This is a genomic window from Dehalococcoidales bacterium (genome assembly GCA_028716225.1).
In the GTDB taxonomy this organism is placed as follows: Bacteria; Chloroflexota; Dehalococcoidia; order Dehalococcoidales; family UBA5760; genus UBA5760.
The window spans coordinates 1-55,921 of record JAQUQE010000010.1 but is presented as its reverse complement, the minus strand read 5'-3'; the positions used below and the strand labels follow the sequence as shown (position 1 = coordinate 55,921).

Annotated in this window: 67 protein-coding genes and 1 pseudogene; 55 read left to right on the top strand and 13 right to left on the bottom strand. The window is 48.6% G+C overall.

The window, feature by feature from the left end; translation table 11 throughout:
• Positions 1-156: 156 nt before the first annotated feature.
• The 3 genes from PHI12_07330 (at position 157) to PHI12_07320 (ending at position 3,375) form a co-directional block, all read left to right on the top strand.
• Positions 157-1,329 carry an NAD/NADP octopine/nopaline dehydrogenase family protein gene (locus PHI12_07330; protein ID MDD5510602.1) on the top strand — a complete coding sequence of 391 codons (1,173 nt, stop codon included), beginning with the start codon at positions 157-159 and terminating at the stop codon, positions 1,327-1,329.
• 158 nt (positions 1,330-1,487) lie between these two features.
• Positions 1,488-2,051 (top strand): HPP family protein, encoded by a 564-nt coding sequence (locus tag PHI12_07325; GenBank protein ID MDD5510601.1) that lies wholly within the window; start codon positions 1,488-1,490, stop codon positions 2,049-2,051.
• A gap of 352 nt (positions 2,052-2,403) precedes the next feature.
• The gene (locus tag PHI12_07320) at positions 2,404-3,375 is read left to right on the top strand and encodes a 2-dehydropantoate 2-reductase (GenBank protein MDD5510600.1); all 972 of its coding nucleotides are present in this window, start codon (positions 2,404-2,406) and stop codon (positions 3,373-3,375) included.
• A 25-nt stretch (positions 3,376-3,400) separates the two neighbouring features.
• Here the strand turns inward: PHI12_07320 and PHI12_07315 are convergent, their stop codons facing one another.
• On the bottom strand, positions 3,401-3,970 hold the full coding sequence (locus PHI12_07315; GenBank protein ID MDD5510599.1) for a M48 family metallopeptidase: 570 nt from the start codon (positions 3,968-3,970) through the stop codon (positions 3,401-3,403).
• A gap of 207 nt (positions 3,971-4,177) precedes the next feature.
• On the opposite strand from PHI12_07315, the gene PHI12_07310 reads away from it, so the two are divergent.
• From PHI12_07310 to PHI12_07295, 4 genes are all read left to right on the top strand, one after another.
• Complete coding sequence (locus PHI12_07310; GenBank protein ID MDD5510598.1) at positions 4,178-4,486, top strand: ferritin family protein; 309 nt, start codon at positions 4,178-4,180, stop codon at positions 4,484-4,486.
• A gap of 46 nt (positions 4,487-4,532) precedes the next feature.
• Complete coding sequence (locus PHI12_07305; GenBank protein ID MDD5510597.1) at positions 4,533-4,883, top strand: cupin domain-containing protein; 351 nt, start codon at positions 4,533-4,535, stop codon at positions 4,881-4,883.
• A 24-nt stretch (positions 4,884-4,907) separates the two neighbouring features.
• Positions 4,908-5,096, top strand: a complete 189-nt coding sequence (locus PHI12_07300) for a hypothetical protein (GenBank protein ID MDD5510596.1) — start codon at positions 4,908-4,910, stop codon at positions 5,094-5,096.
• Between the two features lie 109 nt (positions 5,097-5,205).
• Positions 5,206-5,415 carry a tautomerase family protein gene (locus PHI12_07295; protein MDD5510595.1) on the top strand — a complete coding sequence of 70 codons (210 nt, stop codon included), beginning with the start codon at positions 5,206-5,208 and terminating at the stop codon, positions 5,413-5,415.
• Positions 5,416-5,817: 402 nt separating this feature from the next.
• On the opposite strand, the gene PHI12_07290 is transcribed toward PHI12_07295, so the two are convergent.
• Positions 5,818-6,675, bottom strand: a complete 858-nt coding sequence (locus PHI12_07290) for a formyltransferase family protein (GenBank protein ID MDD5510594.1) — start codon at positions 6,673-6,675, stop codon at positions 5,818-5,820.
• A gap of 257 nt (positions 6,676-6,932) precedes the next feature.
• Between PHI12_07290 and PHI12_07285 the strand changes: the two genes are divergently transcribed.
• Positions 6,933-8,510: a radical SAM protein gene (locus PHI12_07285; protein ID MDD5510593.1), complete on the top strand. Its 1,578-nt coding sequence runs from the start codon at positions 6,933-6,935 to the stop codon at positions 8,508-8,510.
• A gap of 168 nt (positions 8,511-8,678) precedes the next feature.
• On the opposite strand, the gene mscL is transcribed toward PHI12_07285, so the two are convergent.
• Together mscL and PHI12_07275 are read right to left on the bottom strand one after the other, a co-directional pair.
• Positions 8,679-9,140, bottom strand: coding sequence for a large conductance mechanosensitive channel protein MscL (gene mscL / locus PHI12_07280; GenBank protein MDD5510592.1), 462 nt, complete (start codon positions 9,138-9,140; stop codon positions 8,679-8,681).
• A gap of 50 nt (positions 9,141-9,190) precedes the next feature.
• A complete protein-coding gene (locus tag PHI12_07275; protein ID MDD5510591.1) occupies positions 9,191-10,105 on the bottom strand; it encodes a cysteine synthase family protein in 915 nt (304 codons plus the stop codon).
• A 230-nt stretch (positions 10,106-10,335) separates the two neighbouring features.
• On the opposite strand from PHI12_07275, the gene PHI12_07270 reads away from it, so the two are divergent.
• The 40 genes and pseudogenes from PHI12_07270 (at position 10,336) to rpsI (ending at position 33,155) form a co-directional block, all read left to right on the top strand.
• A complete protein-coding gene (locus tag PHI12_07270) occupies positions 10,336-11,298 on the top strand; it encodes an NYN domain-containing protein (protein ID MDD5510590.1) in 963 nt (320 codons plus the stop codon).
• 78 nt (positions 11,299-11,376) lie between these two features.
• Entirely contained in the window at positions 11,377-11,865 is a 489-nt protein-coding gene (locus PHI12_07265) for a flavodoxin (protein ID MDD5510589.1), read from the top strand.
• Between the two features lie 123 nt (positions 11,866-11,988).
• Complete coding sequence (locus PHI12_07260) at positions 11,989-12,504, top strand: deoxyuridine 5'-triphosphate nucleotidohydrolase (GenBank protein ID MDD5510588.1); 516 nt, start codon at positions 11,989-11,991, stop codon at positions 12,502-12,504.
• 259 nt (positions 12,505-12,763) lie between these two features.
• Entirely contained in the window at positions 12,764-13,195 is a 432-nt protein-coding gene (gene rpsL, locus PHI12_07255) for a 30S ribosomal protein S12 (GenBank protein ID MDD5510587.1), read from the top strand.
• A gap of 14 nt (positions 13,196-13,209) precedes the next feature.
• Entirely contained in the window at positions 13,210-13,680 is a 471-nt protein-coding gene (gene rpsG, locus PHI12_07250; protein ID MDD5510586.1) for a 30S ribosomal protein S7, read from the top strand.
• 73 nt (positions 13,681-13,753) lie between these two features.
• On the top strand, positions 13,754-15,835 hold the full coding sequence (gene fusA / locus PHI12_07245) for an elongation factor G (protein MDD5510585.1): 2,082 nt from the start codon (positions 13,754-13,756) through the stop codon (positions 15,833-15,835).
• 114 nt (positions 15,836-15,949) lie between these two features.
• The gene (rpsJ, locus tag PHI12_07240; protein MDD5510584.1) at positions 15,950-16,258 is read left to right on the top strand and encodes a 30S ribosomal protein S10; all 309 of its coding nucleotides are present in this window, start codon (positions 15,950-15,952) and stop codon (positions 16,256-16,258) included.
• Between the two features lie 34 nt (positions 16,259-16,292).
• On the top strand, positions 16,293-16,916 hold the full coding sequence (gene rplC, locus PHI12_07235; protein MDD5510583.1) for a 50S ribosomal protein L3: 624 nt from the start codon (positions 16,293-16,295) through the stop codon (positions 16,914-16,916).
• 4 nt (positions 16,917-16,920) lie between these two features.
• Positions 16,921-17,604: a 50S ribosomal protein L4 gene (gene rplD / locus PHI12_07230; protein ID MDD5510582.1), complete on the top strand. Its 684-nt coding sequence runs from the start codon at positions 16,921-16,923 to the stop codon at positions 17,602-17,604.
• Entirely contained in the window at positions 17,564-17,848 is a 285-nt protein-coding gene (gene rplW, locus PHI12_07225) for a 50S ribosomal protein L23 (protein MDD5510581.1), read from the top strand. The genes rplD and rplW overlap by 41 nt, the downstream gene beginning before the upstream one ends.
• A gap of 18 nt (positions 17,849-17,866) precedes the next feature.
• On the top strand, positions 17,867-18,694 hold the full coding sequence (gene rplB / locus PHI12_07220; GenBank protein ID MDD5510580.1) for a 50S ribosomal protein L2: 828 nt from the start codon (positions 17,867-17,869) through the stop codon (positions 18,692-18,694).
• A 20-nt stretch (positions 18,695-18,714) separates the two neighbouring features.
• On the top strand, positions 18,715-19,008 hold the full coding sequence (gene rpsS / locus PHI12_07215; GenBank protein MDD5510579.1) for a 30S ribosomal protein S19: 294 nt from the start codon (positions 18,715-18,717) through the stop codon (positions 19,006-19,008).
• Positions 19,009-19,035: 27 nt separating this feature from the next.
• Entirely contained in the window at positions 19,036-19,383 is a 348-nt protein-coding gene (rplV, locus tag PHI12_07210) for a 50S ribosomal protein L22 (protein MDD5510578.1), read from the top strand.
• Positions 19,373-20,002, top strand: a pseudogene (gene rpsC, locus PHI12_07205) (30S ribosomal protein S3). Before rplV ends, rpsC begins: the two are co-directional and overlap by 11 nt.
• Positions 20,003-20,513: 511 nt before the next feature.
• Positions 20,514-20,954: a 50S ribosomal protein L16 gene (rplP, locus tag PHI12_07200; protein ID MDD5510577.1), complete on the top strand. Its 441-nt coding sequence runs from the start codon at positions 20,514-20,516 to the stop codon at positions 20,952-20,954.
• 15 nt (positions 20,955-20,969) lie between these two features.
• On the top strand, positions 20,970-21,167 hold the full coding sequence (rpmC, locus tag PHI12_07195) for a 50S ribosomal protein L29 (protein ID MDD5510576.1): 198 nt from the start codon (positions 20,970-20,972) through the stop codon (positions 21,165-21,167).
• Between the two features lie 10 nt (positions 21,168-21,177).
• Positions 21,178-21,459, top strand: a complete 282-nt coding sequence (gene rpsQ, locus PHI12_07190) for a 30S ribosomal protein S17 (GenBank protein MDD5510575.1) — start codon at positions 21,178-21,180, stop codon at positions 21,457-21,459.
• Between the two features lie 20 nt (positions 21,460-21,479).
• Complete coding sequence (gene rplN, locus PHI12_07185; GenBank protein MDD5510574.1) at positions 21,480-21,845, top strand: 50S ribosomal protein L14; 366 nt, start codon at positions 21,480-21,482, stop codon at positions 21,843-21,845.
• 11 nt (positions 21,846-21,856) lie between these two features.
• A complete protein-coding gene (gene rplX, locus PHI12_07180) occupies positions 21,857-22,168 on the top strand; it encodes a 50S ribosomal protein L24 (GenBank protein ID MDD5510573.1) in 312 nt (103 codons plus the stop codon).
• Positions 22,169-22,711 carry a 50S ribosomal protein L5 gene (gene rplE, locus PHI12_07175; protein ID MDD5510572.1) on the top strand — a complete coding sequence of 181 codons (543 nt, stop codon included), beginning with the start codon at positions 22,169-22,171 and terminating at the stop codon, positions 22,709-22,711.
• Between the two features lie 12 nt (positions 22,712-22,723).
• The gene (locus PHI12_07170) at positions 22,724-22,909 is read left to right on the top strand and encodes a type Z 30S ribosomal protein S14 (GenBank protein ID MDD5510571.1); all 186 of its coding nucleotides are present in this window, start codon (positions 22,724-22,726) and stop codon (positions 22,907-22,909) included.
• 40 nt (positions 22,910-22,949) lie between these two features.
• Complete coding sequence (gene rpsH, locus PHI12_07165; GenBank protein ID MDD5510570.1) at positions 22,950-23,348, top strand: 30S ribosomal protein S8; 399 nt, start codon at positions 22,950-22,952, stop codon at positions 23,346-23,348.
• A gap of 22 nt (positions 23,349-23,370) precedes the next feature.
• Complete coding sequence (gene rplF / locus PHI12_07160; protein MDD5510569.1) at positions 23,371-23,916, top strand: 50S ribosomal protein L6; 546 nt, start codon at positions 23,371-23,373, stop codon at positions 23,914-23,916.
• 19 nt (positions 23,917-23,935) lie between these two features.
• Positions 23,936-24,301, top strand: coding sequence for a 50S ribosomal protein L18 (gene rplR / locus PHI12_07155; GenBank protein MDD5510568.1), 366 nt, complete (start codon positions 23,936-23,938; stop codon positions 24,299-24,301).
• Positions 24,302-24,320: 19 nt separating this feature from the next.
• Complete coding sequence (gene rpsE / locus PHI12_07150) at positions 24,321-24,848, top strand: 30S ribosomal protein S5 (GenBank protein MDD5510567.1); 528 nt, start codon at positions 24,321-24,323, stop codon at positions 24,846-24,848.
• The gene (gene rpmD, locus PHI12_07145) at positions 24,841-25,026 is read left to right on the top strand and encodes a 50S ribosomal protein L30 (GenBank protein MDD5510566.1); all 186 of its coding nucleotides are present in this window, start codon (positions 24,841-24,843) and stop codon (positions 25,024-25,026) included. The genes rpsE and rpmD overlap by 8 nt, the downstream gene beginning before the upstream one ends.
• A complete protein-coding gene (rplO, locus tag PHI12_07140) occupies positions 25,023-25,487 on the top strand; it encodes a 50S ribosomal protein L15 (GenBank protein MDD5510565.1) in 465 nt (154 codons plus the stop codon). The genes rpmD and rplO overlap by 4 nt, the downstream gene beginning before the upstream one ends.
• Positions 25,468-26,793 (top strand): preprotein translocase subunit SecY, encoded by a 1,326-nt coding sequence (gene secY, locus PHI12_07135; protein MDD5510564.1) that lies wholly within the window; start codon positions 25,468-25,470, stop codon positions 26,791-26,793. Before rplO ends, secY begins: the two co-directional genes overlap by 20 nt.
• Before the next feature lie 45 nt (positions 26,794-26,838).
• On the top strand, positions 26,839-27,489 hold the full coding sequence (locus PHI12_07130; GenBank protein ID MDD5510563.1) for an adenylate kinase: 651 nt from the start codon (positions 26,839-26,841) through the stop codon (positions 27,487-27,489).
• A 3-nt stretch (positions 27,490-27,492) separates the two neighbouring features.
• Entirely contained in the window at positions 27,493-28,242 is a 750-nt protein-coding gene (gene map / locus PHI12_07125; GenBank protein ID MDD5510562.1) for a type I methionyl aminopeptidase, read from the top strand.
• Positions 28,243-28,253: 11 nt separating this feature from the next.
• Positions 28,254-28,475: a translation initiation factor IF-1 gene (gene infA / locus PHI12_07120; protein ID MDD5510561.1), complete on the top strand. Its 222-nt coding sequence runs from the start codon at positions 28,254-28,256 to the stop codon at positions 28,473-28,475.
• Between the two features lie 14 nt (positions 28,476-28,489).
• Complete coding sequence (rpmJ, locus tag PHI12_07115) at positions 28,490-28,603, top strand: 50S ribosomal protein L36 (GenBank protein ID MDD5510560.1); 114 nt, start codon at positions 28,490-28,492, stop codon at positions 28,601-28,603.
• Positions 28,604-28,632: 29 nt separating this feature from the next.
• Entirely contained in the window at positions 28,633-29,022 is a 390-nt protein-coding gene (rpsM, locus tag PHI12_07110) for a 30S ribosomal protein S13 (GenBank protein MDD5510559.1), read from the top strand.
• A gap of 33 nt (positions 29,023-29,055) precedes the next feature.
• Positions 29,056-29,448: a 30S ribosomal protein S11 gene (gene rpsK, locus PHI12_07105; GenBank protein MDD5510558.1), complete on the top strand. Its 393-nt coding sequence runs from the start codon at positions 29,056-29,058 to the stop codon at positions 29,446-29,448.
• 10 nt (positions 29,449-29,458) lie between these two features.
• Positions 29,459-30,088, top strand: coding sequence for a 30S ribosomal protein S4 (gene rpsD, locus PHI12_07100; GenBank protein MDD5510557.1), 630 nt, complete (start codon positions 29,459-29,461; stop codon positions 30,086-30,088).
• A gap of 24 nt (positions 30,089-30,112) precedes the next feature.
• Entirely contained in the window at positions 30,113-31,093 is a 981-nt protein-coding gene (locus PHI12_07095; protein MDD5510556.1) for a DNA-directed RNA polymerase subunit alpha, read from the top strand.
• Complete coding sequence (gene rplQ / locus PHI12_07090) at positions 31,083-31,436, top strand: 50S ribosomal protein L17 (GenBank protein MDD5510555.1); 354 nt, start codon at positions 31,083-31,085, stop codon at positions 31,434-31,436. Before PHI12_07095 ends, rplQ begins: the two co-directional genes overlap by 11 nt.
• 16 nt (positions 31,437-31,452) lie before the next feature.
• Positions 31,453-32,220 carry a tRNA pseudouridine(38-40) synthase TruA gene (gene truA, locus PHI12_07085; protein ID MDD5510554.1) on the top strand — a complete coding sequence of 256 codons (768 nt, stop codon included), beginning with the start codon at positions 31,453-31,455 and terminating at the stop codon, positions 32,218-32,220.
• Positions 32,220-32,669, top strand: coding sequence for a 50S ribosomal protein L13 (gene rplM, locus PHI12_07080; protein ID MDD5510553.1), 450 nt, complete (start codon positions 32,220-32,222; stop codon positions 32,667-32,669). The genes truA and rplM overlap by 1 nt, the downstream gene beginning before the upstream one ends.
• Positions 32,670-32,750: 81 nt before the next feature.
• Positions 32,751-33,155, top strand: a complete 405-nt coding sequence (rpsI, locus tag PHI12_07075; protein MDD5510552.1) for a 30S ribosomal protein S9 — start codon at positions 32,751-32,753, stop codon at positions 33,153-33,155.
• A 102-nt stretch (positions 33,156-33,257) separates the two neighbouring features.
• Here the strand turns inward: rpsI and PHI12_07070 are convergent, their stop codons facing one another.
• The 6 genes from PHI12_07070 to PHI12_07045 all read right to left on the bottom strand — a co-directional run bounded on the left by PHI12_07070 (position 33,258) and on the right by PHI12_07045 (position 39,794).
• On the bottom strand, positions 33,258-33,653 hold the full coding sequence (locus PHI12_07070) for a gamma-glutamylcyclotransferase (GenBank protein ID MDD5510551.1): 396 nt from the start codon (positions 33,651-33,653) through the stop codon (positions 33,258-33,260).
• Positions 33,654-33,692: 39 nt separating this feature from the next.
• Positions 33,693-34,763, bottom strand: a complete 1,071-nt coding sequence (locus tag PHI12_07065; GenBank protein MDD5510550.1) for a bifunctional phosphoglucose/phosphomannose isomerase — start codon at positions 34,761-34,763, stop codon at positions 33,693-33,695.
• 62 nt (positions 34,764-34,825) lie between these two features.
• Positions 34,826-36,208, bottom strand: a complete 1,383-nt coding sequence (locus PHI12_07060) for a phosphoglucomutase/phosphomannomutase family protein (protein ID MDD5510549.1) — start codon at positions 36,206-36,208, stop codon at positions 34,826-34,828.
• Positions 36,209-36,284: 76 nt separating this feature from the next.
• Positions 36,285-37,499, bottom strand: coding sequence for a methionine adenosyltransferase (gene metK / locus PHI12_07055; protein ID MDD5510548.1), 1,215 nt, complete (start codon positions 37,497-37,499; stop codon positions 36,285-36,287).
• A 12-nt stretch (positions 37,500-37,511) separates the two neighbouring features.
• The gene (locus PHI12_07050; protein MDD5510547.1) at positions 37,512-38,777 is read right to left on the bottom strand and encodes an adenosylhomocysteinase; all 1,266 of its coding nucleotides are present in this window, start codon (positions 38,775-38,777) and stop codon (positions 37,512-37,514) included.
• Positions 38,778-39,023: 246 nt separating this feature from the next.
• The gene (locus PHI12_07045; GenBank protein MDD5510546.1) at positions 39,024-39,794 is read right to left on the bottom strand and encodes a hypothetical protein; all 771 of its coding nucleotides are present in this window, start codon (positions 39,792-39,794) and stop codon (positions 39,024-39,026) included.
• A gap of 586 nt (positions 39,795-40,380) precedes the next feature.
• Here PHI12_07045 and PHI12_07040 point away from each other — a divergent pair.
• Positions 40,381-40,554 carry a hypothetical protein gene (locus PHI12_07040; protein MDD5510545.1) on the top strand — a complete coding sequence of 58 codons (174 nt, stop codon included), beginning with the start codon at positions 40,381-40,383 and terminating at the stop codon, positions 40,552-40,554.
• 375 nt (positions 40,555-40,929) lie between these two features.
• On the opposite strand, the gene PHI12_07035 is transcribed toward PHI12_07040, so the two are convergent.
• The 3 genes from PHI12_07035 to PHI12_07025 are packed head-to-tail and all read right to left on the bottom strand — an operon-like array spanning position 40,930 to position 42,574.
• Positions 40,930-41,559: a hypothetical protein gene (locus tag PHI12_07035; protein ID MDD5510544.1), complete on the bottom strand. Its 630-nt coding sequence runs from the start codon at positions 41,557-41,559 to the stop codon at positions 40,930-40,932.
• Between the two features lie 9 nt (positions 41,560-41,568).
• A complete protein-coding gene (locus PHI12_07030; GenBank protein ID MDD5510543.1) occupies positions 41,569-41,820 on the bottom strand; it encodes a hypothetical protein in 252 nt (83 codons plus the stop codon).
• A gap of 1 nt (position 41,821) precedes the next feature.
• The gene (locus PHI12_07025) at positions 41,822-42,574 is read right to left on the bottom strand and encodes a TIGR04255 family protein (GenBank protein MDD5510542.1); all 753 of its coding nucleotides are present in this window, start codon (positions 42,572-42,574) and stop codon (positions 41,822-41,824) included.
• Between the two features lie 454 nt (positions 42,575-43,028).
• On the opposite strand from PHI12_07025, the gene PHI12_07020 reads away from it, so the two are divergent.
• From PHI12_07020 to PHI12_06995, 6 genes are all read left to right on the top strand, one after another.
• Positions 43,029-46,376, top strand: coding sequence for a helicase-related protein (locus PHI12_07020; GenBank protein ID MDD5510541.1), 3,348 nt, complete (start codon positions 43,029-43,031; stop codon positions 46,374-46,376).
• On the top strand, positions 46,348-49,062 hold the full coding sequence (locus PHI12_07015; protein MDD5510540.1) for a DUF1156 domain-containing protein: 2,715 nt from the start codon (positions 46,348-46,350) through the stop codon (positions 49,060-49,062). Before PHI12_07020 ends, PHI12_07015 begins: the two co-directional genes overlap by 29 nt.
• On the top strand, positions 49,062-51,611 hold the full coding sequence (locus PHI12_07010) for a DUF499 domain-containing protein (GenBank protein ID MDD5510539.1): 2,550 nt from the start codon (positions 49,062-49,064) through the stop codon (positions 51,609-51,611). The genes PHI12_07015 and PHI12_07010 overlap by 1 nt, the downstream gene beginning before the upstream one ends.
• Before the next feature lie 395 nt (positions 51,612-52,006).
• Positions 52,007-54,346, top strand: a complete 2,340-nt coding sequence (locus tag PHI12_07005) for a hypothetical protein (GenBank protein ID MDD5510538.1) — start codon at positions 52,007-52,009, stop codon at positions 54,344-54,346.
• Positions 54,347-54,681: 335 nt separating this feature from the next.
• Complete coding sequence (locus PHI12_07000; GenBank protein MDD5510537.1) at positions 54,682-54,981, top strand: hypothetical protein; 300 nt, start codon at positions 54,682-54,684, stop codon at positions 54,979-54,981.
• Positions 54,982-55,154: 173 nt separating this feature from the next.
• Entirely contained in the window at positions 55,155-55,670 is a 516-nt protein-coding gene (locus PHI12_06995; protein MDD5510536.1) for a hypothetical protein, read from the top strand.
• Positions 55,671-55,921: the final 251 nt, after the last annotated feature.

The window sequence follows — 55,921 nt, the reverse complement described above, 5'->3', positions numbered from 1 at the left end:
TGATACGTTCTATAACCGGCAGCGACAGTAAGTAAAGTTGGGCTGCTCTCCGCCTGTAATTTATACACAGAGACACTATGCTGGGATTATGACAGCATAGAACGTTTCGTATCTATTATTGCCATCCAACCTAAATATTCGAAAGAGGTGAGAAAAGTGGACGCAAGTAGAGTATTGAGAAAACCGGTAGCTGTGCTTGGGGGTGGTGCTTGTGGCCAAGCTTTTGCTGCTGATTTCACGCTTGCTGGGCATAAAGTACGCTTGTATGAATTACCGGAGTTTGCCCCAACAACTCTAAAAGAGGTCTTAATTACTCATGAAATAGAATTCGGGGGGGCGCAGGATAATTGTAAGTGGTTCAGGAGAGCAGGGCTTGCCAAGGTCGACGTTGTTACCACGGAAATTTCCGAAGCTCTAAAGGGAGCCGGTTTGGTAATAGTCGCTATTCCAGCCAAGGGACACGAGCCTTTCTTTGAGAGAATGATTCCCTATCTTGAGGATGGTCAGATAGTAAGCATATTTCCGGATAATTTTGGTTCCTTGATGCTCAGAAATATGATGCGTGGTAATGGTTGCACTTCAGATATTATCGTCGGTGGATGGAGTTCTATGCCATATGTTGTCAGGGCAATGGGGGTGGGAAAGCTTGATTGTATGATTAGAGCGAGGGAGCTAATCGGTGATACACTCCCAAGTCGAGATGGGGATACATTCCTTAGAGTATTAAAGGAAATCCCTGCATTCGATGGTACCATGGCAATCAAAAGGGGGGACACAATCATAGGAGTTGACCTTTCCAACCCTAATCCTGCAGTTCATGTTCCTGGTTCTGTTCTAAACGTAGGTGCAATGGAAATTTCTGGGATGGGAGGGACATTAGACATACCTAAGGGAAAGTATTCAATGTACAAACATGGTATGAGCCCAGCAGTATCCCAAGTCCAGTTCTCCTTCTACCAGGAGGAAAGAAGGATTGCTCAGGTAATGGGGATAGAAATGTCTGAGTATTGTGAGGATCAATTCTTCTGGAAGGGGAGCATCATGGGTGTGGAATTCTGGGCTCCATTTGCAGACGTTAATTTACCGCCAGTTGTTGGCCCCGATTCTACCGAACACAGGTATTTTACTGAGGATATATCGGTGGGAACTGTAATACGTTATCACCTGGGTAAGAAACTAGGTATAGATTTACCAGTCATAGAATCGCTAATACGTTTAGGGTCTGTAATTTGTAGGCGGGATTTCCTAAAGGACGGTTTGTCTCTCAGAGAATTAGGTATTGAAGATATGACAGTAGACCAAATGATGGCCTATCTCAGGGGAATATGAGGAATCAATAAAGTGGGTGGTTGGAGTGTGGTATCTAAAATTGGGACAGGTTGTTAATATTAGATTCTACTCCCTAAAGTAATGTAAACGGGAGGAGTAGTGATTTGCCCAAAAACAGATCTAGTATCAGCGTTAGACTGGAACATAAGAAATGAGTTTTGTACGATTTTAAGGTATTCTACACCGGAGCGAATTGTAGGGAAGTGATACAGAAAAGGCACTTTGACCCTTTAACTGTTATCTTAGGTAGACCTACAACGGCTAAATTTAAATCGCTGTGGAAAAACTACCTTTGGCAGAGCTCTGTTGCTGTTCTGGTATTATTTGCGGCTCTTTTGTTCCTGACTGCGCGAGATATAGTAATTATAACATCAATTGGAGCTACCGCATTTATTGTTTTCACTATGCCATTTAGTATTGCTGCCCAGCCGCGAAGTGTTATCGGAGGTCACCTAATCGGTCTTTCTTGTGGTGCCATTTCTACTTTTCTTCCCCACTCTTTAGTATTTCCTCCTGTCATCAATTATTCGATCGCAGTCGGGGTTTCTATTTTCCTGATGGTGGCTACCGATACTGAGCATCCTCCTGCTAGTGGTACTGCTCTAGGAGTTGCCATGTCTGGCTTTTCTAGTAGCGTGTTAATCGCTGTGGTGGCAAGCGCAACATTAATGTCTCTAGCGCACCATTTGCTAAAGCGTCATATGAAGAAATTGACACGGTAGTGTTAAGCTACGCCTATTAGGGGCATAAGACCTTCCAACTTAGAGCTGGTATATAATAACGGAATAGATAAAGTGGCGTGCCGAATTCGGCGGTTAGCGCCACAGTGTCACAGCCACCGATCATAAGATGGCCCTTGCTATTTACCTCGGCCGTCGATGGAAACAGAATCAGTCGGGCAATTTGTTCGTTCACGGTTCACTCCTAAAAGGTTTCATATCATCTGAATGATCTGGCTTCTCTATCTAGCCTCGCGAAAATATCTCTATGCATTATCGGGATTGGCTTGAAAAGCATGATGAGCAGTAACATAGTCATTTTACTCCTGCGTAGGCTCGGAAGCAACAGGTGTCGATGATGGTACCTGAAGGCAAGAGTAGTCTATGCTGGAATAGTTGTGATATAGTGTACCGTGCTATGCGAATATTCATTGTAGGCAGTGGGGGAGTCGGAGGATATTTCGGCAGTCTCCTGGCCAGGGCGGGTGCTGACGTTACCTTTCTGGCAAGGGGGGAGCACCTGGCGGCAATAAGGAAGCATGGCCTGGCGATCAGAAGTGTTCATGGAGATTATCAGATTCAACCTGCCCAAACCGTGGCGACTATAGCAGAAATTACCGATCCGGAACTTGTAATTCTAGCTGTCAAGACATATGACTCTGCTGATGCGGCTCAACAATTATCCGGAGTAGTCAATAGCAATACGGTTATTATCTCGTTTCAGAACGGCATAGACAATGATATCGAGATAAAGAAGTATATCGAGAATGCGAAGGTATTTCCCGGCCTGGCTTTTTTAAGCGCTGTCAGGGCTGCCCCCGGCTTAATCGTGCAATCCGGTGAATTGAGAAAACTCGTTTTTGGCGATAGAAATGTACCGGAGAATGAACAACTGCAAAAAATAGAGGAGATTATGAGGAATGCGGGAATCGATGCCCGTATCTCTGATAATATCACGCGGGACCTGTGGCAGAAGTTCATCCTGATCAATGCTTTTTCCGGTATGACGGCTGTGTGCAGAGCCAGCATTGGCGCAGTCCTGTCTAACCCGGTGACAAGAAGAGTCTATGCGAGATGCGTTCGGGAAGCTATCGAGGTGGCTAAAACGCTGGGAATCGACATTCCCGATAATATGTTCGATAAGGTGATGGGAATCACAGAGGAATTCACGCCGGATTCCAGGTCCTCTCTCCTGGTTGATATCGAGACTGGCAGACCGACCGAGATCGAGACGCTGAACGGGACATTAGTCCGCTTGGCTGAGCAGCTTGGTATAGAAGTACCGGTGAATGAGCTGATCTACGGTGCAATAAAGCTATCGTCATAGCGCGATTTTATCAAAGTACCGGTATCTAGTATAATTCCATGCCGTAAACCCTCAGCCGGGAGGCCATTCCCTTTCCGTTTCCGACCAGTTTATCCACCTCTTTCCAGAAAACCTTGCTGTGGTTCTTTATTCTGGTATGGATAAGCTCATGCAGCATAACATAATCGACCAGTTCATCAGGGAGTCTGGCGAGTTTAATGTTCAGGCTGATGTTGTTTCTGCTGGAGCAGCTGCCCCACCGTGTCTTTTGATTCCGGATAAATACCCTGTTGTAGGAGAATCCGAATTTGCTCGCCAGCGATTCGAGACGTTCCACCAGTATTTTTCTTGCCTTTGTTTCATCAATGTAATCTGTTTCAGCAGGGTTGTAATTGTTCTTCTGCTCATGTTGCTTCATCTTTTCGAGGTGTCTGTTAATCCAAGTTTTTTTGATATGGACAAATGCCCCGGCTTTCTTAAAGGATGATGAATACGGAACAGCTACCCGTACACCCTGAAGAGGTCTCACCGATATGATTATGTGTTTAGCCCGTTTGCTGCGTTCAAACAGAACTAGTCCCACATCTTCAATCTCGACAGTCTTTTTATCTATCATTACTTCCCCCAGGCGATTATATCATCCTTAAGAAGACATGGACTGCAAAAAAGCGGCCGGGTTGGCTTGGAGCCGGGGTAAAATTGACAATGTGGTCGGGAAGTATTATATATTTTAAGAGCAACGGAGTGAACGGCGTGTCAGTTCCGCCTTTATGATCGGGGTATAGCTAAAAACGTACCAGGACAACCTATAGGGAGGTGATTTATGCCGGACTTTAGTTCGTCGTTTTCAGGTCTTGCCAGCAGCCGGAAGTTAAGTCACGAAGAGTTGATTCGTGCAATACGTTTTATGGTTGCTGCCGAGTATGAAGCAGTACAGATGTACATGCAGCTCGCGGAGTCAATAGACAACAAGCTGGCTATGGCAGTGCTTAAAGATATCGCTGATGAAGAAAGAGTCCATGCCGGCGAGTTCCTCAGACTGCTAAAACATCTCGCCCCGGACGAAGAAGGATTCTACAACGAAGGTGCGGAAGAAGTGGAAGAGGAAATAAATAAATCGGGCAAGGGCTAAATCGGGTTTCTGAAGCCTAAGGACTATAAATATCGGGAGGATAATATTGAAAGTATGTGCTCTGGCAACGGTCACAAAAACACCTGTTACCATGGAAGGGGCTGAGAAGGCATATAAACAGGTCCCTATATCTAAGGTCGATGGTTCACCGAATTTTTCCTTCAGGGTATTCACCCTGGATCCGGGTGGACATACGCCGTTTCATGCACACGATTTTGAGCACGTCAACTACGCCATTGAGGGCAGCGGCGCAGTAGTCGATCAGAACGGTACGGAGACGGAGTTCAAGAAGGGGGATTTCGCTCTTGTTCTGCCGGGCGAAAAGCACCAGTACAAAAACAAGTCGAAAAGCCAGCCCTTAGTTATGATTTGCGCAGTACCGAAGGAATATGAGTGATCAGTGGGCCACGGGAAAAACTCAATGACCGAACAGGATACGGAATCACTTAAAGAAAAGCGTAAGAAAGCCGCCGGGCTTATTATTCCGGCCGGTCTCTTCATCGGTATGGGTATCGGCTGGGCGATAGGCAATTTTTTACCCGGTATATTTATCGGGCTGGGAGCAGGCTTTGTAGGTTTAGCAATAGCTACCTTTACCGGGCGCGCTTAACTGATCCGGAGTAACCGGGACAGCTTTTGCAGTTAACTTCCCGGTACGAGCTTTATGTTCTATTCAAATCCAGCCGCTTTACCTTGGCTTTTGTTTTTGTGAATTCATCATGGGGTTAAGAAGGGGGTTAAGAATGCCATTAGTGACCGTAAAAGTAAAAGGGGTGCGGACTATCGAGCAGAAAAGGGCTCTGGTAAAGGATATCACCGAAGCGGTGGTCAAGCACTTCAAGGTTCAACCAGAGGTAGTCACTATCGATATTGTGGAATATAGCGAAGAAAATATGGCTAAAGCCGGTAAATTATTTATTGATCGCTAGTTAGGCGTACTTAATCACAGGTTTCATAGGTTATTAGCCGGTACTGAGTAATATTTACTGCTGAGTACTGTCAGTATAATGTTTCCCGTCGGCAGTCTTTAATGCTGGGGATACCTAAAAAATTTAGGGGACTCGTGATATGTCTCACGGCTCCCCTAAAGACGGAATATCGATGAACCCAACTATTTCTTCTCTGGCTTAGACGGCTTGGCCTGTCCTGGTTTGGAAGAGCTTCCTGAGCCAACCTTGGCCGGACCCTTGTGTCCCATGGGAACATGTCCTCCTTTTCTGTAAGATAAGCATCATAGTATTATATCTTTTTTTTAGGATAGACTCAAATATATCCTCGTGTAGTAATGATCATAAGCCAACTCTATCATAGCTTCCTTAATAGTGTCACGTTCAGTATTCGGGTAGGTGTTTTTTCATCCGGTATCCATAATCCGGCATAGGCCTGCCGTCAATATAAACTTTTCTATCTTCTATCTCTACGCGCCCGTGTGCTATCAGGGTATGTATCACAAACGGATAGACCTCCCAGTCTCCTGCTATCTTAAGCGCGCCCTGAAGATGATCACATAACTGTTTCATGATTGTTTTCTGCTTTTTATCAGCCGTCTTCTCAAAATCATCATAACCGGTTATGGCGTGCTTAATAGCAAAACCGGTCACTTCGTTGAACCCTTTGAGCAGCCCATTTATTCCCTCTGATTCCAGCATTCTGAGTGTCGGGATTATTGCAAGTGGTTTGGATTGAGCCAATACTGCCCCTGTGTCTTCTCCTCTATCGACAAGGAATAAGGTTGCTCTTATCTCTTTATCGCCGGATAGTATGGCTTTGGCGGTGGGTATCCAGTGCAAGCCCGAGTAACCTCTGGTGGTATCCCCGGGATGAATATTCAAAATTTTCGGGTAGTACCTGTCTACCGTCCAATCGGTTAGCCATTGGTCGTAGCCCGCCAGGCAAATCAGGTCGGGCGCTTTTTCGATTTTTTCTTCTATCAGGCGCCACACATCCTGTTCGTACTTTATCCTCTCCGGACAGTTTCGGGGAATGCTCATCGAGCCATATTTCTTTATTGCCGGCCTTAGGTAAGGCAAGTGGCTTAGTTCGATGGTGGTGTGTTTATTCGCTCTGGCTTTTGCCACACCTCCACAACCGGGTCTGTTCGTGAATACAATGTAGTCTTGATCGGGGTTCGATCGAGCAATCTGCTGGTAGTTTGTTCCTGAACCGGAAACGAAGCAGATAATGGTCATTCTGCCTCCGTGGAGATTTGGGTTGTAAATCATCTTCATCATAGATTACTGATGCAATTATGCTTTGGCTTATTATACATCACGCTACGGTAAATTTGGAAAAGCTTACGGTGAAGAATCGTTCATATTGGCAGGTGGTGCTCCGGTACGATTTTATTGCCGGTGCAATTAGCGTATTATTAGGGCGGGACTGTCGATGGATGAGAATCGGCCCGTAGCGAGTAGATCGGGAGATCCCGGGTCGAGGAGATATGGAAATGGGGCCGGCAAGGAAAATTGAAAAGGTCCAGCTGGTGCTGCCTCCGCCAAGAAGGCCGGATACATATATAAGTAAATTTGCCGGATGGCCTCATCCTATCGTGCGCCGTAGCCGGCAGCTTATCCTCCGGATGGCTGAGATAGCCGTGTCAAGGGACCTTTTTGCCGCTGTGCTCCAGCGCCTGACCCGGTTGCACCAGCCCGGGAGACCGGATGGCTATATCGCTAAGTTTGCCAGATGGCCCCAGCCTCTGGGTATTTTGTCCGTGGGGACCTATATCAGAAAGAATAATCCCGGTATCGATGTCGAGATTCTGGACGGGAACAATGCCCTGACTCTGGAGGCAGTGAAGAACAGGATTGACGCGGATCTGGTCGGAATATCAACAACTGCGGGGGGTTATGACTATGCCATTGAACTGGCTAAACTTGCCAAGGGGAAAGGGGCGAGAGTGGTCCTGGGAGGGGCTGCGGCGACTCCGCTGGCCGGGGAGATTCTAAGATACTACGACTTCGTGGATGCTGTCGTTCGATATGATGGAGAGATTGCCTTATCGAAGTATGTTGCCGCTGAGCCATTGAATTCGATAGAGAACCTTGTTTATCGCGCCAATGGTGAGATCAAGGCAAACCCGATAAAACTGCCCTGTCTTGACGAGCTTCCCGTTCCGGACAGGGATCTTCTGGACATGGAGACATATTTCAAAAACAGCAAGGATCCTGAGTATCCCATCTGTGAGCCCTTCAGGAGACCGATGAACATCTATTCTCAGAAGGGATGCCTCTGGCGTTCGCAGGAAGAGGGTGGTTGTGTGTTCTGTTCGATTCCTTATTATGATTTACGATTGAGGAACCCTGAGCTTGTCTGGGGCGAGATTTCATCCCTGGTCGAGAAATACCGGGTAGATTTTATCTGGGACCCGTCGGATAACTTTGTCGGGGATAAAGAGTGGTTCAAGGCCTTCTGCGCGGCAAAACCGAAAGGACTGAACATACATTACACCAACTATGTAGATGCCGAAGACATTGATGAGGAGACTGCCCGGCTGCTTGCCGATTCTGGCTGTGTCAGCGTCTTTGTCGGTATGGAATCGGGTGACCCTAAGATGTTGGAGAGTATGAACAAGAGGGCAACCCTCGAGGATAATATAAGAGCTATGGATTTGTTACAGAAATACAGGATTGGCGTGATAGCCGGTGTCGTAGTCGGAGTACAGGGTGAGAGTAAAGAAAGCTTAGAGAGGACGATCGATTTTCTAAAAAGACTTACCGAATTTGATAACTTTGACCGGTTCGAGTGGGGAAGCTTGATGCCTTTTGCCGGCTCCAAGGCGAACAGAATGCTGCGGGAGCATCCTGACCTTAAGGAGAAATATAAGGATTTTGGTAACGAAGATTACCTTTTCCAGGTCGCGTGCATGATACGGGACTGGTACCGGTACTATTGCGAGATAGACTATAACTATGTTCTCGAATTACAGGACAGGGTGTTTCGAGAGAGACTGGTCCCTTATGAGATGACCATGTTCCAGAGACGCTCGTGGTCCGGCACGCCGTCGAAGGTGTTTCGGTTATAGGTTGGTATAAATTACAGGCCGGACCTCCGGGGTCATCGCACAACTCACCCGGGCTACCGGCTCAATGATAGCAGGTTATCAAGCCGGGTCAGCCTGGCTCAAAGAGTAATACCATCACTCCGGCCGTTAAGTGCCCTCAAGTCAGCCGATAGTACTTTATCCTGATTCCTAGTTTCCGGTTAACGGTGAAGTGCAATTCGGACAGCGGGTTGCCTTAATGGGAATGCTGGTGAAGCAAAAAGGACATTCCTTGGTTATCGGCGCCGGTGCTTCAGCGGCCTTCTTCTTTGCTTGCATACGGGCTATCGGTCGAATGATAAGAAAGAAGACGACCGCGGCTACTATCAAGAAGTTGACGATAGTGTTGACGAATAGTCCGTAGTTGATGGTGACTGCTCCGGCTGCCTGGGCGTCGGCAAGAGTCAGATATGGCCCCGGGACACTGCCCGATTTAAGCACTGTAAAAAGATTGGCGAAGTCCATATTACCGAGGGCCATTCCGATTGGCGGCATGATGATGTCTTTGACCGCTGAATTAACGATAGCACCGAAAGCAATACCGATAATGATACCGACGGCCATGTCGACCACATTGCCCCTCATAATGAAGGTCTTAAAATCTTTCCACATTCCGGTCCTCCTTATGTTTCTGCTACCATTATATATTTATGATTCCTGTTCTATACGCTAAATAGTTTGGTACTTAAGTATTTCTCTCCCCGGTCCGGAAAGATAACCACTACTGTGCCCGCCTCTATTTGCCTGGCGATTTCGACAGCGGCATACATTGCCGCGCCGCTGCTCATCCCGACGAAAATCCCCTCGTTTCTGACAATTTGTCTGGCCGTCTCATAGGCTTGCTCCGTCTCTATCATGATGGTGATGTCGATCTGAGACGGGTCATATAGTGAGGGGACGATTGCTTCTTCCATATTCTTGAGTCCCTGGATATAATGTCCCTTTACCGGATGTGCACTGACTACCTTGATTTGTGGGTTATGTCTCTTGAGGGCTTTCCCCACCCCCATAATTGTACCCGAGGTTCCGATCGATGAAACAAAATAGTCTATCTTGCCGTTAGTCTGTTTCCATATCTCTTCTCCGGTCATCCTGTAGTGAGCAAGCTTGTTGTATTCGTTGGAAAACTGGTCCGGCATGAAATACTTCTCGGGGTGTTCTCTGACCAATTCCCTTGCTTTCATAATGGCTCCGTCGGTGCCTAGTTTGCCTTCGGTCAGAGTCACCTTGCCACCGAATGCTTTGATCATTTGTATTCTCTCTACAGAGACGGTATCGCTCATTACTATTTCGACCCGGTAGCCCTTTATTGCTCCGATCATCGCCAGTGCCACCCCGGTATTTCCCGAGGTTGGCTCAATGATGGTTTTCCCTTTTGTCAGTTTGGCCTCCGCCTCAGCTTGCTGGATCATCTCCAAGGCAATCCTGTCTTTTATGCTTCCGGTGGGATTTAGCCCTTCGAGTTTGGCATATATCGTAGCGTTACTGTTCGGGTTTAACCTGTTGATCCTGACCATAGGAGTATTCCCGATTGTTTGCAGTATGTCCTCGTTAATTTCAATCGGGTCTGGCTTCATTTCTTAACCTTCTGACCAATCATCATGATATCGATACTTGAATATATCATATTACTTACTTACCTTAAAGTTCATTCTTGCCCCTCTACGGAGTCTACCATATGTATCAAGCAGACCGGGATAAATACGGGGATAGCCCTGATCTAATAGACATCTTATTATTGTTTCTTGAAAATTCGGGAGCCAGGATATATTATTTGGTCAATATGAGCATGAGGAGGTAGCTTGATATGGATAATAGGGAGCAGTTTATTGATAGACAAATCGCAGTACTGATTGATCTGGAGAACGTTGGTTTAGGCTCAATTCAGTGGCTATTCGACCAAATATCCGATGTCGGCAGAATAATCGTAAAGAGAGCGTATGCGGATTGGTCCGTTGAGAAAAATAAACGCGACCAGCTTTTTGAACTGGGCATTGAACCCATCCAGTTATTCCGGTCGAAATCGGGTGGCAAGAATTCCAGCGATATCAGATTGGTAATCGATGCGGTAGATCTGCTTTATACGTCTCCGGTAAATACCTTTGTTATCGTGTCCGCAGACAGCGACTTTGTTCCCCTCGTTAGTAAGTTGCGCTCGGCGGGAAAGACGGTATTCGGCGCGGGAGAGAAGAAGAAGGCACCGAATACTCTCATAAAAGCGTGCGATCGGTACCTGGACCTCGATTTAGATAAGAGTATCAGTAAAACTAAAGGGCCGTCACCTGCTCGGGAAAGGGAGATAGAAAATATCATTAAGCGAGCTCTAATGGCATCTATCAATGAGCATGGCAGAGTGTTAGGAAGCAAACTGCACCAAACAATTCTACGTCTGGACCCGAGCTTCGACTACCGTTCTTACGGGCATTCTACCTTTACTAAGTTTCTGGAAGCTTCCTCAAGCTTAAGGCTTATTCGGCCAAAGGGCCCTGGCGACGTGGAAATTGAGCCTGCGGAAGAGTCTCTTACTGCTGTGCATTTACCGATTAAGGATTTGGCAGAGCAGGTTGATAGAGAATGGTCGAAGCGAGCTAATCAGCACGATGGCTTTATTCCCGGCCCGATAGCTGCTTTACAGGTGGCAAAGATTCTCGGTGTTGATAAGCTTAGTGCTTCTCAATATAAGACTCTCCAGGGCCTTCTTGACGCGAGCGATTATTTATCTATGAAATGGTCGCGTGAAGGGAATAAAATAATCAAAAAAGCATCCTGAATTTGACTGAAGCTGACCGGCCAAGACTCCGGCCGCCGGTTCAAATCCAGCCGTTGTCAATGCTGTCGAGGAGGTACTATGAAAAAGCTTGTAGTATTCTATTCGTTGTCTGGTAATACGGAAATAGTAGCTAAAACGATGGCGAAGGAGTTGAAAGCGGACCTCTGCAGAGTGGAAGAAACAAGGAAGAGAAACAGGTTCCTTGCCTATATGACCGGTGGTTTCGCGGCGTTCAGGGACAAGTGCAGCGAGATAAAACCGGTTGCGTTGGATGTGCATGACTACGATTTGATATTCCTGGGTTCTCCTGTCTGGGCATCAAGACCGGTGCCGGCAATGAATGCTTTCATTAGCAGTACGGATTTCAAGAATAGGAAGGTAATCGTTTTCTTCACTATGGGTGGTGAGGAATATAGGAAGGCGGTCAGTAATATCACTTTAAAGGTGCAGAAGCGTTCCGGAATAGTCGTTGATTCCTTTGCCGTAAGGACGGGTAAAAGGCATCACGACGCAATCGTAAAAGAAACCAGGAAAGCGATCAAATCGCACTTAAGGCACCCGGGATAGCGGGCAGGGGTCTTTCCATAGTATTCGGCGAAAAGAGGGATAAACCATGTTTTTGGCGAAGATGAACAATGCTGCGATTCGTGGCGGTTTCTTGACGATTAGTGAGGGGAAGGAAGTTTTGTGATGTCAGCTGTTTTGTCACGACAGGAAATCTACAGGTTGCTTGACCGGAAACCGCCTCTGGTTGAGAGCTACCTGAACCTTGATGAGCAGGTCCAGCCGAACGGTATTGATCTGACCCTGCGTGAGGTGGCCTTACTTGAATCGTCGGGTAAAATAGCGGTGAAGAATGCCGAGAGGCAGCTGCCGGGATTGGCACCACTGGCCTTTGATGGACTGGGTTTTATTGATTTGATACCCGGCATCTACCTGATTACCTATAATGAGATTGTGCACCTGCCCAACAATGTTATGGCACTGGCCAGACCCCGGTCGAGCCTGCTCCGTTGCGGGGTTACCGTGGGTACCGCGGTATGGGATGCCGGCTACTGTGGCCGTTCCCAGTCGCTGATGGTGGTCTATAATTCACAGGGGTTTCGTTTACAGAAGGATGCCAGGGTTGTTCAGCTTGTCTTCCTGTGGCTGAGCGGCGAGACCGAGGGTTATCAGGGTGCCTACCAGAACGAGAATATAGACTAGCTATAGTATCGGGGTATTTCCTTGCCCTTTCCTTAATTCAGGACGAGAAGATGCCGGGGATGGGGGTGTGGAATACCTTGAATACCCTCTGTATGGATGTTGACATTTTCTTTCTGGCTGTGTTAGACTCATACGTTAGCTTTCGGCGGTTACAGATAGGAGAGGATAGATTGGGCTTTACCGCTCGATCTATCGTTTGTATCTTAATGGATGAGCTAAAGCTCATCCATTAAAATTGTGGGGATATAGGAGGAGATAGTTGCCTACAGTCAATCAGCTTATTCGTAAGGGGCGTAAGAGGGTTACCAAGAAGACCAGGACGCCGGCATTGCGCTTTATCTATAATTCCCTGAAGAATAAGAGGGTAGCCGGGAAAGGCTCTCCGCAGAAGCGCGGGGTTTGTATCTATGTCAAAACCACTACTCCGAAGAAGCCCAACTCGGCATTGCGTAAGATTGCTAAGGTGCGTCTGACTAACCACATGGAGGTACTGGCCTATATTCCCGGCGAGGGGCATGAATTGCAGGAACACTCGGTAGTCCTGATTCGTGGCGGCAGGGTGAGGGATTTGCCGGGTGTCCGGTATCATATCGTCCGTGGAGCCCTGGATGCCAGTGGCGTATCTAATCGCCGCCAGGGTCGTAGTAAGTATGGAAGTAAACGAGCCAAAGCGACGGCTGAGGCTTCCTGATTTAAGGGGGTAATATGCCAAGGCGAGCCCGAGTTATCAAAAAAGAGATGGCTCCTGATGCTAGGTATAGCAGCGTTAACGTGTCTAGGTTGATTAACCGGATAATGCTGGACGGTAAGAAGAGTAAGGCGGAGAAGATTGTGTATGGTGCCCTGCAGATTCTGGAGCAGCAGGAGTCGAAAGATCCGGTCTCTATTTTGGAGCAGGCGCTGAAGAATACCATTCCTTTGCTTGAGGTTAAGGCGCGCCGGGTTGGTGGTGCTACCTATCAGGTGCCGATAGAGGTGCGTTCCGATCGTGGCCTTTCCCTGGCTTTGCGCTGGCTGGCAAAGTCGACTAGAGCCAGGAAAGGTAAGCCTATGGCGGAGCGGCTGGCTGCTGAGCTTGGTGATGCTGCTAAGGGGCAGGGTGTCACTGTCAAGAAAAGAGAGGATACCCATAAGATGGCCGAGGCTAACAAGGCCTTTGCCCATTATCGTTGGTGAGGGGGTAATTAAAATTAGTTGCTCCAGTACTTTAGTGAATAACTCAATACCAGTAAAGTGTAGAGTAGAGGATATGGCTAAGCCGAGAAGTTTTCCCTTAGACCGTATACGAAACATAGCTATTATCGCTCATATTGATGCCGGTAAGACTACCGTCACGGAAAGAATACTTTACTACACCGGGCGCACCTATAAGATTGGTGAGGTGCATGAGGGTACTGCCGTGATGGACTGGATGGATCAGGAGAGGGAGCGAGGTATTACGATTACGGCGGCAGCCACTACCTGCTTGTGGGGAGGGCATCGTATAAATATCATCGATACTCCCGGTCATGTTGATTTCACTGCCGAGGTCGAGCGCAGTCTGCGGGTACTTGATGGAGGAGTGGTGGTCTTTGACGGTGTTGCCGGGGTTGAGGCCCAGTCGGAGGTCGTCTGGCGGCAGGCCGACCGGTACCATGTACCCCGAATTTGCTTTATCAATAAGATGGATCGGATTGGTGCTGACTTTCGGCGTGTCTTATCTATGATCGAACAGCGTTTGAAAGCCAATCCCCTGGTGGTTCAGCTGCCTTTAGGCGCTGAGTCGTCATTTACGGGTGTTATTGACATAGTAGAGAATAAGTTATGGTGTTTTGATGGCAACCCCGATTCAGAGCCGGAGGGGATGCCTGTTCCGGAGTCGGAGCGGGCAAGGTGCAGCCAGTTTCGTAAGGAGTTAATCGAGAAAGTGGCCGAGGTTGATGACCATGTTATGGAGGCCTATCTTGACGGTAAGGAGATTGCTCCTGATATGTTGAGGTCAGCGTTGAGAAAGGTGACCCTGGCCAATCGGGGCGTGCCTGTTCTCTGTGGCAGCGCCCTGAGGAACAAGGGGATTCAGTTGCTGCTCGATGCTGTGGCGGACTATCTTCCTTCTCCGCTGGATGTGCCGCCGGTAAGGGCCGTTACTACCAAGCAGGGAGATGAAGTTACCCGTCCGGCTCAGGACGACGCTCCCTTTTGCGCACTGGCTTTTAAGGTAGTTACCGATCTTTTTATGGGCCGGTTAGTCTATTTAAGGGTCTATTCGGGTACGGTAAGGGCTGGAGTTCAGGTTTTTAATTCCGCCCGGGATAAAAAAGAACGGATCGGGCGGCTGTTGCTGATGCATGCCAACCGCCGTGAGGAAATAGAGGAGGCGGACACCGGGTCCATTGTAGCTACCCTGGGGCTTAAGGATACCTTTACCGGAGATACTCTATGCAGTGCTTCGAAGCCGATTTTGCTTGAGTCTATCCGTTTCCCCGAGCCGGTGGTCTCGGTCGCTATCGAGCCTAAGAGCCGGGTCGATCAGGACAGGATAGGAGAGGCCTTAAACAAACTGGCCGAGGAGGATCCTACTTTTAAAGTAGACCACAATAGTGAGACAGGACAGACTGTCATTTCTGGTATGGGTGAGCTCCACCTGGAGGTCATTGTAGGCAGACTGTTTAGTGAATTTAAGGTTGGAGCCAAGGTGGGAAGGCCCTGGGTTGCTTATAAAGAAACGATAACCGTACCGGCCAAGTCTGAGGGTAAATTTGTCAGGCAGAGCGGTGGTCATGGTCAGTATGGCCACGTCTATCTTGAGGTTGAGCCGGGAGAGCGTGGCACTGGCATCCAGTTTGTCGACCAGATTAAGAGCGGAGTCATCCCCAAGCAGTATATACCTGCGGTAGAGGCTGGGGTTAAAGAGGCAGTCGAGACCGGAGTGTTTGCTGGTTACCCGATAGTCGATATTAAGATAACCCTTTATGACGGCAGTTACCATGAGGTCGACTCTTCGGATATAGCCTTTAAGATGGCTGGCTCGATAGCCCTGAAGAGTTGTGTCAGCAGGGCCAAGCCGGTCTTGCTTGAGCCGGTTATGAGGCTGGAAGTGAGCACTCCCGAAGAGTTTCTCGGTGATATTATCGGTGATGTTAACACGAGACGCGGCCATGTTGAGGTGATAGAGACAAATAATGAGTTAAGTATTGTTCGTGCTTTGATACCGCTGGCGGAGATGTTCGGTTATGCCTCTGCTCTCAGGTCGTTGACTCAGGGTAGGGCCACTCATTCAATGAGGTTTGAGCATTACGATAGGCTGCCGGCGGGGCTGGCAGAGAAGGTTAAGACTGCCGGCAGGGAATAGGTCACTGCCGGAGCCGGGATGAAAACCTTAAAATACAGCGTGGCAGAGTTGTGCTTGGTCAGGCTGGTTTAGGGTTTTAATAAAGGTTAATAAAGATTCTGGGGTGTTTGTTCTATGCCCAAACAGAAGATTCGTATCAAGTTAAAGGGATTTGACCATAAGATACTCGACTTGTCTGCCATGCAGATAGTCGAGGCGGTAGAGCGGACCGGGGCTGTGGTTAGCGGACCGTTGCCGCTGCCTACCCGTATTGAAAAGTTCAGTGTTATCCGCTCAACTTTTACCGATAAAGACTCCCAGGAGCAGTTTGAGATTCGGACTCATAAGCGTTTGATTGATATTATTGAGTCGACCTCCAAGACGATAGACGCTCTGGCCAAGCTGAGCCTGCCCTCGGGGGTTGATATAGATATCAGGTTATAAGAGATGCATCTACTAAACCAGGATGAATGAGGACATGACGCAAGGTATTATTGGTAAAAAACTGGGCATGACCCAGATATTTAGGGACAACGGGAGGGTGGAGGCGGTAACTGCTATTGAGGCCGGCCCGTGTGCTGTAGTGCAGGTTAAGACGATGGCCAGGGAGGGGTATAATGCCCTTCAGATCGGGTTTGGTCAGGCGAAGCGGCTTAGTTCTCCTCAGCGGGGGCACCTCAAGGATTTGGGTCAGTTTCGGTACCTGAGGGAATTTAAGACCGATGATATTGATGGTGTTCAGGTAGGGGATAAGATTGATGTTAGCCTGTTTCAGGAGGGTGACCTGGTTGATGTTACCGGGGTGTCCAAGGGTAAAGGCTTCGCCGGTGTTGTGAAGCGGCATGGCTTTGCCGGCGGGCCGAAGACGCACGGACAGTCGGATCGGCACCGTCATCCGGGTTCTATCGGTGCTACTACTTCTCCGGGCAGGGTTTTGAGAGGGACACTGATGGCCGGTCATATGGGCCATCAGCGGGTTACCGTGCGTAAGCTGGAGGTATTTCAGACTGATCCGGAGCGTAACCTGCTGTTGGTCAAGGGAGCGGTACCTGGTGCTAGCAACGGATTGCTGTTAATAAGAAAGTCAGGCGGAAGGAAGTAAGACCGTGCAGATTCCAGTCTATAGTCTTACCGGGGAGATAGTAAAAAGTATTGAGGTGAGCGACCGGGTTTTCGCGGTGCCGTTTAATGAAGCTGTGGTGCACCAGGCGATGGTGCGGCAGCAGGCAAATGCTCGTCAGGGTACAGTCAGTACCAAGACCCGTGGTGAAGTAACCGGCTCTAGCCGGAAGTTGTATCGTCAGAAGCATACCGGTTCCGCTCGAGCCGGCAGCCGACGTTCACCCCTTCGCCGGGGAGGTGGCGTTGTTTTTGGACCTAAACCGAGGAGTTACCGGCAGGCGATGCCGAAGAAGATGCGTCAATTGGCGCTACGGTGTATGCTTTCGGCACGGGCCAGAGATGGTGAGCTTAAAGTCCTGGAAAAACTTGAATTTGATGAGCCTAAAACCAGGGAAGTGACGCGTATGCTGGCGGCTCTGGGCGTGGCCTCTTCAACCCTGATAGTTATCGGTGAGCCGGAGGTTAATGTTGTTAAATCAGCCCGTAATCTGCCCGAGGTAAAAACACTGCCGGCTGAACTGCTCAATGTGGTTGATATCCTTTCTCATCGGGTATTACTGATGAGTGAGTCTGCGGTGCGAAAGGCAGAGCGGTTATGGGGGATCCGGTCGTTGCAAGGAGGAAACAGTGCACCCTTACCAAGTGTTGTGCCGTCCGCTAATAACTGAGAAGAATACCAGTCTTCAATCTCAGGGCAAATATGCCTTTGAGGTGGCTGGTGATGCCAACAAACTGCAGGTTAAAGAGGCTGTTGAGAAGGCTTTTAAGGTTAAGGTTACCGCAGTTAATGTGATTTCAGTTAGCGGCAAAAGCCGGATAGTGGGGAGACGTCAGGTGCTGACCAGGTCATGGAAAAAGGCAATAGTCACCCTTCAGCCAGGGGATAATATCCAGTTCTTCGAAGGGGTTTAATATTAAGGGGGAGATTGAGTGGCACTAAAGGTATATCATCCGACCTCGCCCGGTAGGCGGCGTGCCAGTGGTTCTACTTTTGAAGAAATAACCAAGAGTAAACCGGAGAAATCGCTGCTGTTACCGCTTAAGAAGCGGGGTGGGCGTAATAGTCAGGGAAGAATAACAGTCCGACATCGGGGTCAGGGTGCTAAGCGGCGGCTCCGTATCATTGATTTTATGCGTGATAAGATTGGTGTCCCGGGAAGGGTTGCGGCTATTGAATATGACCCGAATCGTTCGGCTAATATTGCACTTATTTACTACGCCGATGGCGAGAAGCGCTATATCCTGGCGCCTTTAGATCTAAAAGTGGGTGATGTCGTAAAGTCGGGTGCAGATGCCGAGATAAAGCCGGGTAATACTCTGCCTATGAAATCAATACCGAGCGGTACGTTGTTGCATAATATTGAGATGCAAATGGGTAAAGGGGCTCAGTTAGTGCGTAGTGCCGGAGCTGGTGCCCAGCTAATGGCTAAAGAGGGTAAATATGTTCTGATCCGATTGCCCTCCGGTGAAGTGAGGCGTGTTCTTGGTGATTGTATGGCTACTATTGGTCAGGTGGGTAATGTTGACCATAGGGGCATTAAATTAGGTAAGGCGGGGCGGAAAAGGTGGTTGGGACGGCGTCCTGAGGTCAGGGGTTCTGCGATGAATCCGAATGACCATCCTCATGGTGGTGGGGAGGGCAGATGTCCGATAGGAATGCCCGGACCCAAGACACCGTGGGGCAAACCGGCACTGGGCTACAGGACTCGTAAGCAGAAGGCTTCTGATAAGATGATAGTCAAGCGCCGGGGGAAATAGTCAAATAAAGGTGGAGCGATATGTCGAGGTCAACTAAAAAAGGGCCCGCTGTTAATGCTAAGCTAATGAAGAAGGTGGAAATGCTCACCCGCTCTGGTGAGAAGGCGGTAATCAAGACATGGGCGCGTTCGTCTACTATACTGCCTGAGATGGTGGGCCTTACCATCGGGGTGCATAATGGTCGGAGGCATGTGCCTATCTTTATTACCGAGAATATGGTGGGGCATAAGCTGGGTGAGTTTGCTGTAACCAGGACCTTCAGGGGCCATGTTGCTAAGGCGGAGAAGGCCACTCAGCCAAGGAAGCAAACGTAGGTTACTTAAGTTCAGGTATGGTGTGTAATGGAAGTAAGAGCAGTAGCTAAAAATGTACGTGTGTCACCCCGTAAATTGCGCTCGTTGGTAAACGTGGTGCGGGGTAAGAGTGTAGACGAGGCGTTGGCGGTACTCAAGTTTGCTTCGACGCCGAAGGCCCGTGCTATTGCTAAAACAGTAAAGTCGGCGGCATTCAATGCTGAGAATAATTTCCAGATGTCGCCACAGTTGAAGATTGTTGCCATATTCGTTGATGCAGGGCGGACAATGAAGAGGTATCGTCCGCGCGCTCGGGGGCGGGCCACCCCTATCCTTAAGCGTTCTAGCCATATTACAGTTATCGTTGCTGAGGAGGAGGGAAAACTTGGGGCGTAAGGTTCATCCGACGGGTTTTAGAATCGGTTTTATAAAGAGCTGGCAGGCAAAGTGGTATTCCGGGAAGCACTATGTAGAATTCCTGCAGGAGGATCTGAAACTCAGGCAAGCTATCAATTCAAGGTATAGCAGCGCCGGGATTTCCCTGGTAGAGACCGACCGGCAGGGAGACAAGGTAATTGTGACTATTAATACGGCTCGCCCGGGTGTTGTTATCGGACGTGGTGGACAGAGAGTTGACGAAATGAGGCAATATCTCGAAGGCCTTATCGGGAATAAAGTTCAACTTAACATTCAGGAAATCAGGCAGCCTGAGCTTGATGCCAATCTGGTAGCGATGACGGTGGCCGAACAGATTGGGCGTCGGGTTGCTTACCGTAGGGCGATGAAGCAGGCGATCTTCCGTACTATTCAGGCCGGGGCCAGGGGAATCAGGGTTTGTTGTTCGGGTCGATTAGGTGGTGTTGAGATAGCCCGTCGTGAGGTGATGCATCAGGGGCAGGTGCCTCTGCACAAGATGCGGGCTGATATTGATTATGGGTTTACCGAGGCTTGTACTACTCTTGGTCGGATCGGGGTAAAGGTCTGGATATATAAGGGGGATGTTTTCCCTGAGTCTAATGTAGAGGAAAGTAAGAAAGCTGTACCTGCTGCCCCAGCTTTGGAAGAGGTATTTGCTGGAGTGGTAGAGGATAGGGGAGTAGAAGGGTCGTCTTCCGTGGAATCGGAAGAAGAACATATAGCACCGTTTCCAGAGTTGGAAGAGAGGGTTGAGGCGGTTGTAGAGACGGTTCCGGCGGAAGCTGAAGAGAAGCCGGCCGGACCGGTGAGGAAAAAGAAGAAGGCGGAGACTGAGGCGGTTGTAGCGGCAGCCCCGGCGGAAGCTGAAGAGAAGCCGGTCAAGCCGGTGAGGAAAAAGAAGAAGGTGGAGACTGAGGCGGCTGTAGAGACGGTTCCGGCGGAAGCTGAAGAGAAGCCGGTCAAGCCGGTGAGGAAAAAGAAGAAGGCGGAGGCTGAGGCGGCTGTAGAGACGGTTCCGGCGGAAGCTGAAGAGAAGCTGGTCAAGCCGGTGAGGAAAAAGAAGAAGGCGGAGGCTGAGGCGGCTATCTCTGTAGAAGTAGAGGAGCAAGATGTTACAACCTAAACGGGTGAAGTACCGAAAGTCTCATAAAGGACGTCGTAACGGTAATGCTCAGGCAGGGAACACGGTTGCTTTCGGCAGTTTCGGATTGCAGGCAGCAGGGTGTGCCTGGCTCACTAATCGTCAAATTGAGGCTGCGCGGCGGGCGATGACCCATTATGTGCGTCGTGGTGGTAAAATATGGATACGTATATTCCCGGACAAGCCGGTTACGGCGAAGCCGGCCGAGACCCGCATGGGCTCAGGTAAGGGACCGGTAGACCACTGGGTAGCTGTGGTCAAGCCCGGGAGAATACTGTTTGAGATGGGGGGTGTTACTGAGGAGGTGGCCAAGGGGGCTATGCGGTTGGCTTCATATAAGCTACCAATCAGTACCAAGTTTGTTGTCAACGATTCCGGAGCGGGTGCCGGCGTTGATTCTGTAAAATAAGGGAATGGTGTAGATTTGAAGGTCGAAGAAATCAGGATTCTCAGTGATGAGGAATTGAAGAAGCAATTAGAGTCGGCTTACGAGGCGCTTTTTAGTTGTCGTCTTAAACTGTCCACCAGGCAGTTGACCAACCATCGTGAAATCCCGATGATCAAGAAAAAGATTGCCCGAATAAAGTCCGTAATCAGGGAGAGAGAGTTAGGAGTAAGGTAGGTTTAGGGCTATGGAAGTTAAACGAAAAACAAGGGTCGGTTGTGTTGTGAGCAACCGGATGGACAAAACGGTGCTGGTGGCGGTAGAAACTCCCAGACGCCATCCGTTATATAAGAAGACGATGAAGAGAGCGGTCAAATATAAGGCCCATGACGAGGGTAATAAATGTGGTTTGGGTGATATAGTCAGGATTGAAGAGACTCGTCCGCTCTCGCGGTTAAAGAGGTGGCGGGTAGCTGAGGTCATCACTAAGGGAAATATAGTTGAACTTCAGCCTAAGGAAATAGCCTGAAGTTTTCAGGGTGGAGTAATATGATTCAACCACAAACCAGATTAAAGGTGGCCGATAATACCGGGGCCCGGCAGCTTATGTGTATTAATATACCGGGCAGCGTGAGAAAGTACGCTCGAGTCGGTGATGTTATTGTCGCTTCGGTGAAAAGAGCGATACCGGGAGGGTTGGTGAAGAAGGGGGAAGTAGTCAAGGCGGTTATTGTTCGTAGTACCGGACAGTATCGCCGTCCGGATGGCTCTTATATCAAGTTTGATGAAAATGCGGCGGTGATTCTGACCGATAAGAATAACCCCAAGGGGAGCCGGATATTTGGGCCGGTCGCCAGGGAGTTGCGCGATAAGAATTTTACCAAGATTATTTCGCTGGCTCCTGAAGTATTGTGAGGTATGGGAAAGTGAAGATTAGAAAGGATGATACCGTACTGGTCATTGCCGGTAAGGACAGGGGTAAAAAGGGTAAGGTGCGTTTTGCTTATCCTAAGAATAACACGCTGGTAGTCGAGGGGATCAACTTTATCAGAAAACACGCCAGGGCTACCGGCCGGGTCAAGCAGGCTGGTATCATAGAGCAGGAGGCACAAATCACTGTGTCGAATGTTATGCTCCTTTGTAGTCGGTGTAATCATCCCACCCGCGTCGGTTTCCGCTTTCTGGAAGACGGGCGAAAAGTGCGTATATGTCGTGTTTGTCATGAGGTGATTGAATAAGTGTCGCGACTTAGAGAAAGGTACAAAAAAGAAGTCATTCCTGGTCTAATGAAGCTTTACGGATATCGTAACGTAATGCAGATACCCCGTCTGGAGAAGTTGGTGCTCAACATCGGGCTGGGGGAGGCAATTCAGAACGCCAAAGCTATTGAGGCCGCGGAGAGCGATCTGGTGGCTATTTCGGGGCAGCATCCGGTAATTACCCGGGCTAAGAAATCTATCGCTGCCTTTAAGTTAAGAACGGGTATGCCGATCGGGCTTAAGGTAACCTTGCGTGGAGAACGCATGTACGAGTTTTTTGATAAGCTGGTTAATGCTGTTCTGTCCCGTCGTCGTGAGTTTCAGGGGGTTCCCCGGAACGCCTTTGACGGTCGGGGCAACTATACCCTGGGTCTTAACGAGCAGATCGTTTTTCCTGAGGTGGATTACGACAAGGTAGACAAAATACGCGGACTGGAAATCTCGGTTGTTACTACGGCAAAGACAGATGAGGAAGGCCGGCATTTGCTGGAGTTGTTAGGTATGCCCTTTAGTAAGGATTAGGTGTTGAGATAGATGGCTAAGAAATCAATAGTTGTAAGGTCCAAGCGCCAGCCAAAATACATGGTACAGCAGTATCACCGTTGCTACCTGTGTGGCCGGCCCCGTGCCTATATGCGTCGTTTTGGTCTGTGCCGCATTTGTTTCCGCAAGCTGGCACTTGCTGGTCAGGTGCCCGGGGTAAGGAAATCGAGCTGGTAGTGGACGTTTGAGAGAATAAGCATAGACCGAGGGGGTGTGAGTGACTGTTTCTGACCCAATTGCTGATATGTTAACCCGAATACGTAATGCCATTATGGCAAGGCATGACTTCGTTCTGGTACCATCATCAAAGATGAAGCTGGCTATTACTACCATACTTAAAACGGAGGGTTTCATCAATGACTATGAGGTAATCAAGGGGGGGGGACACCGGGTGATTAAGATTAGCCTCAAATATGATGATAGGAATTGCCCGGTCCTTTCCGGTTTGGAGCGGATGAGTAAACCCGGATTGAGAGTGTATGCCGGGCATAAGGAAATCCCCCGTGTTTACGGAGGACTGGGTGTTGCTATCCTTTCCACGCCTGATGGTGTCATGACGGGACAGCAGGCTTGGCGTAAGGGTGTCGGTGGTGAGCTATTGTGCTATGTTTACTAATTCAGCGGCGAGGTTAATTTAGATGTCTAGAGTGGGGCGGATGCCAATAACTGTGCCACAGGGCGTGGCGGTAAATATTGAAGGCAACAGGGTTACTGTAGTCGGACCTAAGGGTGAGCTTTCGCGTAGTTTTAGCCCTGATATGTCGATCACCTTAAGCGACGGTATCCTGACCGTATCACGCCCCAGCGATAATAGGGAACATCGTTCCTTGCATGGCTTGACAAGGAGCCTATTGGCTAATATGGTGGTGGGAGTATCCAGTGGCTTTGAGAAGAACCTGGAAATAGTTGGCGTAGGTTACCGGGCGGAAAAGGTGGGGGATAATCTGGTGTTCCGTATTGGCTTTTCTCACACGGTGGAGGTATCTCCCCTGCCCGGTGTGGTTCTGAATGCTGAAGCGGCCAATCGCATTAAGATAAGCGGGATTGATAAAGAGGTGGTTGGTCAGATGGCGGCTGAGATTAAGGCTATTCGTCCGCCTGATGCTTATAAGGGTAAGGGTATCCGTTACGCTGGTGAGTACGTTCGCTTGAAACCGGGTAAAAGCAAGCAGGCTGCTAAGTAAGGGGTGATGGAGCAACAAGATGGGTAAAATTGAACCAGGGGCAGCACGTAAGAACAGACATGCTCGGGTTAGAGCCAGGTTAAGCGGCACTATCGATAGACCGCGCTTGTGTGTTTTCCGAAGTTTGAGTCATATCTATGCTCAGATTATTGATGATTCGAGCGGACATACCCTGGCCTGTGCTTCAACACTTGACCAGGAAGTAAAAGGTGAAGCAAACGGTAGGAATAAGTCGGGTAAGGCTGAGCTTGTTGGTTCTCTGATGGCCAAGCGTGCTCTGGAGCAGGGGATAACGCAGGTGGTTTTTGACCGTGGTGGGTATAAATATCACGGTCGAGTTAAGGCTCTGGCTGAAGCAGCGCGACAGGGTGGGTTGAAGTTTTAGAAAGGTGGTTCCTGATTAGGTGAAAGAGTTGGTAAGCAAGATAAACCCGGAAGAATTGGTATTAACTGATAAGCTTGTCTATGTCAACCGCGTCTCTAAGGTGATGAAGGGGGGTAAGCGCCTCAGTTTTAGCGCTCTGGTAGTAACTGGCGATGGTAACGGATATGTTGGCGTTGGTACGGGCAAGGCTAAGGAAGTACCGTTGGCAATTAATAAGGCTAATGCGAACGCCAGAAGAAACTTGATTAAGGTACCGATGGCAGGGTCTACTATTCCTCATGAGATAGTGGTCAAGTTTGGTGCTACCAGGGTCTTGCTGAAGCCGGCGGCGCCAGGTACGGGTATCATTGCCGGTAGTAGCGTCCGGGTTATTATGGAGTCGGCCGGGGTTAAGGACATTCTGACCAAATCACTGGGTAGCTCTAATCGGGTTAACATGGCGAAAGCGACTATACTGGCGCTAACGAAACTCAGAGACCTGAAGGGAGAGCTGGCCAAGCGCCGGCCTGTTGCTCGGGTTGAAGATGAGGTGGTAAACGGTGGCTAAATTCCGTGTCGTTTGGGTCAAGAGTGGCATCGGTTACAGCAAGGTTCAGAAACAAACGCTAAAGGCTCTTGGTCTGCGCCGACTAAATCAGAGCGTTGTTCACGCTGACAGCGGCGTAGTCCGGGGTATGATTAATAAAGTAAGACATCTGGTTAAGGTGGAGGAAACAAGCTCGTGAGGCAGAATGAACTATCTCCAGCTCCTGGTTCCAGAAAAGAACGGAAACGGGTTGGGCGTGGCAATGGTAGCGGTCATGGCACCTATTCCGGGCGCGGCTCGAAGGGTCAGAAGTCCCGTTCCGGTTACAGGATGAAACCTGGCTTCGAAGGTGGCCAGCTACCCTTAATACGGCGCTTGCCTCGGAAGCGCGGCTTTACCAACATTTTCCGGGTAGAATATAGCGTCGTTAATCTGGATAAGCTGAGCTTCTTTGAAGCAGGGAGTGAGGTAACGCCGGAGAGGCTGCTTGCCGCCGGGATAATAAAGTCGTTGCAGCACCCGGTCAAGATTCTGGCTGGTGGTGATATCAGTTATCCTCTTTTGGTAAAGGCGGACAAGTTCTCTGCTGCGGCTAGAGCTAAGATTGAGGCGGCAGGAGGTACTGTGGAGGAGGTAGGGTATGCGGCAGAGACAGACTAGCAGACCAAGACTGCTCCAGGCAATGTTTGATGCCTTCCGTTTGCCTGATTTGAGGCGGCGGATTCTCTTTACCATCGGCATACTGGTAATCTTCCGTTTCGTGGCTCATATTCCTCTACCTGGGGTAGATTCTGTCGCTCTGCAGAACCTATTTGAGCAAAATGCCATGTTGGGCATGCTCGATATGTTCAGCGGTGGTGCGATGAGGAATTTCAGTATTGCCGCAATGGGAGTATACCCCTACATTACCGCTTCGATTATTATGATGCTGCTCACGCCTATTATCCCCCGTTTACATGCTCTGTCAATGGAGGGGGAAACGGGTAGGAATAGAATCAATCAGATAACGCACTGGTTGACCATACCGATGGCCGGCGTTTCCGGTTACGGACAAATGATATTGCTTCAGCGGGAAGGGGTGATCAGCAGCGCGGCTGCTCTGCCCACGGCGGCGATGGTCCTGTCGCTGATAGCGGGTACCATGTTCCTGGTCTGGTTGGGCGAGCTCATCACAGAGTATGGCATCGGTAACGGCATCTCGATAATAATATTCGGTGGTATCGTGGCCGGTCTGGGTAGCTTGGTACAGCAGGGTTATTTTGCCGCCCAGAGCGTCGGTATACCCAATGTTGTTGGTTACGTCGTGATCGTTTTAGTTGTCATCGCGGTAATCGTCATATTTACCGAGGCGCACCGCCGTATCCCGGTCCAGTACGCCAAGAGTGTTTTTAAGGGTGGTCGTATGTACCGGCAGTCGGGGTCGACCCATATCCCCCTGCGGGTAAACACAGCCGGGATGATACCGCTCATCTTCGCTATGTCGATAGTAATCTTTCCCAGTATGATAGCCAGTTATTTCGTCGCTCCGGCCGGCGCTGACCCGAACTTCGCCAACTATATTCAGAACTTGTTCAGTGCAGATGCCGCGCTACCGATGGGGCTGTTTTATTGGGGGCTATATTTTGTGCTGACGATGGCTTTTGCCTTCTTCTATACCATGGTGATTTTCCAGCAGCAGGACTTACCCGGCACGCTGCAGCGGCAAGGGGGATTTATCCCAGGTATTCGGCCGGGTAAAAACACCAAAGAGTATCTTGATACCGTTATTAAACGCATTACCTGGGCCGGTGCCCTGTTCCTGGCGGTAGTGGCGATTGTACCGTTCCTGGCCCGGGAGGCTACTAGTATTCAGGTGATACAGTTGTCCAGTATGGGGCTGCTGATCGTGGTTGGTGTTGCTCTTGATACCATGAAGCAGATTGAAGCGCAGCTGGTTATGCGCCGATACGAAGGCTTTATCAAATAGGCAGCTTGGCTGCGTTTGAAGGATTCTTTATTAAGAGAGGGTACGGTGTATATTATTCTTTTGGGGGCTCCCGGTGCCGGTAAAGGGACGCAGGCCGCCTATCTGGCGCAAAACCTGAATCTGGTTCATATTGCTTCCGGTGACCTCTTCCGTCAGGCATTGGAGCAGAATACCGTGTTGGGTAAGCAGGCCAGGTCCTATATGGAGAAGGGGGTGCTGGTTCCTGACGAGATAACCACAAAAATGGTGCTTGAGCGTTTGGCCGTTTTGAGCAATGAGTCCGGAGTAGTCCTCGATGGTTTTCCCAGGAACCTGCCGCAGGCTGAAGCGCTGGACAAGGCTTTGGCCGGCAGTTCCAGAGCTATCAATAGTGTAGTGTATATCAAGGTTTCTCCGGAGGTGCTCCTGCAGCGCTTGAGCGGGCGTTGGATTTGCCGTAATTGCCAGGTGCCATATCATGAGGTAAGTTCTCCTCCCCGGGTTAAGGGCAGATGTGATAGGTGCAGTGGTGAGCTATATCAGCGTCCTGATGATACTCCGGAAACAGTAAAGAAGCGGCTTAAGGTATACTTTACCGAGACGGCTCCCCTTATTGATTATTATGTTAGAACTGGTAAGCTGGTCGAGATAGATGGGGAGGGAAGTGTAGAAGATACCGGGAAGAGGATTGTCGCGGCTCTGGAGAAGGGTCGCTGAGCAATGGGTATTGTGATTAAGTCAGAGCGTGAGATCGCAGCAATGCGTCGAGCGGGCAGGGTAGTAGCCATTGTGCTGGAAGTATTAAGCGGAGCAATAAGGCCAGGGATGAAGACTAAAGAGTTGGATGTTATCGCTGTGAGAGAATTAAAGAAATTGGGAGCTAAACCGTCGTTTAAGGGATATCATGGTTTCCCGGCTAATCTCTGTGTATCGGTAAATGACGAGATAGTGCACGGGATTCCTGGGGAGCGGGTTTTGGCGGAAGGTGATATAGTATCCCTTGACTTCGGTGCGATTTATGACGGCTTTCAGGGGGATGCAGCAGTAACGGTGAGTGTCGGTGAGGTTAAACCGGAGGCTAAGCGTCTTATCGAGACCACTAAGGATGCTCTGGAAGCTGGTATTGCCAAGGCTTATGCCGGGGCGAGGCTGGGAGATATTTCCGCTGCTATCCAGAGCTGTGCGGAGTCAGAAGGCTATTCCGTAATCCGGGAGTATACCGGTCATGGTATCGGCCGTCAGATGCACGAAGAGCCTCAGATACCTAACTTCGGACAACCGGGAACGGGGCCGGTGCTGAAAAAAGGCATGGTACTTGCTCTTGAGCCTATGGTGAGCATGGGCGATTGGCAGACCCGGCTTGGCAGAGACCACTGGACGGTATCTATGGCTGATGGTAGTCTTTCCGCGCATTTTGAGCATACCATTGCCATTACCGATGCTGAAGCGGAGGTGCTGACTGTTGTCTAGAGAGGTAGCATATGCCTAAGAAGGAGGCTATTGAGGTTGAGGGGACGGTGTTGGAGCCTCTGCCTAACGCTATGTTTCGTGTTGAGCTATCTAACGGGCATCAGGTGCTGGCGCATATTTCGGGGAAAATAAGGTTGCATTATATCAGGGTATTACCGGGTGATAGGGTGATAGTAGAGCTTTCTCCCTATGATCTGGGTCGGGGTAGAATTACCTATCGCTTAAAGCAATAAGTAAGGAATTCGTGATGAAAGTTAGATCTTCGGTTAAAGTTAGATGTGAGAAGTGTAAGGTGATTAAGCGGCGGGGGGTGGTCAGGGTTATTTGTACCAACCCCCGGCATAAGCAGAGGCAGGGCTGATTTACCTGTCGGATTAAGGAGGGGTCTTAATGCCACGTATAGCTGGTGTAGATATACCAAAAAACAAGCAGATTTGGGTATCGTTGCAGTATATCTATGGTATTGGTCCTGAGTTGAGCCGGAGGATTCTGGTTCGGACAGGTATTAGCGCCGATACCAAGGCGGATAGTCTTACTGAAGATGAGGTTAACCGTCTCCGGGAGGTTATTGACCGCGAGTATAAGGTTGAAGGGGATCTCAGGAAAGAGGTCAACTTCAATATTAAGCGCCTTATTGAAATTGGTAGCTATCGCGGCCTCAGGCATCGGCATAGCCTGCCGGTTAGAGGGCAGCGAACACGGACTAATGCCCGTGCCCGTCGTGGTACTAAGAAGACTGTCGCCGGTAGAGGTAAGAAACGCGGCATGACCAAGAAATAACCGGTTTTATTAGATATCAAGTAGGAGGTAAGAATGGCAGAGAAGAAGCGTACCAGAGTCCGGAGACGGGAGAAAAAGTCCATTCCGTCGGGAAAGGCCTATATCCAGTCTACGTTCAATAATACTATCATTACCCTCACCGACCCGGAGGGGCATGTGATCTCTTGGGCAAGCTCGGGAACGGCTGGGTTTAAGGGCTCTCGTAAAGGTACTCCTTATGCAGCTCAGGTGGCGGCTCGTGACGCGGCAAGGAAAGCCATGGTACATGGCTTACGTCAGGTAGAGGTTTATGTTAAAGGGCCAGGTAGTGGTCGTGAAGCAGCGATTCGTTCTCTGCAAAGCTCCGGCCTTTACGTTACCAGCATCAAGGATGTGACTCCTCTTCCTCATAATGGCTGTCGTCCTCCAAAAAGAAGACGGGTATAGAGGGTAAGAAATGGCAAGATATACTGAAGCAGTCTGTCGTTTGTGTCGGCGTAGCGGTGAAAAGTTAATGCTTAAGGGTGGACGGTGTCTTACCCCTAAGTGTTCCGTTGATAGGCGGGCGAAGACACCTGGACAGCAGAGTACCGGACGGAGACGGCGGATTTCTGACCGTGGTTTTCAATTAAGAGAAAAGCAAAAGGCCCGTTATACCTATGGCATTATGGAGGGTCAGTTCCGGAGGTTGTTTGCTCAGGCCACGAGGCAGCAGGGCATCACTGGAGAGAATCTTATCGTGCTGCTGGAGCGGCGGCTTGATAATGTAGTATATCGGTTGGGCTTCGCTGATTCTCGTGCTCAAGCCCGGCAGGTAGTCCGTCATGGACATATCAAGCTCAATGGTCGTAAGAATAATATACCTTCCTATCTGGTTAAGGATGGTGATAGCATTTCCTGGCGAGAGAGCAGCACCAGAACAGGGTATTATAAGGAAGTGGCTGAGAATATCGACGCTAAATTCATACCGAGCTGGTTGAGTCTGGACAAGCAGAATCTGGTTGGCCAGGTGGTGTCGCTGCCTATCCCTGATGAAATTGAGGCCAAATTTGAGGGGAAGACGATAGTCGAGTTCTATTCACGATAAGTCAGTTGATAAGGAGGGAGCGTTTTGTCTCGCCTAGTGATACCGAAGATTACCTGTGTTGAGAGTAAGGAGAATTTTGGTCAGTTTCTGGCTGAGCCGCTGGAAAAGGGCTTCGGCGTTACTCTGGGGAATTCCCTGCGCAGAGTACTGCTCAGCTACCTCCCCGGGGCAGCGGTAACCGGGGTTATGATTGAGGGAATACAGCACGAATTCTCCACTATTCCTTACGTAAAAGAAGATGTTACTGAGCTGATTCTTAATTTTAAAGAGTTGAGAATCAGCTCCCTTTCCGGACAGCCGGGTAAATTGATACTGGAGGCAGAGGGGGAGAGACGTGTTTACGCTTCGGACATCAGGCCGTCGACTGACCTTAGCATTGCTAATCCGGAACTATACTTAGCCACTCTGGATTCGCCTGAAGCGAGACTGTATGTGGAACTGGATGTTGAAATAAATGAAGGTTATCGGCTGGCTTCATCCACTGATAATCTGCCTATCGGAGTGATTCCTATTGATGCCATCTTTACACCGGTGCGAAAGGTCAATTTTACCGTTGAGCCGACGCATGTTGGTGAGGTGACCAGCCGTGAACGGCTGTCTCTGGAGATATGGACGGATGGTACGATATCACCGGTAGAAGCCCTCACCCGTAGCGCGGCTATTTTGGTGGAGCAGTTGACTGCTTTTGTTGACTACGCCCAGGTCTCCCGGGCCGATGAAGAGGAACAGGTTGTACGATTATCTATACCGGCAGAGTTATACGATATGCCGGTGACCGACCTTAATCTATCGGTGCGCACTATGAATTGCCTGAGACGCGGCAATATTGAGACAGTAGGACAGATTATCAGTAAGAAAGAGAGTGAGTTACTGGCGCTGAGGAACTTCGGGCAGAAGTCTAAACAGGAGATAGAGGAACGCCTTGGGGAATTGGGGCTTTCTCTTAAACTGCAGACGGAAGAGCCGACTACTTCAGCGGAAGAGGAGGCGGAAGATGAGGCATAGATTATCCGGGAGAAAACTGGGCAGGCATTCAGGGCACAGAAGGGCAATGTATCGTAATCTGGTGACCGACCTCTTGGGCTATGAGAAGATTACTACTACGGAGGCTAAAGCCAGAGAGATACACGGTATGGCTGAGAGGGTTATTACCATGGGCAAGAAGGGAGGGCTTCATGCCCGCCGTCAGGCATTATCTTTTGTTATTGACGCCAAGACGGTTGATAAGGTATTTGATAAACTTGCTTCTAGATATGCCGAGCGTAGCGGGGGCTATACTCGTATCATTAAGTTGGGTCCTAGATTAGGTGACGGTGCAGCTATGGTTAGGTTGGAACTGGTAGAGTAAAAAGGTTGCGACATTGGTGGCAGTCACCAGGGTTGTTTTAATAATAGAATATGACGGCAGACGTTATCACGGTTCTCAGCTCCAGGTTGGACTGGCTACTATACAGGAAGAGATAGAGCAGGCAATACGGGGACTTACCGGGGAGAGTTGTCGGATAGCGGCAGCCAGCCGCACTGATGCCGGGGTTCATGCTTGCGGGCAGGTGGTTAGTTTTCGTACTAATTCGGTCCTTCCTGAGCAGACCTTTGTGAAAGGGTTAAACTACTATCTGCCCAGGGATATTGCGGTTAAGGCTGCCTATAGAGTAGCTGGCTCTTTTGATGTCCGGCGTGATGCCGTTAGCCGGGAATACAGTTACTATATTTTAAATAGTTTGACCCGTTCTCCGATCTGGATGGGTTTTGCTCACCTTGTTGGTGGGTACCTGGATATTGAGGTTATCAATGAAGCCTGTCAGGCTCTTCTTGGTGAGCATGACTTTGCTTCGTTTGCCAGTATTACTGGTGTAAATAAGAAATGCACTGTGCGGTATGTGTATCGGGCAGTGATGGAGAAGCGGGGGGAATTGGCTGTTTTCAACATGGTAGCCAATTCCTTCTTACCCCATCAGGTGCGTAATACAATCGGACTGTTAATAAAGGTTGGACTGGGTAGAGTAAGTCCCGGTGAATTTCGTAGTATAATTGAGGCGAGGGTGCCGGGTCTGGCCGGTCCGATGGCGCCGGCCTGTGGACTACGCCTGATACGGGTAAATTACCCGGTCTCTTTCGGAGGAGAGACATAATGAAAACCTATAGTGTTAAGGTTTCTGAGATTAAGCGGGAGTGGCATGTTATTGATGCCTCGGATAAAATCCTGGGCAGGCTGGCTACCGAGGTGGCCAAATTGCTGATGGGTAAGCATAAATCAATGTTTTGCCGCCACCTGGATGTTGGTGATTTTGTGGTTGTTCTCAATGCTGAAAAGATCCGGGTTAGTGGTGACAAGGTCAAACAGAAGGTATATTATCGACACTCGGGATACCCTGGTGGTTTTAAGAGCGTTACTCTTGAAGAGCTGATGCAGAATCATCCCACCCGTGCCGTTGAATATGCGGTTAAGGGGATGTTACCTCACAATCGATTGGGTGCCAGCATGATCAAGAAGCTGAAGGTATACGTCGGTGACAAGCACCCTCATCTAGCTCAGACAGAGGGTAAGCTGGTTAATGCTGAAGGTAAAGGAGAGAAGTGAGGTCTTACTGCAGCAACCGCTTCTCATTAGTACCAAGGAAGGGGGGTAAAGAGTAGGGATTCTATCATCCTGAAAAGAGATATGGTTCAGATGGAAACACAAGCTTACTTTTACGGAACTGGCAGACGTAAAACGGCTACTGCCAGAGTAAGACTGATGCCGGGAGAAGGTGCTATTATCGTGAATAATATGCCCTATGAAGAGCGGTTTCCCCGCTTTGAGCACCGGCGCACCATACAGCAGCCGCTTCTCGTTACAGAAAGCCTCGGTAGATATAACGTTGTGGTTAAGGTAGAAGGGGGTGGCATATCAGGTCAGGTCGGGGCTATTTCCCACGGTATTGCCAGGGCTTTATCCAAATCCGATGAGAGGCTCAGGGCGGTACTCCGTCAGGGAGGACTGCTGACGCGGGACTCTCGAGTCAAGGAGCGTAAGAAGGTTGGCTTGAAGAGGGCTCGTAAAGCACCTCAGTACACCAAGCGTTAGCCTTTGTCAGGGGAAAATAGGTTAGTTTGTTCTAGCTGATTAGGATGCCGGGATCATAAGTCGGTGTTTATGACTGTTGATTCCGGCATTTTCACTACCGGACTAGATCAGCCTCCAGTCCTTGTAGCCCTGCCGGATAATAGCTAGATACTCGGCGGAGGGCTTGCTTTCCTGGGCCTGGCGGTTGTTGATGTAGGTTACTGCTTCGATCGGCTCATTATCCTCGTTATTCACGATTACGTTTAGCCGTTGATAATCGCTACCCTCGAATTTGTCCAGCCGATTCAAGCACTCCGCGCTGACCTCATAGATGCCGCCTCTGACCTTTTCTCCTCTGAAAGATCGTATTGTAGCCACTCCCCCCCGCCAAGTCCGGGCCCATCCGGTGAAGACCAGTTGGTAGTGATGAAGGGTGGCGGTGAACCTGGGCTTGCTCTCCGGGCAGCGTTCTTGCATCTGTTTCCGGTTCAGGTTTGAGGCGTAGGCAAAATAGTACATTTATTCACCTGGTAAAGCCCGATTGGCAACCCGACTTTTCTATTTCCCCCGGGCCAGCCGCTCTTTAAGAAAGTCTATCGCTTTTACCGGTGAAGGGTCAACCTGATAAAGTACTGCCAGGTAGTAGCTGACATAATCACCGAAGAGTATCAGGCTCATCACCTGGCCCAGGGGGTAGTCCCCGTCGCCATCAACAATCTGGTAATCAACCCTTGCTTGTTCTAAGAGCTGGCAGGTTACCTGGTAGCGGAGCTGCACCCGTTCCGGCAGCAGGGGAGAGTGGAGCAGCACTACAAATATCTTACTGGCTAATTCTGCGGGAAATTGGTAGCCGACAATGGCATTGTGGTTCAGTTCCGGGAAGACTTCGTAGAAGGACCAGGATTTACTGTTCTCGTTAAGCTGCGTCTTCCAGCGGCGGGCTACCTCAGAGGCTATGCCGGCGCCATATACTACCGGCAGGTGTTGATATAGTCTGACTGATAGTTGTTTGGCCTGGTTTCTGTCTATTGGTACACTTTCATTTATTCTTCGGGATAAGTTCTCCAGAGTCGGTACCGTTTTGACTATCTCCTGTGATTTATCGCTTATTATGTTTAGCTTCTGTAGGAAACAGAGGATTGGTATCAGACTAAAGGGTAGTGCTGCCCTGGGTTGGGCTTTATAGTCAAAGCTGAAGACGGGGATGTTTCTTCTTTCCGCCATCGTGCTGAGTTTACCTCCGGTGGTGATGGCTAGTTTTTTAGCTCCTGTCTTAATAGCCTGCTCAAATGCAGACAGGGTCTCCTCAGTGTTCCCTGAGTAGCTGGAGGCAATAAGAAGGGTCCTGTCATCAACAAAGCCGGGCAGTTGATAGCCACGGCAGGTCATGATGGGTATCTTAGCCTCGGTTGCTACCAGACTGCTGACTAAATCGCCGCCGATAGCCGACCCGCCCATACCTAAAATCACTACCTTGTCGACGCTGGTATAGTCCGGGGGTAGGTCAAAATCTGTCGCCATCCGCCAGGCTATTTGACATAATGATGGCAGCTCCTTGAGGTGGGCGAGCATATTTTCACGGTCATATTTCTTGAGTGCCAGAGAGTCATCTAAGGTTGCAGCATCCATTGACCCTACCCCCTATTCCACGGGATGGAGCAGTCCCTTTGTTTCCGATTTCCCCGGGGTGGTTAATCTTTAACCAGTTCTTGGGCCAGCCCGAGTAGTCTTTCTAATCTTTCCTGTGAGTTGCTTTCCGCGTAGAGTCGGAGCAGCGGTTCGGTGTTGGAAAACCGGATTAAGAGCCAGGAGGTATCAGCCAGCATGAATCGGAAGCCGTCCCTGGTATCCAGGCTGTCTACCCTGATGTTATCTATCGACTCAGGATTGTATTTGCTGACCCGTTTGTTGATGGCCTGGCGCTTGCTCTCACTGAATTTAACATCAATGCGCCTGTAGTAGTGAGGGCCGACCTTGCTGTGCAGATAGTCAATTAGCTCTGAAGGGCTTTTTCCTGTCTTGATCATCAGGTCGAGGAAATAGAGGCCGGCCAGTATTCCATCCCGCTCTGTAACGTGGCCTCTGAAGCCGTAGCCGCCGCTTTCTTCACCACCGATAAGCGCCTGCTCGTTTTTCATTATCGGTGCCACATACTTGAATCCTACCGGTGTTTCATAGACCGGTACGTTAAATATTTCTCCCAGGCGGTAGGCCATACTGCTCATCGTTAGCGTCTTGACTATCGGCCCTCTTTCTCCGCGTACCTCCAGCAGATAGAGGCAGAGCAGGGCAAAAACATGGAGAGTGCTGATGAAAGAGCCGTTTTCATCGATAATCCCGATGCGGTCGGCATCGCCGTCAGTGGCCAGTCCTATGCTGGCCCTTTCCTTTCTGACTGTAGCGGCCAGCCTGCTCAGGTTGGGACCTATTGGCTCCGGTTGCTCTATGCCGGGAAAAAGGGGGTTCCGTATGCTGTTTATCTCAACAAGTTCAATATTACCGCCGGAGAGGAGTTTTTCAAAATACCCTGCACCGGCTCCGTACATAGGGTCGATGGCGATCTTTAATCGGGAGTTTCTTATTTCCTCCAGATTGATCAGTCTGGATAGCTGCCGGCAGTAGATCGGTTCCAGGTCAAGAACTTCCAGTAGCCCCAGTTCCCGGGCTTGCGACATTGGCATCTTGTTTATCTTTCCGGTAGCTAGAATACGGGTAATATTGTCCTCTATTCTGGCTGTAACCTGGGATGCAGCGCTGGAACCGGAATCGTCCTTGAACTTAAAGCCGTTCCATCGTGCCGGGTTGTGACTGGCGGTTATGATAATACCGCCTCCTGCTTCTTGGGAGGGAATGCTGAAGCTCACTACCGGGGTTGGAGTGGCTTTGGGGCAGAGGTATACCTTGACTTTATTGCCGGCGACTACCTCGGCAGCCGCGGCGGCGAAGTCTTCGGAGGCAAAGCGGGTGTCAAAGCCAATAATGATTCCCTGCCGGGCCAGCCCGGTCTCTTTCAGGTAGTCGGCTACTGCCTGGGCACATACCCGTACGTTATCGAAGGTAAAGTCCTGGGCAATAATTCCCCGCCAGCCGTCGGTACCGAATTTAATGAGATTGTCTATCCTGCTTCATCTCCTTTGCTCTTACTCTACACTACTTACCCAGTGCTTCTTTTCTCAATATAGCCGCTTTGTCTGTCTTTTCCCAGGGAAGGTCCAGGTCGTTCCGCCCGAAGTGTCCGTAGGCGGCAGTCTGCTGGTATATCGGGCGGCGTAGGTTAAGGTCTCGAATAATTGCTCCCGGTCGGAGGTCGAAATGCTTATTAATCAGATTGGTGATAACATCATGGTCGACTTTGGCGGTGCCGAAGGCCTCAATGGATACTGAGAGCGGGTGAGCAACGCCGATAACATAAGCGATCTGTACTTCCAGCCGTTCGGCGATTCCGGCGGCTACGATATTCTTGGCAATATAACGGGCGGCGTAGGCTGCCGAGCGATCAACCTTGGTCGGGTCTTTACCCGAGAAAGCGCCACCTCCGTGTCGGGCAATACCGCCGTAGGTATCGACCAGAATCTTACGGCCGGTAAATCCGGTATCGGAAACCGGTCCGCCTATCACGAACCGTCCGGTAGCATTGACGTAGAATTCCGTTTCATCATCGATTAATGAGGAAGGAACGATTGCTTTTATTACCTGCTCTTTGATATCCTTCTCTATCTGTTCACTGCTGACGTTATCGTTGTGCTGAGCGGCGATAACCACGTTGGTGATACGTTTCGGGGTGCCCTTACTGTATTCGACGGTTACCTGTGACTTGCCATCGGGGCGCAGGTATGGCAGGGTCTTGTCCTTTCGCATCTGGGCCAGCCGTTGGCACAGCTTGTGTGATAGAGAGATCGGCAGCGGCATAAGCTCCGGGGTTTCATTACAGGCAAAGCCGACCATCATACCCTGGTCACCGGCACCAATCTGCTCAAGTTCATCCTTGGCGGCGACATCTTTCTTAACTTCTCTCGATTTGCTCACTCCCAGGTCGATATCGGCGGATTGTTCTTTTATGGATACCAGTACCCCGCAGGAATGGTAGTCAAAACCATAGCTGGGGTTGGTGTAGCCGATGTCGTGGACTACCTTTCTGACTACATGCGGTACTTCAACGTAGCAGTCGGTGGTAATCTCACCGAGGACTATTACCAGTCCGGTGGTCGTTGCTACTTCGCAGGCAACCCGGGCGTAGGGGTCTTTTTCCAGAATATGGTCCAGAATAGCGTCTGATATCTGGTCACACATCTTGTCCGGATGTCCTTCGGTTACTGATTCCGAAGTGAGTAGATATTTTGATGCGTTCTTAAAACTGTTCGTCATTTTTTCTCCTTTTTATGTCCCTTCTTTCCAGCTGGCCAAATATTGCTCTTGCTCAGGGGTAAGCCTGTCTATTTGAATACCCAGAGATTGAAGCTTCAACCGGGCTATCTCTTTATCTATTGCTTCAGGCACCGGGTAGACCTTTTTCTTAAGGCTACCGCTGTTCTCTGCCATATATTTCAGACAGAGGGCCTGATTGGCAAAGCTCATGTCCATCACGCTGGCGGGGTGTCCTTCGGCGGCGGCCAGGTTAATCAGTCTCCCTTCTCCCAGTAGACACAAGTGGCGGCCGTCTATCAGGGTATATTCATTGATGAAGCCCCGTATACGTTGTTTACTGGTAGCGATGCTCTCCAGTGCCGGGATGTTTATCTCGACGTTAAAATGTCCGCTGTTAGCCAGTATGGCGTTGTCCTTCATCACCTCTAGATGGGCTTTATCGATAACATTTTTGTTGCCGGAAATCGTAATGAAGACATTACCGATTTTTGCTGCCTCTAGCAGGGGCATAACATGGTAGCCGTCCATGACTGCTTCAAGAGCACGGGTCGGTTCTACCTCACATATAATTACCTGGGCGCCCATCCCCCTGGCTCTTAGAGCGATACCACGCCCGCACCAGCCATAACCGCAGACCACCACGTTCTTGCCTGCCCACAGGATGTTGGTGGCACGGGTGATACCATCGATAGTGCTCTGTCCGGTGCCGTAGCGGTTATCAAAAAGGTACTTGGTCTTAGCATCATTTACCGCAATGATGGGGTACCGCAGCTCCCCCGATTTTTCCAGACTGCGTAGTCGTATCACGCCGGTGGTAGTCTCTTCAGTACCACCGATGACGTCCCGAATCAGATCGCTTCGTTTGGTATGGAGGGTGGTGACCAGGTCGGCGCCGTCATCTACGGTGAGATGAGGCTTATTGTCTAGAGCAGTGTTGATATGCTGGTAGTATCTTGTCTCATCTTCCCCCTTGATGGCATTGGTGGGTATGCCGTACTCGACCAGGGCGGCAGTAACATCGTCCTGGGTACTGAGGGGATTGGAGGCGCAGAGAATAACGTTAGCCCCCCCATCCTTTAGAGTCAGAGCCAGATTGGCTGTCTCGGAGGTAATATGCAGGCAGGCCGAGATACGGATCCCTTTTAGCGGTTTTTCGGCGGCGAATCGTTCCCTGATCAGCCTTATTACCGGCATCTCGCGGGAAGCCCATTCTATCCGCTGTTTACCTGTTTCGGCCAGAGCAGGATCCTTAATATCATATAGTTTGCCTGGGGTCATCAGTTGCTCCTTTCAAATCCTCTATCTATCTCTATTAATTGCCTGTCCCGGACGTGCCATAATCTGATGTGATGAGATGCATAGCCGGGCATGTCCGGTATGGCCAGGGGTAGAACTTTAATCATTTCGCGTTTGCCGTTACACGCAGGTATTAGTGTATTCTAGCATATATTACTGGTTCGGCTCCAGTAAGTACACCGGGTGTTTCCGGATGGTACTGGCCCGGGCTACTGTGATTGAAAAGACTTAATCCCCCGGGTTAAAATCGTCGAATATTATATCTCGCTTCTTCTTGCCTACAATTGCACTGTAGTATAGTTCTTTCCCATCTATTGAGAACCTGTGCCGGTATTTTTGCTCGAAACGTACATCGAGGATATCATTGTTAAGTATCCTCTTGACCAGTCGGGCAAAACCGGTATCGTCCCGGTTGGTTAAGAATTTGTCCTTGATGTTAAACGCTATCCAGCCTTTATTCTGAATGAGGTTGAAGGCTTCCACAAAAGCGCCGGTGGGTATATCGCTGAAACCCAGTGCGGCTACGGTGACGAGGCAGTTGAACCTGAAGTCCGCCAGCTTCTTCCGGGTAGCAGGTTCTATCTGGCTCATGTCGATAACATGGTATTCATCATAAACACACGGACGGTCTCTACCTGCAGCCTTTCTGGCTTCGGGTATAATATCAACGCCAATCATCAGCTCGCATTCTATCTGGCTCAATAAAGCTTCTCCTACCATTCCATTCCCGGCGCCGAAGTCAAGCACCCTGAGACTACCCTCATTTTTGCTTGACTTATTTATCTCATAAGACAGCATGCTGGGTATTACCTCCCACGACCGGGACTTCAGCATATCGCAGAACACCCTTTCGTACAGTCCGGGTATGTCATAAATTTCGGCATAGTCGTGGAGTCGAATCCGTCTTTTATTGAAACCGTTATCACTAACCCATAGCCACTCCTCACTTTGTTCCAGGGTGGCTTCTATTTTGGGAAGTGTCAATTCGCATCTGTTCATTTTAGGTATACCTCCTTATATATGAATACGGCGCTAAATGCAGAGGGGCTTGTTGTCAGACCATTTAGTGCCTGGTTAGGGGAATCTGCTGTTCCGGTCTCAGAATACTGCGCTGGCACGTTTCCCTGCCGTTTGTCTATAAGCACGGGGAACAGGTTGCAAAACTGATGTCCATAAATACAGGCTTAGGGAATCCCACCGGTCAGTACGAGAAAGGGGATATCTTGGTAGGTGGACACACAGCGAAATGCTGAATTCGGTGGGCTTAGGGGGACGATACCTAGAACTCTTAACAAGCGTCGAAAAGGTTTGGCATGGTCGCCGAGAATTTTTTCAGCAACTTTCCCTTGGCCACCGGGCAAAGAAAAAGTTGAAGTTTACCAGTCTAATTCCATATTGAATTGAATCCTGGCGTATTATCTTTCTCCGCACCTGTTGGTATGATATCACATTTGGCGAATCGATTCCCGAACCTTCCGATGGTTTGTACAGCGGCTGGTGGAGTGGGTGACAAGTATGGTATGGTGACCACAGTATCCTTGATTAAGTACTAATATGAATACTGTCCGTGTCTAGGAGGTGACTTATGGAGACTGTAGTACGATGGGGTATGGCCATCGCTTTCTTAGGTGTCGTCATTGGCCTATGTGCACAATTTCATTCGTTCACACGCCAGCAGCGCCAAAGATATAAGGCACCGTTTATTGTTTCTCTGGTTCTAATAGGTTTCGGCACGATTATTCAGCAAGTAGCGTTGTGACAAGACTCGACAGGGCTTGGACTTGATGTACTGACTAATGGTTACGTAATATTCTGGCTCGTTATTGGGTGCAACTCGTAGAGGGAATATTTAAACCGAGCACTCGAATTGTTTGGTGACCTGTTTCCTGTAGAAGGGGGTGGTTCACTGAGGTTCAAGGTACAAGAGCAATAAAATTGTTTCCTAGCTCCTTTGGAGGCATCGGAGCAGTGATGAGGCTCTATCAAGCCAGTTCAGGAAGTTACAGCTTCTTCAAATCCACTAAATACCCTTATTTCCATGTTAATCTTAGCCGCTGGAATGATTCTGCCGCCAAATTGTTGTGTCTGGCTTTACGCTGGTTTGCAGAATTGTGCACGCGAGTCTGTTTGTCTGTCACTCAGCCATTACCAAGTCTTCTTTAGGGCGCTTTTGATAGTACGAGGCGAGTTTGTCTCGAAGTTCGTTTCTAGCAGGAATAGTCATTTCCAGTATCTTGGACTCCCACGGACAATCTTTTGGATTCTGTACTTTCTTACATTCGAGCTGGTATATGGTTCGAAAATCAACTAAGTAGTAGCCTGTGTTGATTGTGGTCTTCTTACCTAAGGGGTACTCAGCCAGTAATGCGTGCTTTTCATAAATAAAGAATGCAACGAGTGCGTACGTATCCCCCTCCATTAGTCGTTCCTGTTTAACCTCTTCCGGGAAGCCTTTCCAGACTTCGGGTGCTACAGCTTGCTCAGGGCTCATGGTCCTATTGATATTGGTAAGGTCTTGGACAAAATATGGGTTCTGAAAAAAATTGTATTTGATTGGAAGCAGTGGAGCTAATGAAATCGTTCCTTCACCGATAGAGCAGCAAGGAGTCATAACTGCATAGTAAAGTGGAAAAGCCAGCTTCAATGTGCATATAGATTGGTTAGGGTCTAGATTGGGTTCGTTGACTGCGGGGGTTCCAGAAACGTAACCTCGCACTATATCACCAAATCTTAGTGTTTGCTGTGGATCTTCTTCGTAAAACATAGCTAAGGGCTATTCACGATAGAGGTCGGCGACATCGTGGTAGCCTTGGGGAGTTACCCTCTGTTTGTAAGATAAAAAGTCATGCCTGAGTCCAACTTCAGCTATACCAACGAACTCACCACTTGTTGTCAAGACGACAGTGATTTCGTACTTGCCGAATGGGCAAATCACAGTCTTCCATTGGGCGTTGGGTAGACTACCAGTACTTTCCGTTGTCACATCGTTGTAGTTTATTTGGGAGCTATCTTTGTTCAAAACCATTTTACGTCCCCTTTTGACGCATATATTCGTAGACAGGTTCTTTTATTGTATTCTCGAACTCTTGTGAAATCGAGTTATGAAGCTTATCTAGCATAGTCATCAAGTCCGATGCATTGACATTAGGTGCGAAGCCATCAAAGTCTAGAATCAGTTTATATGACGTGTCGGCCTTATGGAGACTCTCAATGTAACCAATAGAATGGTCCTTCTTATCGATGGTGACCTTAAAGAGCATGTCGATGGCATCCTCTAGATTGAATCGGTGTGTGGGAAATACTGAATTGTAGTAGGACTTGAGGGTTTCCGTATTTTTGAGGGGCAGTGGACATTCATCTCTGTACCTCAGTCCAATGCGATTGATGGTTGGGATTGACACTAATTTCAAGAAAGCATTTAGGACGAAGTCGATGATTTCCCGAAAGTTGTCTGTAGTCCCCTGGCTATAAGTCTTGTGAGAAGCGGACACGATATCCAAGGAACTACTTGTAACACTCAGGGTAACTTGTTTAGCGGGATTAATGAATTGCCAAATAGTGCCGCTCTTTTCAAGTTTTGGAAGGTCTTCGGGCTTAACATCTGGCCCGATATCACCAAAGACGAATCGACGGTAGGCAATTTTTGATTCCGGGAATCTGCTCATGATAGCCATCTGCAAATCGCCAATCTTCGTTTCTAAAAAAAACAGGTTTGGATAGGTAATCTGGAAAATTACCTGTTTGACGGTAGGATTAGGAAAAACCTCTAGAATAGCCATGGTCGTTGGCTCCAATTATTAAAATCTGCCGAGTCAGAGCTACGTTATCTATACTACATACTACCAAGAAATGCAAGTTCCAAGCCAGCGATTTATTTGGAAGTTGACAATGATTTTCCGTATTTCCGAACATCTGCTTGCACATTATGATGTTGTTAAATCACGCTGGCTCTTTGCCTTGTTTCCTTTACTCCCTCTTGACTCTGATCCGTATCTCAGATATATTTGGAGCAAAAGCTACGTCTCTTAGAAACGAGGGCGTATGAAATGCAATAACACAACCAGACAAAGACCAGAATGATTCATATCCGCTTACCAGAAGGGCTCCATAAAAAGGTGAGGATTCGTGCTGCAGAGTATGACAAGACAATACAGGATTGGGTGGCGGAAGTAATCGAAAATGAGCTGAACCAACAAGTTCAGGGTATTTCTCTCACCCAGGAGAGCAGCAGTCATGATTGATAAGCTGAAAGCCGGCAGTATCATCAGAGGACCTGTATGGCCTGAACCTGTTGAAATAAAACTTGTTGAAGAAGAAGGCGAGTATGTACACGTAGTCGGGGCGACTACCATTTCCAGAGATCATGTTGACCAGATTATTCCGCGTGATGAATTTCACAAACTCACTATCTTAGGTGAGGGAACTCTTTTTTCTGAGGAAGACTGGAAGATTTTTCTGGCACTGGAGACCATCCGCTATCGATTTGCATCCTTGTATGACCCCCTACTTGCCATGAACACCTCGAAAGTGGACCCACTGCCTCACCAGATAGAAGCAGTCTACGGCCATATTCTGAAGCTGCCACGGATTCGCTTCCTTATTGCTGACGATCCTGGAGCCGGCAAAACCATTATGGCCGGGCTAGTCATCAAGGAAATGAAGCTCCGTTATCTGGTAAGAAGGATTCTCATCATATCACCTGGACATCTTAAAGATCAATGGCGCCGAGAATTGGCGGAGAGATTCGAAGAGAGGTTTGTGGTCATCGACAGAGGGGTTCTTGATGCCTTGTATGGAGAAAACGTATGGCTCAGAGAAAACCAGGTAATTACTTCCATCGACTTCGCCAAGCGAGGAGATATCCTGCCGTCTATCACCGCCGCACGCTTCGACCTTATAATTGTGGATGAGGCCCACAAGATGAGCGCCCAGCGATGGGGAGACAAGCTGGATAAAACCGACCGGTACCAGTTAGGTGAAGCGCTTTCCCGCAATACCGAACACATGCTATTTCTCACAGCCACTCCACATAAGGGAGACCCGGAAAACTTCAGACTGTTCTTGGATTTACTGGAACCTGGGTTCTTCGCTACAAATGAAATGCTCCAAGAATCCATACGAAATAAAGACAACCCCTTGTTTATCCGCCGCGTGAAGGAAGACCTCAAGGACTTCGAGGGGAAACCACTTTTCCTGCCTCGCCACGTCAGCACCATCTCTTTTGATCTGGGAGTACGCTCTCCCAAAGAAAAGGACCTATATAACCAACTGTCAAAGTACGTTAATACCCAGTATAACAAGGCTCTCACCAAGGATAAGCGTAGAAATGTGGCCTTTGCTCTGGTTATCTTGCAGCGTCGGTTAGCTTCCAGCACCTACGCCTTGCTAAAGTCTCTTGAGCGAAGGAAGAAACGCTTGGAGGACTTCCTTAAGGGTCCCGTAGAAAGGGGTGAGGCGGCAGAGAGCACTTTTGATCTTACCGCTATTGAAGACTTGAGTGAAGAGGAGAGGTGGAAACAGGAAGAAATCTGGGAGACCCTGAGTGTTGCTGAAAACAGGGAGGAACTGGAAAAAGAGATTGCCACTATAGACAAGTTCATCGAGCAAGCCAAAGGTATTATTCAAAGTGAAACAGAAGTAAAACTGCAGGAGCTAAAAGGAGCCTTGCATGACTTACGGAATAGATATCCGGAAGCAAAAGACAAGAAAATCCTTATCTTCACGGAATCCAGAGATACCCTAGAGTACCTGGATAAGAAGATCAAGACCTGGAGATATAATGTAAACACCATTCACGGCGGCATGAAATTGGAAGACCGCGTCAAGGCGGAAAGAGTGTTCAAAAACGAAACCGAGGTGCTGGTGGCTACGGAGGCCGCCGGTGAAGGCATCAACTTACAGTTTTGTCACCTGATGATTAACTATGACATTCCGTGGAATCCGAACCGCCTAGAGCAACGCATGGGGCGGGTACACCGCTATGGTCAGCAAAAAGAGGTCTATGTATGCAACCTTGTTGCCGAAGATACGCGAGAGGGGCGCGTACTGACCAAACTGTTCCAGAAATTGGACGAAATTAAGGATGCATTGGGAAGTGATAAGGTTTTTGACGTACTAAGCGAAGTCCTCTATAACAGAAGCTTGTCTCAGTTCCTGGTTGAGGCGGCGGCTAACGCCAGGAATATTGATGAAATACTTAAAGAGCTTGATATCACGGTGGATGAGGACTATATCGCGGAGGTCAAGGAGAACCTGGGCGAAAGTCTAGCGACCCGTTATATCGATTACACACGAATCAAGGAAATGGCACAGCAGGCTCGTGAATATCGGCTCATCCCGGAATATACGAGTGAATATTTCAGACGCGCCTTCACCAGAGCTGGCGGCAAATTTAGGGAGCGCGATGGGGGTTTCCTGGAAATAGAGTCCGTGCCCTTCAGTATACGTAAGATCGCTGAAGAAGACAATTTCAGAAGAAGCTACGGAGAACTGGTGAAACGGTATCCTAAGGTGGCCTTTGACAAGGATATCGCCTTCAAGAACCAAGATGCCGAGTTTGTCTCATTCGGACACCCACTCTTTGAAGCCACCATGCTCTGGATTGAAGGAAACTATATGGAGTCGCTAACGCAGGGGGCAATATTTACTGACCCTGATGGTAAAATGGATGGCTATGTCCTTTTTTACGAGGGAGAGATAAAGGATGGCACCGGCACTATCGCAGGGAAACGCCTTTTTGCTTTCTACACAGACGGCAAACAGGTGAGACCTATCTCTCCGGCGGTCATCTGGGACTTGGCTGAAGGCACTAATATCTGTACAGAAACCTGCGACTCCGAGGCAGTTAAGAAGCTGGTCACAGGCAATGTTATTACTGGCCTGGAGGGATACAAGAAAGAGATAACGAGGGAACGGGAGAGACAAACTGAAATTAAAGAAAAATATGGTATCAGGTCACTGGAGTACCTTATTGTAAAGCTTGATGGTGACCTTATCTCACTCTATGCCCGCAAAGAGCAAGGGGAGAATGTTGACCTTGTAATTAGGAACAAAGAGGAGACCAAGGAAAGGTACGAGAGGGCTCTTATCGACCTCAAAGACCATTTGAATAAGGAGAAGAGCCTTACTATGAGCATGCCGCGCTTCCGGGGTATCATTCGTATAAAGCCAGCCACTACAACGGGCGAGACAATGGAAAGTGACCCAGAGGTCGAGCGTCTCGGTATGGAATTTACCATGGCGTTTGAGACCGAAAACAATAGAGTCCCTGAAGATGTCTCTGCGCAGAATTTGGGCTTTGATATCCGCTCTAAGGATAACGAAGGTCTGATGCGCTATATCGAGGTGAAAGCCAGAGCTAGAAACGGCGCGGTAGCTCTCACTCAAAATGAGTGGTTCAAAGCGAAGCGTTTCGGGGACGAGTATTATCTCTATGCCGTAATGAACGTGAAGACCAAACTACGGCTTTACATCATCCAAAACCCAGCGGAGAACCTGGAGCCGGAGGAAAAGATCGAAGTGGTCAGATACGTGATACCGTTCAGGGAGATAGATGCCAAGGGAGGCAAAAGTGGACAATAACCGCCGTTTTATTGAAGAAAGCTTCCCTGTCAAAGAAGTCAGTGTGGAATCGGCAAAGGAAAAGAGTATCCGCCATGGACATATCTCCACTCTCCATATCTGGTGGGCAAGGCGCCCCCTAGCTTCATCACGGGCAACGAACTATGCGGCACTAATCCCGGCTCCGAAAAACGTTGAAGAATGGAACAAAACACGGCAATTCATTATTGACTTCTCCAAATGGGAGAACTCTCTTAACCAGAGTATGATTCAGAAAGCTAGGGAGGATATTCTTAAAGCCAATGGTGGTAAGCCGCCGAAAGTGCTAGACCCCTTTGCCGGCGGTGGTGCCATACCACTGGAGGCTTTACGTTTGGGATGTGAAACCTATGCCAGTGATTACAACCCTGTAGCCACACTCATTTTAAAATGCACCCTTGAGTACCCACAGAAATATGGCAAGCCCACAAAGGTAAAAGGAGATGACTGGACTGAGACCGAGAAGACAGTTAATCCCCTGTTGGAAGATGTGAAGAAATGGGGCGACTGGGTACTGAAGGAGACTAAGGAGGAAATAGGTAGGTTCTATCCGCTGGAACCGGACGGCAGCATCCCGGTTGGCTACATTTGGGCAAGGTCAATCCCCTGCCAAAATCCAGCCTGCGGCACTGGCATTCCTCTTATGCGCCAATACTGGTTGGCTAGAAAAGACAAGAAGAAGGTGTCTCTTTTCCCTTATGTGGCTGGTAAAGAGGTCAGGTTCAAAATAGTGGGTACTGATCATGAGCCTATGCCGAAGGACTTCAACCCGGAAAATGGTACGGTCTCACGGGCAGTGGTAAACTGCCCTGTGTGTGGCAGCGTGGTTGATGACAAAACAACCAGAAGTCTTTTTCGGGGAGGCAAAGCCGGGCAGAGGATGGTGGCGGTAGTCACTAATAAGGTTGGTACTAATGGTAAGGCATACCGGATTGCCACAGACGAAGATGTCCAGACTTTCCTAGAGGGGAAGGAGTATTTAAAAGAGAAGCAGGCGAAACTGATTAAAGAATGGGGAATAGACCCCATACCTGACGAGATGATTCCGGCACCTTGTCACGATGTGGATCGTCCTCCAATGTACGGAATGAAGACTTGGGGAGAATTGTTCAATCCGCGCCAGCAATTGGCGTTGGTTACTTTGGGGGACAAGGTCAAATCAGCATATAAAAAGATGCTTGAAAACGGCTATGACGAGGATTACGCGAGAGCATTAGCCACATACTTGAGCTTTGCCGCAGACAGGTTAGAAGATTATAACTCAACCCTGACAACATGGGTCCCGAATGGCGAATTCGTTGGTCATACCTTTACACGACAGGCACTGCAAATGGTGTGGGATTATTTTGAACTACTTCCTTGGAGTGGAGCTACTGGAGACTGGAATTCTGCATTAGGATGGATTTCAAGAGTCATCGACCACTTCTCTCGTGTATCGACCTTTCAGGCTAATGTTAACCAATCTTCAGCCACTTCGTTGCCGTATCCAGATGGGTATTTTGACGCTGTGTTTACTGACCCTCCATACTATGATAATGTCGGTTATGCGAATCTTTCCGATTTCTTTTATGTCTGGCTTAAGAGAACAATCGGACACTTACATCCCGCATTGCTCTCAACGCCAGTAATACCAAAATCCAATGAAATCGTTTCGGATCCCTATAGGCAAGGCGGCGCAAACTCCGCCAAAGATTTTTTTGAGTCCATGCTTCAGAAGTCGTTTCAAGACGTTTATAGGGTACTGAAACCGAACGGCATAGCTACAATTGTGTACGCCCACAAGTCAATCAAGGGTTGGGAGTCGCTTATCAATTCACTGTTGGACTCTGGTCTCATTGTATCAGGGGCATGGCCATTGAGGACGGAAATGCAGGCTAGATTGAATGCTAATGAAACTGCATCACTCGCCTCTTCAATCTACATTGTAGCTCGCAAAATGGAACGTCAGCCCACCGGCTTTTACAATAATGTACAGGAAGAACTGAAGCAGCATCTAAGTAAAAAACTGGAGAGGCTTTGGCAAGAGGGCATTAGTGGCGCCGACTTTTTTATCGCTGCTATTGGCTCGGCAATTGAAGTCTTTGGCAAGTATGGAAAAGTGATGGACTATGAGGGAAACATCGTTCGTGCCGATAGACTATTGCAGGATGTCCGCAAGATTGCCACGGACTACGCTGTGCGCCAGATACTGCACAACGGCTTTTCCGGTGAGATTTCCGACCTAACCCGTTTCTATGTGCTCTACCGATGGAACTACGGTGAGGCAAGAGTAGAATTTGACGAAGCGAGAAAACTGGCTCAGAGTTGCAGCATTGACCTGTCCAAGGAATGGAACCGGGGCGGTTTTATCCGCAAAGACAAGGAGTTTATCAGGGTAGCGGGTCCCCAAGAACGCCATGTTGAAGATCTAAAGAACTCGACAGAGATGATTGACGTTTTGCACAGTAGCCTATTGCTCTGGGAGAAGGGAAGAAGAAGTGAAATGGTCAAGCTGCTGCACAAGTCCGGTTACGGTACCGGCGAGGCATTCTACAGGGTAGCCCAGGCAGCCTCGGAGACCCTACCTATTGAGAGCAAGGAGAAAAAACTACTAGACGGTTTTCTAGCTGGCAGAGAACGTCTGCGAGAAGAGGTAAGGAAAGAAGCTACCCAAGGGAGGCTTTTGTGATGAAAGCGTTTCATACTATCGCAGTTCCCCACCGAGATATCCTTGAAGGTCGACTGACTATGGATGTCTTTGCTGCTGACCTCTGGGAGGTAACCCAGCAGCGGGGTGCGGACGAATACAAAGATGCTGAGACCTTCTTCAAGAAAACTTACCTCACCGAAGGACTGAGAAACCTGCTCACAGTCGTAGAGAAGCGACTACAAGGAGCCGGTGGCGATCCAGTTATCCAGATACAAACACCCTTCGGTGGTGGTAAGACCCACGCTTTGATTGCCATGTACCATAAGGCAGCTGAGTGGGAGGCGAAGAAGGTCGCAATAGTTGGCACTGCACTAAGCACACAAGAAACGCTCTGGGGTGTGCTAGAGAAACGGCTTACCGGTAAGACTGGCAGATTCACAGGCCAGGTTGCCCCGGGCAAAGAAGCTATACGGGCGTTGCTTTCCAATAACCAGCCAGTTCTCATTCTCATGGATGAGGTTCTGGAGTATGTGACCAAGGCAGCGGGTGTGAGAGTGGGTGACAGCACACTGGCCGCCCAGACGATGGCTTTCATGCAAGAACTGACAGAGGCAGCCAGCACTCTTGAGCGAACCTGCTTGGCAGTAACCCTGCCGGCCAGCATCATAGAGCACTACGACGAAGGTGCAGAAAGACTATACCAGCAACTGCAAAAGGTGGCAGGTAGGATTGAGCGGATTTATACCCCAGTGCAGGAGAACGAGATAACCAAAATAATCAGGCGTCGGCTGTTCATGAGCATTGATGAACAAAATGTCCGAAGGATTGTGGCTGAATTCATGAAATATGCTGAGAAGGAGGAAATATTCCCGGCAGGTTCACAGCCGAGCGAATACCGTGACAGATTTCTAGACTCATATCCCTTTATGCCTGAAGTCGTAGATGTACTGTATCATCGTTGGGGTAGTTTTCCTACCTTCCAACGAACTAGAGGCGTGCTCCGACTACTTTCCCTAGTAATTCATTCTCTAAGAACATCCAGCAGGCCTTATATCAGCTTGGCTGATTTCGATCTGGCTAATCAGGAAATCAGGCAGGAACTACTGAAACACATTGGTTCGGAATTCAACAGTGTTCTTGCGGCCGATATAATCGACGTAACCGCCGGAGCTTCCAAAGTTGACCTGTCTTTGGGTAAATCTTATCAGGGGCTGAGATTGGGCACTCGTTCGGCTGCTGCCACATTCCTTTACTCGTTTTCTGGTGGGCAAGAACATGGGGCAACCCTTGGAGAAGTGAAGCGAAGTGCGACGACTACTGATAACCCGGCTAGCGTCGTCGCCGAGGCCGTTGAACAACTTAAGGGCAAGCTTTTTTACCTTCAGAGTGTTGGGGAGAAGTACTTCTTCAGAAACCAGCCTAATTTAAATCGCATTCTGCTGACTAATATGGAGAACATCCGCGAAGAGAAGGTTGTCCAAATGGAGCTAGAGTTGCTGCGCAAAAGCATCTTAGGTAGCAGACTAAGATGCTATGTGTGGGAAGAAGACCCTAGCAATATTCCTGATTCAGAGGAACTGAAGCTGGTCATCCTAAAAAGAGAAAACAAGATGGCGATGAACAACATGCTTAAGAATAAAGGCCAAACGCCGCGTACCTATCGGAATACCTTGTTTTTCCTGTCCCCTTCGGAATTAGAAAGAAACGCTTTCAACAATACCATAAAACGCAAAATCGCTTATGAGTATATTGAGCGTGATCCGAGCCTTAACCTGAGCGAAGAACAGAAGAAAGATGTGAGAAAGGAATTAAAAACGGCCGAAGGAGACGTTAGAGAGTCAATTCGCAAGCTGTATAGGATAGTATCCATACCTTCGAGAGAAGGAACAAAAGAGATTGACCTCGGTATACCAACATATGGTGAACTGGTCGCACTTGATGGGGAGATCTTTGAGAAGCTTCGTTCCGAGGGAGAAATACTGGCGAGGATTGCGCCGCTGGTAATCAAGGAGAAGTTCCTGTCAAGCAACAGCTATGCTTCTACCCGGCAAATCTACCAGTCTGCCCTCAGGACGCCTGGGGAAACAAGACTAACGGACCGGTCAGTTCTGGAACAGGGCATTGTTGAAGGCGTTCGGTCGGGGCTGTTCGGTCTAGGTGAACTGCAGAATGATAAGCCGTTGTGCCACTACTTCCGGGAATCACCAACCGTGGCTTTCTCCGGGAGTGAGGTATTGATACAGGAGACTATTTGTCAGGACCAAAAACAGAGAGAGGAAGCGGTTTCCGGCAAGGGTACGGGTACCATGCCTCTAGAGCCAACCCCTGCATCCGGAATCAAAGAGGCGCCAGCAAAATGGGGAGAGGACACATCAGTTGTCCAGGGAAAAGGTAAAGTTCGCTTAAAGTTTCGAGTACCGAAGGGGAAGGTGGCACAAATCATGGGGGTCATGAACCTACTACAGAGTAAATTTGACTCCTTGGAGATAGAACTGCTTGCTGCCGACGGGGAAATATCAGAACAAGACTACGAAGATAAGATAAAGGAATCATTCCGGCAGTTGGGCATTGAGGTTGATGAGAGCTAAAGACTCAGTCCTGTCCTCTTGATAGTAAGAGGATTACCATAACGGATCCAGTGGTGTCAAGATACAGGTCATCAACAATCGCTTGTTCTGTGCATAAGGTCAGGCCGCATATCTCTCTCTTGATTATCACACAACCTGACTGTTGTTGCCCCTCCTCTCCAAAGTATCTACCCCCTAGTCCAAAACCACACCCCAAAATTCCCAAACCATAACTTACCTCAGCCTTGTACAAATAATACAGGATTTAGTATTTCAGCGCTTACTAAAGCTTGATCTTTGTCTTAATTAGATTCGTCGACAGGGTTAGCAAAGATGTGAGTGCCTTTTGCTTGATTAATATGTCCGTAAAGTCCAATACGCTGTTGTTTATAAGTGATGATATAATAGACACGGACATGAACAAGAAGCACGAAGCCATTGTTGGTAAAGGAATTCGTATAGAGAGACACGGGCGTTTCATCTATACTGATACTCGCCGCTCTGAAGCCGAGCACAAAGAGATTCTCACTGCCTTTGCCTCTATGGTTCCTGAGCTTGAGAAGACCATTCCTCAAAGAGCGGATCAGCTACGCAGGCAGCTTAAGGCTTATAACTCATTTGATGTCATTGCCAACGTGGTATTCCAGAATTTGTTTGTTAACCCAGAACAATACAAAGAGTATTCCCATGAGGGACTGCAGTTTGTTGTAGAGTATACGACTCTCCTTTGTTTAATGGATGCTTTCTCAGAAGGTGGGAATCCTTCGGAACAAGCTCCTCTCGACTTGGGAAACATTCAGAACACAGTAAAAGGAATACTTAACGATACACTTCTCTATGCGGCAGCGATTCACATCAATCCAGATAACCCGAACCCCCCCACGCTTTTGGAGAAATTCCAATATCAGTCTTTTTCCCGTAATCTGACGGTTAGAAATCCAGGGTACTCTCACCAACAGACAGAGGTTCTGAGAGCCCTCTTTTCATTTGAGCCGGTAGGTAATTGGATGAAGGCTTATCTCGGCTTTGAGATTGAAGATGTTCTTGGGTTCATTGAGGCTATCGAGAGAATAATGAATGGGCGGCTATCTGAAAGACGAAAGCAGGCCATTGAATCCAAGAAAGAGATTCGTAGGGAGGTTAGGCTATTCAGTCAAGGTAAACTGAATGACAGCAAATATCCTAAAGAGATGCTATCTGGGCTTGCTAAGCTATCTGAAAAGAAAATGCTTAAGAGGGTCAAGCATATGCTAACTGCTTGGGTATTCTTCGGACTGGGTGCAACGTTCTCTTTCACCGCTGAGGAGCTTGCAAAGGAATCAGGAAGAGATGTGGAAACGACAGGAAGGTTCCTTGCTTGTTTCTCAATCGGTTTCGGTGAAGTGTCCCCTGAATTCGTTTGGCCGAGTCCCACCCATCCTCTCCGACTAAGACCTATTGTCCACCATGGCGGCCGTTACATTTGTGCAGCTACAGCCTTACTGTTGTGGGGTGCGAAGGCTACCATCGAAGAATTACTGAATCCGGCATCGGCAAAGGCAATCAATAAAGACTATAGCGTATGGGAGAAATTTCAGAAGCATCGTGCTAATTACCTTGTTTCTGAAGGAGTTAGGCTCATATCCGAGATTGTTAAATACGGCAAGGATTATCGCAACCTCAGATATAGAGTTGAAGAAAATGACCAACTTAAAGATACTGATCTCGACGGTTTGGTCCTGTATGACAGACATGCATTTCTCGTTGAGGGCAAGGCCGGGGTTCTTACGGAACCCACCAAAAGAGGCGCTCCAGATAGAATGGTGTCCGACATTAGGAAACTCATCGTAGAGTCTCATGCACAGGCGATTCGTGCTGACAAGTATATTACTATAAATCCACAGCCGGCATTTCAGCTACCAGATGGTCAAGAATTGAGAATCGACAAACAGAATCTAGATACCAACTTTTTGGTAACGATTACTTTAGAGCCGCTAGATACTTTTGCCCCCGTTCTCTATCAGGTGGCCGAATTAGGCGTATTTGGAGAAGGTCGACTCCCATGGGCCGTATATCTTCTTGATCTAAAGGTCATAGCAGAATTGATTGAGTTTCCTAGCCAGTTCATACACTATCTGAATCAGCGTCTAAGGATCAATGAGCTTGCAAATATCGAGGCATTCGATGAACTTGACTGGCTAGGATATTACTTGCATGAGGGACTATATTTTGAGGACTTGCAAGAGTCTGGCATTGATCATTTTCAGTTATTGTCCTATACAACAGACATGGACAGTTACTTTATGTACAAAACCGGTGAAAGGACTACACCTGCGCCTAAGCCTACGCAGTGTATGCCGCAGACTTTCAGAAAGATGATACTTGAACTAGATAGCAAGCATCCGCTGGGGTATTGCAGGATTATAAATGTACTTCTTAATATCAGTTTTGATACGCGGAAGAAAATCGCCAAATGGTTCGAAAGGGCTAGGCATAGCTCAGAAAGGGATGGGCGAATACATGACTTCACCATTACGCTTTCTGGCACGGACATAGGGATTACTGTTATGACGTGCCGAGACCACAGCCCACAAGACTTCGAGAGACGCTTACAGGCTTATGGTCAACTTAAGAAGTACCAGTTGCACGCTGGTAAGTGGATTGTCATTGGCAGCCATATTCGTTTGCCAGGTCTAGCACAATTCTGGGAATTCACTGATGCCCCTTGGCATTACGATTCGGGAATGGAGAAGTTGCTCCAAAGCTTACCAAGGTAGCATTCAGGAACTTGATAATCCGGGTATAGTATTCTAGGTGTCCGCTGATTCGCAAGAACTATGGCGGCGGCTATCTCTCCATCCCCCCATACACCCTCAAGCTCTCCTCAAACCTCACTGACCTCGTATACCTCACCACTATATCCAGGCTCTCCCATCCCCCAGCCTCATGATATGCTCGATATCTATGAGCTGATTTCTGTTGCGCCATCCATGGCAAGGTTCCCCCCTTTTCACTGGTTACTTTCTAGAGTACTCTATTTATTGTCAAGCGGAACAGCCATAACTCTATTATGGTATAATAGGTTCGTAAAAAATGATATGGGTGGCTTAGGATGAGCGATTATGATGACGCCATTTTTTCTATCGAAGTTAGAAGATACGATCGTGCTGCAGAATATATGCTCAAGGACGTCTTCGGAGACAAGCTCCAAAAAATGAAGCCCAAACAAGTGCGCCTTTTAAAGCAGCGCCTTTCAAAAGAGATCGAATCTCAGCGAAACCATCTTAGGCAGTGGCAATATTCTGGTAGGATGAGTAGTGAAGACAGAGTTGAGCTAGCTAGAGAAGCCTATGATCGAACATATAGCGCTTTGGAGCTAGATAAATACGACGATAATATCTTACAACTCTAACCTCTACCCTGATAAACTCAAGTTTCTTCCGTACCTCAGTTAACAGAAATAGCGGGAGGTGTAGGACTTCTTAGTTGACATCTAGCACATCTGTCAAGCTTATACTACGCTTGGACTACTAGAACTGAGCATATCTCGTAGCTAGTTAGCGCTCAATGTGAATTGGTGGTTCTATGAAGAATTCAACGAGACGTAAGGTTGAAGAAGCTAAATACTTTCTACACATGATGAAGCAAACGTTTGAGGATGACGACTGCTTCTCCTACAATCTTAGCGCCTTCCTGTCTGCCGCCCGAAGTATCACATATCACATGCAGAAGCAATATAAGCGCCGAAGTGGTTTTACCGAATGGTATTGTCAGAAACAGATCGGAATGTCTGCAGATTCAGAACTTCAGTATCTCAATAACGCAAGAGTAGAAAATGTTCACAAAGAAACTGCACAGACTGGAGCGACTCGTGAACGGACAGTCAGTTTAGATGTTATCATAGGAGAAGTCACTCCTCAGAAAGAGCAAGTTGAGGAAGCTGTATCTGAACCTCCTACGCCAAGTAGCTATCCAACCGCTCGTTTTTTCCCTGACCTCAAAGATGGCGCTGTGATAGAATTCTGCGAAAGGCAGTTGGTCAAATATGAGGAACTAGTTGAAGAATGCGAACAGCGCTTGCTTAAGCAGCCCAATAATTAGGCCAACAGAAGCTTATTTCGTGTAAAAGGTCTCCTATTATACCTGAATTGAGTATCAAATATTCCTCGGTAATTCATAGCTCCTCTATGTCCAACGACAACTCAGGGTGTGCAGTGCTGCACAATCTAGTATTGTTATACTAGCTGCTTCTACAATTGTAAAGCCACGTATGTAGAAGACAGAGTTCTCGCTTATATCTGAATGTATTGACATCTTTTTCTGATAGATGTATCTTGTAAATCACAATGGGG

What these genes read in the sequence shown, in the direction of transcription:
- PHI12_07320 (MDD5510600.1), top strand. Translation starts at nt 2,404, where the DNA reads ATGATGGTACCTGAAGGCAAGAGTAGTCTATGCTGGAATAGTTGTGAT.
- PHI12_07315 (MDD5510599.1), bottom strand. Translation starts at nt 3,970, where the DNA reads ATGATAGATAAAAAGACTGTCGAGATTGAAGATGTGGGACTAGTTCTG.
- PHI12_07310 (MDD5510598.1), top strand. Translation starts at nt 4,178, where the DNA reads ATGCCGGACTTTAGTTCGTCGTTTTCAGGTCTTGCCAGCAGCCGGAAG.
- PHI12_07300 (MDD5510596.1), top strand. Translation starts at nt 4,908, where the DNA reads ATGACCGAACAGGATACGGAATCACTTAAAGAAAAGCGTAAGAAAGCC.
- PHI12_07295 (MDD5510595.1), top strand. Translation starts at nt 5,206, where the DNA reads ATGGGGTTAAGAAGGGGGTTAAGAATGCCATTAGTGACCGTAAAAGTA.
- PHI12_07290 (MDD5510594.1), bottom strand. Translation starts at nt 6,675, where the DNA reads ATGACCATTATCTGCTTCGTTTCCGGTTCAGGAACAAACTACCAGCAG.
- PHI12_07285 (MDD5510593.1), top strand. Translation starts at nt 6,933, where the DNA reads ATGGGGCCGGCAAGGAAAATTGAAAAGGTCCAGCTGGTGCTGCCTCCG.
- mscL (MDD5510592.1), bottom strand. Translation starts at nt 9,140, where the DNA reads ATGTGGAAAGATTTTAAGACCTTCATTATGAGGGGCAATGTGGTCGAC.
- PHI12_07275 (MDD5510591.1), bottom strand. Translation starts at nt 10,105, where the DNA reads ATGAAGCCAGACCCGATTGAAATTAACGAGGACATACTGCAAACAATC.
- PHI12_07270 (MDD5510590.1), top strand. Translation starts at nt 10,336, where the DNA reads ATGGATAATAGGGAGCAGTTTATTGATAGACAAATCGCAGTACTGATT.
- PHI12_07265 (MDD5510589.1), top strand. Translation starts at nt 11,377, where the DNA reads ATGAAAAAGCTTGTAGTATTCTATTCGTTGTCTGGTAATACGGAAATA.
- PHI12_07260 (MDD5510588.1), top strand. Translation starts at nt 11,989, where the DNA reads ATGTCAGCTGTTTTGTCACGACAGGAAATCTACAGGTTGCTTGACCGG.
- rpsG (MDD5510586.1), top strand. Translation starts at nt 13,210, where the DNA reads ATGCCAAGGCGAGCCCGAGTTATCAAAAAAGAGATGGCTCCTGATGCT.
- fusA (MDD5510585.1), top strand. Translation starts at nt 13,754, where the DNA reads ATGGCTAAGCCGAGAAGTTTTCCCTTAGACCGTATACGAAACATAGCT.
- rpsJ (MDD5510584.1), top strand. Translation starts at nt 15,950, where the DNA reads ATGCCCAAACAGAAGATTCGTATCAAGTTAAAGGGATTTGACCATAAG.
- rplC (MDD5510583.1), top strand. Translation starts at nt 16,293, where the DNA reads ATGACGCAAGGTATTATTGGTAAAAAACTGGGCATGACCCAGATATTT.
- rpsS (MDD5510579.1), top strand. Translation starts at nt 18,715, where the DNA reads ATGTCGAGGTCAACTAAAAAAGGGCCCGCTGTTAATGCTAAGCTAATG.
- rplV (MDD5510578.1), top strand. Translation starts at nt 19,036, where the DNA reads ATGGAAGTAAGAGCAGTAGCTAAAAATGTACGTGTGTCACCCCGTAAA.
- rplP (MDD5510577.1), top strand. Translation starts at nt 20,514, where the DNA reads ATGTTACAACCTAAACGGGTGAAGTACCGAAAGTCTCATAAAGGACGT.
- rpsQ (MDD5510575.1), top strand. Translation starts at nt 21,178, where the DNA reads ATGGAAGTTAAACGAAAAACAAGGGTCGGTTGTGTTGTGAGCAACCGG.
- rplN (MDD5510574.1), top strand. Translation starts at nt 21,480, where the DNA reads ATGATTCAACCACAAACCAGATTAAAGGTGGCCGATAATACCGGGGCC.
- PHI12_07170 (MDD5510571.1), top strand. Translation starts at nt 22,724, where the DNA reads ATGGCTAAGAAATCAATAGTTGTAAGGTCCAAGCGCCAGCCAAAATAC.
- rplF (MDD5510569.1), top strand. Translation starts at nt 23,371, where the DNA reads ATGTCTAGAGTGGGGCGGATGCCAATAACTGTGCCACAGGGCGTGGCG.
- rplR (MDD5510568.1), top strand. Translation starts at nt 23,936, where the DNA reads ATGGGTAAAATTGAACCAGGGGCAGCACGTAAGAACAGACATGCTCGG.
- secY (MDD5510564.1), top strand. Translation starts at nt 25,468, where the DNA reads ATGCGGCAGAGACAGACTAGCAGACCAAGACTGCTCCAGGCAATGTTT.
- map (MDD5510562.1), top strand. Translation starts at nt 27,493, where the DNA reads ATGGGTATTGTGATTAAGTCAGAGCGTGAGATCGCAGCAATGCGTCGA.
- infA (MDD5510561.1), top strand. Translation starts at nt 28,254, where the DNA reads ATGCCTAAGAAGGAGGCTATTGAGGTTGAGGGGACGGTGTTGGAGCCT.
- rpmJ (MDD5510560.1), top strand. Translation starts at nt 28,490, where the DNA reads ATGAAAGTTAGATCTTCGGTTAAAGTTAGATGTGAGAAGTGTAAGGTG.
- rpsM (MDD5510559.1), top strand. Translation starts at nt 28,633, where the DNA reads ATGCCACGTATAGCTGGTGTAGATATACCAAAAAACAAGCAGATTTGG.
- rpsK (MDD5510558.1), top strand. Translation starts at nt 29,056, where the DNA reads ATGGCAGAGAAGAAGCGTACCAGAGTCCGGAGACGGGAGAAAAAGTCC.
- rpsD (MDD5510557.1), top strand. Translation starts at nt 29,459, where the DNA reads ATGGCAAGATATACTGAAGCAGTCTGTCGTTTGTGTCGGCGTAGCGGT.
- rplQ (MDD5510555.1), top strand. Translation starts at nt 31,083, where the DNA reads ATGAGGCATAGATTATCCGGGAGAAAACTGGGCAGGCATTCAGGGCAC.
- rplM (MDD5510553.1), top strand. Translation starts at nt 32,220, where the DNA reads ATGAAAACCTATAGTGTTAAGGTTTCTGAGATTAAGCGGGAGTGGCAT.
- rpsI (MDD5510552.1), top strand. Translation starts at nt 32,751, where the DNA reads ATGGTTCAGATGGAAACACAAGCTTACTTTTACGGAACTGGCAGACGT.
- PHI12_07070 (MDD5510551.1), bottom strand. Translation starts at nt 33,653, where the DNA reads ATGTACTATTTTGCCTACGCCTCAAACCTGAACCGGAAACAGATGCAA.
- PHI12_07065 (MDD5510550.1), bottom strand. Translation starts at nt 34,763, where the DNA reads ATGGATGCTGCAACCTTAGATGACTCTCTGGCACTCAAGAAATATGAC.
- metK (MDD5510548.1), bottom strand. Translation starts at nt 37,499, where the DNA reads ATGACGAACAGTTTTAAGAACGCATCAAAATATCTACTCACTTCGGAA.
- PHI12_07050 (MDD5510547.1), bottom strand. Translation starts at nt 38,777, where the DNA reads ATGACCCCAGGCAAACTATATGATATTAAGGATCCTGCTCTGGCCGAA.
- PHI12_07045 (MDD5510546.1), bottom strand. Translation starts at nt 39,794, where the DNA reads ATGAACAGATGCGAATTGACACTTCCCAAAATAGAAGCCACCCTGGAA.
- PHI12_07040 (MDD5510545.1), top strand. Translation starts at nt 40,381, where the DNA reads ATGGAGACTGTAGTACGATGGGGTATGGCCATCGCTTTCTTAGGTGTC.
- PHI12_07035 (MDD5510544.1), bottom strand. Translation starts at nt 41,559, where the DNA reads ATGTTTTACGAAGAAGATCCACAGCAAACACTAAGATTTGGTGATATA.
- PHI12_07030 (MDD5510543.1), bottom strand. Translation starts at nt 41,820, where the DNA reads ATGGTTTTGAACAAAGATAGCTCCCAAATAAACTACAACGATGTGACA.
- PHI12_07025 (MDD5510542.1), bottom strand. Translation starts at nt 42,574, where the DNA reads ATGGCTATTCTAGAGGTTTTTCCTAATCCTACCGTCAAACAGGTAATT.
- PHI12_07020 (MDD5510541.1), top strand. Translation starts at nt 43,029, where the DNA reads ATGATTGATAAGCTGAAAGCCGGCAGTATCATCAGAGGACCTGTATGG.
- PHI12_07015 (MDD5510540.1), top strand. Translation starts at nt 46,348, where the DNA reads ATGCCAAGGGAGGCAAAAGTGGACAATAACCGCCGTTTTATTGAAGAA.
- PHI12_07010 (MDD5510539.1), top strand. Translation starts at nt 49,062, where the DNA reads ATGAAAGCGTTTCATACTATCGCAGTTCCCCACCGAGATATCCTTGAA.
- PHI12_07005 (MDD5510538.1), top strand. Translation starts at nt 52,007, where the DNA reads ATGAACAAGAAGCACGAAGCCATTGTTGGTAAAGGAATTCGTATAGAG.
- PHI12_07000 (MDD5510537.1), top strand. Translation starts at nt 54,682, where the DNA reads ATGAGCGATTATGATGACGCCATTTTTTCTATCGAAGTTAGAAGATAC.
- PHI12_06995 (MDD5510536.1), top strand. Translation starts at nt 55,155, where the DNA reads ATGAAGAATTCAACGAGACGTAAGGTTGAAGAAGCTAAATACTTTCTA.